This window comes from Paenibacillus sp. JT22N1, assembly GCF_059692155.1.
Window position 1 is genome coordinate 115,344 of sequence record NZ_JCAUAW010000017.1, and the last position, 56,533, is coordinate 171,876.

Consider the following 56,533-nt stretch of genomic DNA (forward strand, 5'->3'; position numbering starts at 1 on the left):
TCTTCGTTCTGCACGCCATAGGCAGCAAAGTCAGCTTGCACGGCTTGCAGCTTGTCAGCAGGGATAACAACGCGGCCTTCAGCCTTGAATTGATCCATGATAGCCGAGACAGCTTGCGCGTCTTCGCCATAGAGGTAAAACAAGTAGCGCTCGAAGTTGCTAGCCACTTGAATATCCATGGAAGGGCTGTGTGTTCCGCGGAACGCACCTGGTTGGTAAACACCGTCCTGTACGAATCGCTCAAGAATATTGTTTTCGTTTGTAGCAAGAATGAGTTTATGGATGGGAAGACCCATTTTCTGAGCCAAGTAACCAGCAAAGATATCGCCGAAGTTACCAGTCGGCACGCTGAAATTGACCTTTTCGGCCTGATTATTGTTCGCTAATTGGAAGTAAGCATAGAAGTAATACACCGTTTGCGCCAAGATGCGGGCAATGTTGATGGAGTTAATCGCACGCAAGTGGTAGCGGTGCTTGAACTCGACGTCGGCGAACAGTTCTTTGATAATACGCTGGCAGTCGTCGAAAGTGCCTTCAACAGAAAGATTAAGCACATTCGTGTCGTCAACGGTGGTCATTTGCAGTTCTTGAACCTTGCTGACCTTCCCATGGGGGTGAAGAATACATATCCGGATGCCTTCTTTACCGCGCACACCTTCAATTGCTGAAGCTCCTGTATCCCCTGAAGTGGCTCCAAGAATATGGATAATCGAATTCGTTTTACGAGAAACGTACGAGTAGAGATTACCCAAGAATTGCAGAGCAATGTCTTTGAAAGCAAAAGTAGGTCCGTGGAACAATTCCAGCACGTACGTGCCGTCGTTCAGACGTTTGACCGGTGTCACAGCGTCATCCCGGAAGGTTGCATAGCTATCATCAACCAGCTGCTTTAGCTCATTACGCGGGATTTCGTTATTCACATATAGCGAGAAGATTTCAAGAGCCAACTCCGAGTAGGAGAGCCTCTGCCACTTCTGTAGCGTGTCTGCCGATAATTGTGGGATATGCTTAGGAACAAGTAAACCGCCGTCGTCTGCCAATCCCATCAAGATGGCATCGATGAAGCCGATGGGTTCTACTTTTCCGCGAGTGCTAATGTATTCCATATGAGTCCCCTTATACGATTGAATTTTCAGTTATTGTATCAAAAAACAGACCATTTGGACAGTGTAGATACTTTACAAATGAGCAAAAAAACCCTCCAAAAAGGAAGGTTTCTTCGATATTTTTAAAAGTAATAACTTATTCTTGTTTACCGCCTACAACGATTTTCCACGCATTTCCGATAGGAGGAAGGCTTTTCGTCAGTGCAGGTCCATAAAATCCGATGACATTTGCGCCTTTAACAAGAGCGGCTTTCTCCACTTTGTCGCCGTTTTTATCAACGATAGCCGTCTCGTCTGAAATTTGTAGAACAACCTCACTCGGAGCTGTCTCCGTTAAACCAGTACCTTTAATGAGAAGACTCACATTGCCTTTATCGTCGCTGCGAACTTCTTCAACCACGCCAGATGTACCTAGGCTGTTTGCCGCTCTTTTCGTGTCCAAAACCGTAATCTTGGAAGTTGACGTTTGTGGCGGCAAGCTCATGGTAACAGCCATAGAGTGCTCCGCAGTTACGGTTAAGCCAACGTGAAGATCGGAAAGACTAAGCTTAGTGCCATCCAGCATTTGATATTCTGTATCCTTGTTCACGTTGAGGACCATCCCCTCCGTGCCAATTCCTTGAATCTGAATCGCTGTATAATCACCAACAGGTCGAATCGAAGTGATTACGCCAGTCGTTTGAACTTTCTTAACGTCCTCTTTCATCGCGATGGAAACCGAAGCTCCTTCCGTTGTAACAGATCCGTGCAGCACTTTGCTGACAAAGGAAGCGGGCACGTAAAGCTTGTTGTCAACCAATTCAGGAGCCGTACCAAGTGTTGTGAACATTTTATTAATTGCATAGCGATCATCGCCTGTCTTGACGGTTGTAAATACATTGCCTTTCAACAAATCAACGGAAAGTGTTTCTTGATTCCAAGTGAGTTTGAAGCCCAGGCTCTCTGATACAGCCCGAAGTGGCAGCATAGGTTCAGTCGCAGCAGCTTTCATATAACCTTTTTCGGAAAGGGCTCCTCCATTGACTTGAACTGAAATAGCCGCTGAATCAGCTTGTGTGGTGACAGGCATAATAGTAGTCGTTTGGACAGTTTCATTCGTTGCAGCATAGGCTGCACCCGTCGTCATCATGGCGGATAAGGATAGGATAGCTAGGCTCTTTTTCATTGTACGATTCATGGTTGTAATTCCTTCCTGTATGTAAGTTATGTTTAATAGTCTGTCCTCATAAACGAAGTGGGTTTCCAGAATGTTGCAGGTGGACGGAAAGTTTCGTTAAAAACGACTTAATAAGTAGACTTCAATTGGCTTAAACTATAAAATCAATCTTAGTGGGAAATGGAAAGGGGTGGAAATCTTGTCTTTTGTAATCAAATTGCGGTGGTTTTTCAAAGAAAGATGGAAATACTACGTGCTTGCTATCAGCTTAATGATCTGTGTGAATTTATTGGCGACGATTCCGCCTAAAATGATAGGGAATACAATCGATCAGATTGGCAGCGGGAAGTTGACGGCATCCAGCCTAAGTCAGACGGTCATTCTGCTTGTAGGCTTGTCACTCCTATTATATGTAATTACTTATGTTTGGATCACGACATTATTTGGCAATTCGGCACTCGTTGAGAAAGTGCTCAGAGGGCGTCTACTGGCTCATCTGACGAAAATGACACCGGCTTTCTTCCAACGGAACAGCACGGGTCAGTTGATGGCATTAGCCACTAATGACGTTCTCGCTATTGGCCAGACTGCTGGTTACGGCGTTATGACACTCGTTCACACGTTGGTCGGGGCATCCGTCGTTATTATTACGATGATCTCCCTAATTAGCTTCAAATTAATGATTGCGGCGCTGATTCCTCTGCCTTTTCTAGCCTTAGTGATTAGTAAGCTAGGTCAAAAAGTGAGAGTTCGCTTCCTTGCTGCACAGGCCTCTTTCGGCCAAATGAATGATCATGCACTCGAGTCCATCTCTGGCATTCGTGTGATTCGTTCTTATGTTCAGGAAGATCATGATCTAGTCGCTTTCGATAAAGTTACGTCAGAAGTGATGAATAAGAATAGACGTGTGTCCATGCTGAATGCGCTTTTTCAGCCGCTTACATCGTTGATTGTGGGTCTAAGTTACTCGATAGGCATTGGATATGGCTCTTATATGGTCTTTCATAATGAGATCACGCTGGGTCAGCTGATTTCATTTAATATTTACCTAGGTATGCTGATCTGGCCGATGATTTCTTTCGGCGAGTTTATTAATGTCCTACAGCGCGGAAGTGCCTCGGCTGACCGTCTGGATACAGCGCTAACGCAGAAAGCGGATATTGTGGATGTCGATGCGCCGATTGCGGTGAGTGTGCCGGAGCTTATCGAGATGAAGGATTTAACTTTTACGTATCCGACCGCAAACCATCCAAGTCTTGTTAACGTTTCTTTCCAATTAGAAAGAGGGCAGACGCTAGGGATTGTAGGCCGTACGGGTAGTGGCAAAAGCACGCTACTGAAGCAGCTGCTGCGGCAATTCCCGATCGAACCAGGTAAGCTGCTAATTACAGGCGTACCGATTGGGAGAATCACCTTGGATCAGGTGAAACGATGGGTTGCTTACGTTCCGCAGGAGCATCTGCTGCTGTCGAAATCCATTCGCGACAATGTCGCGTTGGGTAAGCACGATGCTTCGCCGGAAGAAATTGCAAGGGCCATTGAGATGGCCTCTTTTACCCAGGATATCGAGCAAATGCCGGAAGGCCTAGCGACTATTGTCGGCGAAAATGGCGTCATGCTGTCTGGTGGACAGAAGCAGCGTTTAGCGATTGCTAGAGCCCTTCTGATCGATTCGGAAATCCTGCTGCTCGATGACTCGTTATCCGCTGTCGATGCGCGGACTGAAAGCCGCATCCTCCAGAATATCCGCAAGGAACGTGCGGGCAGAACGACATTGATCAGCACGCACCGGCTCTCGGCTGTGAGCCATGCGAATTGGATCCTCGTCCTAGATGAGGGGCGAATCGTCGAAGAGGGTACCCACGAAGAGCTGATGCTGTTCGGCGGCTGGTACCGAGAGCAGTGGGAACGTCAACAAATGGAAGCGAGTTTGGAAGAATGACAAACAGAAGAAGGGAGGACGACAAGATGCAGAAACCGTCCACGGCGAGAAGGCTGATTTCGTATGCTCTCGTCTATAAGTTCAGGATTATCGGCGCGCTGCTCATTCTATGCTGTGCAGTAGGCGCCGAGCTGGGCGGACCTTATATAACCAAAACCATTATCGATCAGCATTTGTCTACAGGCACACACACGATGGCACCTGTGCTTAAGCTGCTTGGTCTATACATGGGCTTGCTCCTCATAGCAAGCATTTGTAATTTCTCGCAAGCCTATTTGCTTCAATCTACGGCTCTGCAAATTATCAAAAACATGCGGATGGACTTGATGCAGCACATTCAGCGTATTTCTCTGCGCTATTTCGATAACACGCCGATCGGGCAGGTTGTATCTCGAATTGCGAATGATACCGAGGCTGTCCGCGACTTATTCATGAGCTTCATGGCAACGTTCGTCGTGAGCATGATGCAGCTAGCGGGCATCTTCGTAGCTTTATTCATTCTGGATTGGCATCTCGCTCTTTTTTGCTTGGTGCTGCCGCCTATCTTTGCGTTAATTATGGTCGTTCACTTAAAATATTCGAAAATCTTCATCACCATTATGCGTGCGCGGCTGAGTGATATGAACGCGATGATTAATGAATCGATCGTGGTTATGCCAATTATTCAAGCTTTCCGCCGGGAGAAAGTGACGCTTGAGGAATTCGAAGTATTGAACAAGGATCGCTATGTGAATCAGCTTAAGCAGTTCCGCATTTTTTCCTTATCCTCTCGTAATATTGTGGGGACCATCGGCAGCTTGGTGACGGCTATGGTCATTTGGTATTTTGGCCGGGAATCGCTGACAGCTGTGATTTCTTTCGGGGTGTTCTATGCTTTCATCGATTATCTGGGGCGGATCTTTCAGCCGATTATCGGGATCTTCGATCAGCTGACGAATGCGCAAAGAGCCTTTGTGTCTGCGGATAAGGTGTTCACCATCCTAGATATGGAAGGTCAAGAGGTTGAGAAGACGGATAAGATTAGCCGCCCGGAAGGCATCGTGAAGTTCGAGGACGTGACCTTTGCGTATAAAGCAGGGGAAAACGTGCTGAAGCATATTTCGTTCGAAGCTCGCAAAGGGGAAACTGTAGCCTTGGTCGGACATACAGGCTCAGGCAAAAGCTCCATCATGAACCTGCTGCTCGGTTTCTATGAACCGGATGAGGGCAGCATCACGATTGATGGCCGGGACATCCGGAAGATGTCGAAGCAAGCGCTGCGTAAGCATATGGGGATTGTTTTGCAGGACCCATTCTTGTTTGCGGGAGATATCAAGTTCAATGTGAGCCTCTATAATGAGGAGATTTCGCTTGAACGCGTGAAAAATGCGCTAAGTGATGTAGGCGCGGCCTCCTTTATCGAGCAGCTGCCTAACGGCTATGATGAGCAGGTTGTAGAGCGGGGAAGCACCTTGTCCTCCGGTCAAAGACAGCTCATTTCATTCGCGAGGGCGTTGGCCTTCGATCCGTCGATTCTCATCTTGGATGAAGCGACAGCCAGCATCGACAGTGAGACGGAAGGGCTGATCCAGCGAGCGCTGAAGGTGGTCAGCGAAGGGCGCACGACCTTGGTCATCGCGCACAGGTTGTCTACGATTCGCGACGCCGATCAGATTCTCGTGCTGCACCGCGGCGAGATTGCCGAGCGTGGGAACCATGAGACGCTGATGGCGCTGGGCGGCCGATACGCGAAGATGTATCAGCTGCAGAAGGGCGAGTCGGCTGTTGTTGGCTGAAGCTTAAGACGTGTTGCAAGAGGATGAGCCTTTCCCGATAGGGGATGGTTTATCCTTTTTTCATTTTGCCGAGATCAGGTCATTTTGTTTTAAGAAGATGCAAAAAGTGCATGTATTTCTGTGGTTAGACCACTCATTAAGAAAGAACCTGCAAAAAGTGCAGCAAAAAGAACGCTTTTTAACCATATCGACTTGTTTTGGATAGATTAGCTGTAGTTTTTGCAGCAAAACCTGCTGTGCAGCCCATTTGAGCCAAATTTGCTGTACAGAATACATCAACTTGTTCATTTACCTCTATCCATCGCGCCAACAAGAGAAGTTATCCGACAAACATACTGCATGACCATCCTCAAAACGGCACACGCTTAGCTAAATAAGGCTTTCACACCAACTTTTTTTATATTTCGGATTAGCTAAGTGGATATAATCGCTTTATAAGCAGAATGATAGAGGGGGGAACATTATTTTAAAAATACCCATTGACATCTGTCTCAAAATAAAGTATCTTTAAATCAAGATATTACAAACTAAGATTTTGCAGCAAGCTTATCACACCACAGCACATCAAAAAGATAAAAGAAATGAGGTGAACCAAATGAGTGAACAGAGAAATGATTCATTAGATCTCTATATTGCACTCTCCAGAGCAAGTGAATGGGTTAACGCCCACGGGGATCGAGATATTCGGAATCATGGATTAAATCGAACGGAATTCGGTGTTCTTGAGCTGCTTTATCATAAAGGCGCGCAGCCGATTCAACAGATTGGCAGCAAGGTGCTTATGAGCAGCGGGAACATTACCTATGTTGTAGATAAGCTGGAGAAGAAAGAGTTCGTAAAGCGCAAAACATCAACCGAAGACCGCAGGCTCATTTTTGCGGAAATTACGGATAAAGGGAAGCAATTTATTGAAGAGGTATTTCCCAAGCATACCGAGGTCATTGAGAAAGCGGTGGCTGGACTTACGACAGAAGAGAAGAAGATAGCTAGTCAATTGTTGAAGAAGCTCGGTAAGTTTGCTCAGGATGGTTTCAAGTAGTTTGCCCTCCCATAAGAGGAGTTAACTACTTAAGCTTTTAACTAATATCTTAAATTAGAGATTCTTAAATTGGAGGAGAATGAATATGAGTATCGCATTAGGACTATTAATCATTCGTTTGGTTGTTGGATTAAGCTTTGTGGCGCATGGGGCACAGAAGTTGTTTGGTTGGTTCGGAGGCTATGGACCGAAAGGAACGGGCGGCTGGATGGAATCCATCGGCATTAAACCCGGTGTTGCTATGGCGGTTATGGCAGGACTCATGGAGTTCGTAGGTGGTGCATTATTTGCCGCTGGATTAGGTACAGTCATTGCTTCATTGCTCATCGTCATGACCATGGTCGTTGCGATTGTCAAAGTACACGCTAAGAGTGGCTATTGGGCTACCGCGGGCGGCTATGAATACAACTTGCTGCTGATTGCTATTGCGGTTGGCGTGGCATTAACTGGTGCAGGAGCTTACTCTGTCGACGCTTTATTCAATTAATAATCTTGGATACTTTTAAATTAGGTCTGGAATAATTAAACTAAACTAAAGGAGTTGGATTCAATGACACAACAACAACAACAAACAGCAGGTATTCACCATATCACAGCTTTCGTTCAAAATGCACAGGAAACGGTAGACTTTTATGCAGGGATTCTAGGACTTCGGATGATCAAAAAAACAATTAACTTCGACGCACCTGAAGTCTACCATCTGTACTTTGGTAATGAAATGGGAAGTCCAGGAACGATCATCACTTTCTTCCCATGGGCGCATTCTCGCAAAGGGCGTATTGGCGGAGGTCAAGTCGGTATCACAACGTATGCAGTGCCTACAGGCAGTCTATCATTCTGGGAAGAGCGTCTAACGCAATTTGATATTCCATTTGAAAAAACACAAAGATTCACAGAGACATACCTTCAATTCGAAGATCGGGATGGTCTGAAACTTGAAATCGTAGAGCGCGAGCAAGGAGCGCTTAGCCAATGGTCATTCGGCGGCATTCCAACGGATAAAGCGATCAAAGGCTTCGGAGGCGCTGTTCTCTACAGCACGGCTCCTGACAAAACTTCGCAGCTTCTAGAGCAGGTGATGGGACTTCAGAAAGTAGGGCAAGAGGGAGCTTACGCTCGATTCAAATCCTTCGGAGATTTGGGGAACATCGTTGATATTAATGTAACGCCGATGGCCTATGGAGCTGGTGGAGCGGGTACCGTCCATCATATTGCATGGCGCGCCAAAGATGATGCAGAGCATGCACTATGGAGAAGCCATGTACAGTCCAACGGGTTCCAGCCTACACCGATTGTGGATCGTCAATATTTTAACGCGATCTACTTCCGTGAAGAAGGCGGCATACTCTTTGAGATTGCAACGGATCCTCCGGGCTTTGCACGGGATGAACAGCCTGAGGTGCTAGGTGAGAAACTGATGCTGCCGGAATGGTTCGAGGAGAGCCGTGAACAAATCGAGCGTAATCTTCCGCCGATTCAAGTACGTGTATTGGAGGCGAAAAAACAATGAAACATATCTTCCAAAAGGGAACGGATATAACGGCTCCGGTACTCGTGCTCTTTCATGGCACGGGTGGCACCGAACGTGATCTTCTGCCGCTAGCTCAGGCGATTTCACCGACATCATCGGTGCTGAGCATTAGAGGTAATGTGCTTGAGAATGGAATGCCGCGGTTTTTTCGCCGGCTGGCTGAGGGAATCTTTGATGAGGAGGATCTCATCTTCCGTACCAAGGAATTGTACGATTTCCTCGATCAAGCTGCCGTGGAACACGGCTTTGATCGTAACAATCTCGTAGCCATCGGCTATTCCAATGGCGCAAACATCGCGGGAAGCCTTTTATTCCACTTTCCAGATGCACTGCGAGCAGCAATTCTCCATCATCCAATGGTGCCGCTGCGAGGCATTCAATTGCCAGATCTCTCAGGTATTCCAGTCTTTATTGGAGCGGGTCAGAACGATCCGATCTGCTCCCCGCAGGAGACAGAGGAATTACAGAAGCTGTTAAGTGAAGCGGGATCAACGGTTGCCGTTCATTGGGAACAGGCAGGGCATCAGTTGACTCGTTCAGAGGTAGAAGCGGCAGGGACTTGGTTCAAGACGAATTTGGTATGAGACCGAGTCTAGTAAAGGTGGGAGATGCTTTGTGATATCCATTGATCCCTCAAGTCAAAGTGAGCGGGAAAACTATAAGTTATTGATAGGAAGCATAATTCCTAGGCCAATCGCATTTGTTACTTCTCTATCTTCGGAGGGTGTGCTTAATGCAGCACCGTATAGTTATTTTACAATTGTGACGGCGAATCCTCCAATGGTCGCTATCTCGGTGCAGAGGAAGCAGGGTGTTCGCAAAGATACTTCGCGAAACGCCATCGATACTGGAGCATTCGTCGTTCATATCTCTGACGAATCGTACATCGACCAGATTAATCAAACCGCTGCTGTTCTAGCGCCGAATGAAAGCGAAGTTGCTTTAGCCGGACTTACACCCGTCGCGAGTGACAAGATTGCCGTACCGGGCATCGCTGAAGCGAGCATTCGTATGGAATGTGTTCTGGAGCAAGTTATAACGCTTGGTGGCACAGAGGATGCTCCTGCAGCCGATTTAATAATCGGGAGGGTCGTACAGTTTCATATTGCTGAGTCCTTATATGAGAACGGTCATATTGACCCGAATGGACTTAAGCCCGTCAGTCGGCTGGCTGGCAGCTCGTATGCGAAATTGGGCGAACAATTTGCGATGGATCGTCCGGTTTGAATCCATAAATAGGTAAGCCCTCGTGTCCATTAATGGAAGACGGGGGCTTTTTCTATTTTAACCCGGGAAGTTATGGGTGATTATCCAACCGCCAATAAAGGCCCCGCAAGCATTGCCGTGGTTATTGGCACTAGATCTCTTTGACAACCTCAGCCACAATTTCATAGGATCTTAAGCGAGCGTTGTGATCATAAATTTGGCCGGCGATGATCCACTCATCGGCTGCAGTTTGCTGCTGCAGCTTAGCAAGTTTCTCGCGAACGGTATCTTTACTGCCTACGATGGAGAAGCTTAAGGCCTTGTGGACGTAAACTTTCTCTTGAGGACTCCATAAGGACTCCATGCTGTCAACGGGTGGGCTTAGCATGCCAGGACGGCCGCGCACGATGTTCAAAAATTGCTGGTGCTGCGATGTCGCCAGATGTTGGGCTTCCTCATCGGTTTCGGCTGCAATAATGTTAATACCGACCATTGCGTACGGCTTCTCAAGCGCGCCCGAAGGGCGGAACTGACGGCGATACAGATCAAGAGCCGCCAGCAAATAATCCGGAGCGAAGTGGCTGGCGAAAGCGAAAGGAAGCCCCAGCTGACCAGCCAGCTGGGCGCTGAAGTCACTCGATCCGAGCAGCCAGATCGGGATGTCTAGTCCTTCACCCGGCACGGCGCGCACGCCCGGTACACCCGTACCTAGCGCCGGGTTGAGATAGCCGCGGAGCTCACTCAGCTGCTCCGGGAAGTCTTGGCCGTCGCTGCCTAAGCCGCGGCGGAGCGCTCTTGCCGCAGCCTGATCGGAGCCAGGCGCACGTCCTAAACCAAGATCGATGCGTCCCGGGAACATCGACTCCAACGTTCCAAACTGCTCGGCGATGACGAGCGGTGCATGGTTAGGCAGCATAATGCCACCTGAGCCTACGCGAATCTTCTCCGTAGCCATAGCGACATACCCGATGACGAGTGATGTAGCGGAGCTGGCAATGCCCGGCATGTTATGATGTTCGGCGAGCCAATATCTATGGTAGCCCCACTTTTCAACATGTCTGGCTAGATCAACGGAACGGTGAAATGAATCTCTTGGCGTACCGCCTGCAATAACGGGAGCCAAGTCTAATACGGATATAGGTATCATTGAATAGTCCTCCATTTTTTATATATACTACTATACCAGTATTAAGTAAGGCGCGCATAAATGGGTCAAGCTAGGAGTACATACCTTCTGCGACCACAAATCAAAGTTCATTATTTGTTCACTTATACTCACCTATTTTGCCCACATAATTTCCTTGTAATATAAACATAATTATTGCATATATGGAAATAATTATTTAAGGAATATTTGCAGAAAAGTATATGAAAAGGGTATTACCATCGATCTTTCGGTCTGATTGGTAGTTTCTTTTTGCTGGTTATTGTGTCCTCACGCCATTGTTGTACAACAATATAGCCGTATTTCCTTCTATGGAGCTAATTTCAGGAGAAATTATTGTATTTTTTGCAACATTTGAAGGGTATAACGACAATTTGTTCGCCTAATGTTGTATTACGTACAACATCCTATTTATTTGGACCAAGAAGGATCACCGTATGAAAAACCTCTTTTTATGGGAAAATAAGGGTTAGGTTGCCATTCAAAGGATGATTTTTGGACTATGTAGAATAGTAAAAAATAAGGCGTAAAGCACATATGACTTATATTGCATTTTACAAAAAGTGTTCTGGAACTTATGATGAGAGGGCAATGTAACATTTCTTCTCTTATAACGGGAACTTAATTGAATTCCCAACGTACTACATCAGGTGGCATAAATCAGTCCGGTACAAAACGGAGAGAAGGAGCTTTAATTAGAATGAGTCAACAAGACAAAGGTGGGTGGCGGTCTGACATCGCGCCTTACGAAAGACCACATATGAAGCACAGTGTGTGGCAAATCATCAATACATTAGGACCCTTTTTTATGCTTTGGTATTTCGCTTTCCTAAGTCTTTCGGTTTCTATCTGGCTCACGTTCGTATTAGACATTATTGCAGCAGGATTCCTGATTCGAATCTTTATTATTTTCCACGATTGCTGCCACAAATCTTTTTTCAAAAATAAATTCGCGAATGAAATTGTTGGTACATTAACAGGCATTTTGACGTTCGTCCCTTATCATCAGTGGCGTCATACCCACTCCGTCCATCACGCATCCAGTGGTAATTTGGATCGAAGAGGTGTCGGCGATATCTGGACACTAACGGTTGACGAATATATGGCATCTTCTCCGGCTAGAAGACTATATTATCGGGTTTACAGAAATCCAATTGTGATGTTTATTGTCGGACCCATTTTCATCTTTTTGATTGATTACCGGTTTAACCGCAAACGCGCAGGAATGAAAGAACGTATGAATACGTACATCACGAACCTAGGCATCTTCGGGAGCATTGCACTGCTTTGCTGGGGTATGGGTTGGCAATCATTCCTCCTAATCCAAGGCCCGATGTTTTTAATTTCAGGTATTGCTGGGATTTGGCTTTTCTACGTTCAGCACAACTATGAAGACTCGTACTATGAGAATGACGCAGAATGGGATTATATGAAGGCGGCTATGCATGGAAGCTCTTTCTACAAATTGCCTAGAATTCTGCACTGGATCACAGGTAATATCGGCTTTCACCATATTCATCATCTGAGCCCGCGAGTTCCTAATTACTATTTGGAAAAGGTTCATAACAAGAACGCTGAGCTTCGCAAAGTGCAGACGATTACATTGAAGACAAGCTTGGAATCCCTTAAGTTCCGTATTTGGAACGAGGAATCGAAGAAGTTCATACAGTTCAAAGATCTCAAGCCTTTCAAGTCAAAAAGAATCATCGAGACGCTCAAAACTAAGGCGGAGTAAATCTTAAAGAAGAGTCGACGGCCTCAAGCAGAACACTGCTTAGGTTGTCGGCTTTTTTTTCTTCGATTTCATGCTTGCAAAAAAGGAAGTACACACGTTATAATCATTTCATTAGGCCAAAAAGTGAACGGGTGTTTATTATATGCAGGTTTTAAAAGATGACGTAAAAAAGAGTATCCGCCAAGCGGCATTGTCCGAATTCAAGAAACATGGTTATATGAAAGCTTCTATCCGGCATATTGCAGACGCTGCGGGCATTACACCGGGCAATATTTATCGGTATTTTAAAAACAAAGAAGACCTATTCTATGAGCTGATTCAACCCGTCTATGAGCAGCTTGCTTCTTACACCCTAGAGATCAAGAATGAGGTTGATTTCAAATTGTGCAAGGAAACTGCCGATCATCTCGTTATTTTGCGTAAAATTGATGCGACGATTTTGCAGCTTTTCAAGCAATCAAGTGTTGAGCTGACCATCCTCCTAAATCTCAGTGAAGGCTCACGCTACGAAACTGTGAAAGAGGAACTCATTACTTTGGTGTATCAAATTTTGGAGAATGTGTTCGCCACCACGAAGGAAACTCCAGGCCCGCTCGAAGTGAAAGAGCAGCAATCTGCACGGATGCTAGCTGTTACGCTTATTGAGGGTATGAGTCTTATTCTGCGCGATTATGAGGATGGCGATACGATTAAGGTGCTGGTTGATGAGCTGTTGTACCTGTATTCTGTGGGTATTTCAGAAAAAATAAAGCTTCAAGGACAGTGCTAAAATTTTTTTGACTCAAAAATGAACGCTTGTTTACTAACGATTTGTAATCGGAGGAGGAATTAGAGAGATGAAACAAATTATTAAATGGCGCTGGACGATTGTCGCCTTGTGGCTGGTAGCCACCGTAGTTCTCACGGTTTTTCAACCCGATGTGAATGCTATTTTAGGGCTCAGGGGCCAAGATCCGCTGCCAAAGGACAGTCCGTCCAAGGTCGCTACATCGATTTTGAATAAAATGAATGGGGTTGAGGGGACTAGCGATATCGTGGTGTTCCACAACCCGAATAAACTGTCAGACGCCGACATGGAGCAGATCGAGTCAGGTATTACGAGTATGAAGAACCATCAAGCTGAGCTTGGGTTCGATCAATTACTTGATCCTTTCTCACTGCCTGACGCGAAGTCCTCGCTTATTTCGGAGGATCAGACGACATTAATGGCGAGCTTTAGTTTGGATAAAAGAGGACGTCATGTCGATGAGATTCAACAAGAGTTTGAGGCTGTTTTGAAAGATGTGAACGTGGATTACTACCTCTCAGGTGAGGACTTCATTCAGAACGATTACATCAAAGCATCCGAGTCCGGTGTGGCAAAAAGTGCGGCGTTAACGGTTATCTTCATCCTAGCGGTGCTAGTCATTATGTTCCGTTCCGTTGTGATTCCGATTGTCTCGCTGCTTGCTGTGGGTATTTCCTACTTGTGCTCCATGGGGATTGCGGCGCAGCTTATTGATAAGTTTGAGTTTCCAGTGACAAGTGTCACGGAGATGTTGTTAATTTTGATTCTTTTCGGCATTGGAACCGACTATAATATCCTTTTATTCAATCGGTTTAAAGAAGAATTATCCCACGGTCTGTCCGTGGATGAAGCGATTATTGTAACGTATAAAACGGCTGGGAAAACGATTTTTTATAGTATTCTGACCGTATTTATCGCTTTCGCGAGTTTGACGTTCTCGGACTTTGGTATTTATAAATCAGGTAATGTGGTGGCTATTGGTACCGCGGTGCTCTTGCTTGAAATTATGACGGTGACTCCTTTCCTCATGAAAGTACTGGGCAGTAAGCTGTATTGGCCTTCCAAGGGTGCAACCGGGCATAAAGAAAGTAAATTTTGGGCTAGCTTGACGGCTATTGCAGTGAAAAGACCGGTGATCACAACGCTGCTTATTCTGATAGTGATGATTCCGATTGCCCTTTCCAATCATCAGAAATTGTCTTTTGACCAGTTGAAAGAGTTAGGGAATGACCATGAATCCACCAAAGGATTCAGCCTTGTAGCGGATCATTTTAGCCGAGGTCAAGCGCTGCCGACTATGGTCGTGATAGAGAATGATAAGGCAATTGATAATAATGACGGATTAGCCGCAATTGATAAGCTAACGGACAAATTGAAGAGCGTTCCGGGCGTGGATAAGGTGTCGAGTGTGACACAGCCGCAGTCGAAGCCGATTGATAGCTTCTATATTTCGACCCAAACGTCGACCGTCGCAGAAGGAATTACGGCTTCGCAGAAAGGCGTTAATCAAATAAAAGATGGTTTGAATTTGATGCAGAGCAAACTGGTCAGTCCAGATTTGTCCGGCACCGACCAGTTAGTTGACGGAACGGGAAAGGTTCAGGATGGCTACAGCCAGATTACAATTGCGCTGGGGCAAGTATCGAAGGGTATTACACAGGGTGCTGACGGAGCTGGGGAGCTAAGCGCGGGCATTGCGAGCTTAAAGGATGGCATGACGCAAGTCGAAGCCAATACTTCGAAGATTAGTAGCGGGCTTACGCAGCTGCAGCAGGGTTATAGTGCTTTATCTGACGGATATCGTCAGATTGAAGGGAAGCTTCCTGGCATTCAACAGGGGTTGACTGGGATGAATGGGCTTATTGGCGGGCTAGGTACTAAATATGGTCAGTTGTCTACAGATAGCGATTATATCAAGCTGAAGCAGACGGGGGAGGGCTTGGAATCCGGTCTCGCCCAGCTGAACGGCGGGTTGAAGGAGCTTGACGCGAATGCCGCCAAGTTGAATGGCTCTTTCGCTGAGGCTGCTGCGGGACTTACGCAGATTAACGGTGCGCAGGCGCAGCTTGCTGCGGGATTGGCGTCGCTACAGAGCGGCTCGGAGGCGCTCGCGAAGGGGCTGAAGCAAGGCAGCGCGGGCAGCCAAGAGATCGCCGCGAACATGGCGAAGCTGAATGACGCGCTAGGCAGCGTCAAGGACGGGCAGCAGAAGCTGAACGAGGGCTTGTCGGGCTTGGCTGGCGGGATGAGCCAGCTGAAGGACGGCCTCGGACAAAGCGGCAACGGACTGGGCGATGTGTCCGAGGGGCTCGGCAAAACGAGCCAGTTCCTGACGCAGCTGAACAGCTCGAGAACGTTCTTCATTCCGAAAGAAGCGCTAACGAGCGCGGATTTCGGCAAATCGCTGGACAGCTTCATGTCCAAAGACCGCAAGAGTACAAAACTCATCGTCATTCTAAAGGATGATCCGTACTCTTCAGCGGCTATGGACACCATTGAGGGGATTAACGCTGAGTTAGCGTCTAGTTTGAAAGGCACGGTGCTGGAAAAAGCGAAAGTCGGTGCCGCGGGACCAAGTTCCACGACCTATGACACGAACAAAGCACAGCTGAAATCGTTCAACAGCACGGCGATCATCGTGATTATTGGTGTATTTATTGTCCTGTTGTTCGTGATACGCGCCTTCTGGCCAGCGGTCTATATCATCGTCTCCTTAGTGATCTCCTACTATGTGGCCATGACCGCTACCAATATCGTTACAGATAAAATCATCGGGGCAGACGGTGTTTCCTCTTTCGTGCCGTTCTTCTCCTTCATCATCATCATCGCAGTCGGTGTCGACTACAGCATTTTCCTGATGATGCGATATAAAGAGCTGGGCGAATTATCGCCGTCTAAGGCGATTGTTCAGGCCGCTAAACACATCGGCGGCGTGGTGATCTCGGCGATGGTCATCCTTGGCGGTACCTTCGCGACGTTGGTTCCATCAGGTCTAGTTCTGCTGATTGAGCTAGCCGTAGCCGTGATCGTTGGGCTCGTTGTGCTTTGCTTTATTTTGCTGCCGATGCTGCTGCCGGCTTTGCTGGCTATGCCTGAGGCATTGCGGATGAAGAGCAAGTCAGCGGCTAGGCAAGTGTCAACGGAGAGAAGAACCGTTTGAGCATGAAGTGAATTGATTGATTGGGCGCCTCCCACATTGTGGGTGGCGTTTTTTGTCGTGTTGTGAATGGATGGCATTAACGATGAAAATCATCGTTAATGTGATGGTATTGAGCAGCAGCACGGCCGTAGCGATGAAAAACATGCTTACGAGCGGGGAAATTCACATAAAGGCAGAGTAGATGGAAGTATAACGATGAAAATCATCGTTAAAGTGGTGCTCTTGAGCAGCAGCCCGGCTATAGCGATGAAAAACAGTCTTACGAGCAGGGGGATTTTCATAAGGCAGAGTAGATGGAAATATAACGATGAAAATCATCGTTAAAGTGATGCTCTTGAGCAGCAGCCCGACTGTAGCGATGAAAAACAGTCTTACGAGCGGGGAAATTCACATAAAGACCGAGTAGATGCGGCTATAGCGATGAATATTATCGTTAAAGTGATGGTATTGAGCATCAGCCCGGCTGTAGCGATGAAAAACATGCTTACGAGCAGAAAATTTTACTTAAGAGCCAAGTAGAATGAGGGCGAAGTTTAACTTGTTTCGCATTGGAGGAGGTTGGAGTAGTCCCTGGTAGAGCGCTAAAACCGCACTATATGCATTTTGTGCATCAAAATTACGCGTTGAATGCCTGTTGGAGGGTTTTATATGCAAAATGTGCAGCTAATTTCTCCCAAAAGCGTTCAAACTCATGATTTCTGGGAAATTTGATGTATGAAACGCAGCTAATTCATAGGAAATGCGTAGCTGAAGTAATATTAGCTGCATGTTTTACATCAAAAGGAGCGCGATATCTATGTCGCGCTCCATCGCATACCTTCGCGCCCCCCACCCAGCACCTCCCACACGTCCAACACAAGCCGCACCACTGCACTTCCCCCACCTAAAAAAAACACAAGTGAGTGAAAAGACAATCCATTGTTGCAAGCGCTTTAGCAGGGTACGATGTAGGTATAACATCAGCGAAGAATAGTGAGGGGGGCCAAGAATGGCGGTCAACGCACAAGCGGTAAAAAAGATGAATCAGCGCTCGCAGGTACGTAAAGGTAGATCCTTTCTGCGAACGTTCTGGAAGTATAAGGCGTTGTATTTGATATCGCTGCCGGGGATTTTGTATTTTATTATTTTCAAGTATGTACCCTTGTTAGGTTCAGTCATTGCTTTTCAAGATTACAACATTTTTGATGGCTTCACGGGAAGTGAATGGGTTGGGTTCGAACATTTCATTCGGATGTTTGCCCATTATGACTTCCTCAAGATTTTGAAGAATACGATTCTGATCGGCATTTACGATTTGGTACTGGCTTTTCCAGCGCCTATTATACTCGCATTGCTGCTTAATGAGCTGCGCGTTGTAGTGTACAAGCGGTTACTTCAAACTGTTGTTTACATGCCTCATTTCTTATCGTGGGTTATTGTGAGCGGGATTGCGATCGGTATTCTTTCTCCTTCAACGGGGGCTTTGAACCATCTCATCACTTGGCTAGGTTTCGAGCCGATTTATTTCATGGGTGAAGAGTCATGGATTCGTACAGTGCTCATTTCTTCGGGTATTTGGCGTGATTCCGGCTACGGTACGATCATTTATTTGGCTGCACTGGCAGGAATTAATCCGGATCTATATGAAGCTTCTGAGGTGGATGGCGCGAACCGCTGGAGACAAACCATTTCAATTACGCTCCCGTCTCTTCTACCAACCATTATGATTTTGTTCCTCCTTCATATCGGTAAATTCTTAGACTTTGGCTTCGAACGTGTTTACGTGTTCCTGAACCCGCTGAATAAGGAAAATGGTGAAATTTTAGATACGTATATCTACACGGCAGGGTTGTTAGGTCAGCAGTTTAGCTATACGACAGCAATCGGACTTTTCAAAGCATTAGTTGGTGTGATTTTTATTGTTACTGGTAATATTTTAAGCAAAAAAACAACGGGTGAAAGCTTGTACTAAGACGGAGGTGAACGCTTTATGAATCGCAAGCCGACAGCCGGCTGGCAAGTTTTTAACATCTTTAATGTGCTATTTCTGACTCTTCTATCGCTAGCGATGCTCCTGCCGTTCTTAAACGTGCTGGCCCAATCGTTCAGTTCTTCGGAAGCCATTGTGAATGGGAAGGTATTATTCCTACCTGTTCAATTTACATCGATCAACTATCAATATGTGTTTAGCGATGCGGCAATCTGGCGTTCCTTCGGAGTGACCGTGTATATTACAATAGTGGGTACACTGATCAATCTCATTGCAACGGCATCACTTGCATATCCGGTATCTAGACCAGAGTATGCTGGCCGCAACGTTGTCGTTATTATGGTTCTCATTACAATGGTTTTCACAGCTCCGCTGATTCCTAACTTTATTTTGATGAAAAATTTACACCTGACGAATTCGCTCTGGGCCTTAATGCTTCCAGGTGCTATCAGCGCCTTCAACTTTTTCGTCATGCGGTCGTTCTTCTTGCAAATTCCGAGTGAGCTGATTGATTCCGGACGTATCGACGGCTGCTCTGAGCTGAGAATGATCTGGAATATCGTGCTTCCTTTGTCCAAGCCGGTTATGGCCTCTCTGGGGATCTTTTATGCGGTGGGTCACTGGAATACGTACCAAAGCGCGCTGTACTACATTAACAAGCCTGCCTTATGGCCGCTTCAGGTGAAGCTCCGTCAATTGATTGTGTCTGAGGATATCAGTATTGATCCGAACGCTTCCCAATTCAGCGGACTTGCTCATATGGATCCGGAAGGTATCAAGATGGCGACCATTATTATTGCGACGATCCCCATTATTCTTATCTATCCGTTCTTGCAGCGTCATTTTGTCAAAGGAATGATGGTGGGTTCTGTAAAATCTTAAGGAAATAGTGCTGAATGAAATCAACAATTTCTACAGCATTCTAAAAAAAAGACAAATCGAACTAAAGACATTCCATATCGGTAATTTGTAAACGCTTTTACAATGAAGGTGTGAAAGCGTTCATATCTTAGTGAAGTGAAAAGAGGGGTAGAAATGAAAAAATGGATTCCCACCACGATGGCAGCCGTAATGATGGCCAGTTTGCTGGTTGCTTGCTCTTCTAAAACCGCTGAACAACCAGCGTCTAGCGCGGCGGCTGGCACGTCAAACGCAAAGCCTGCAGAAAAAACGAAATTCTCCATCTCCTTGCGCACACTCGCATTCGGACATGTAGAGAAGTCGCCTGATATTAATCAAGACAAATGGGTGAAAAAGTTAGAAGAGATGACGAACTCCGATATGAATATCGTACTTGTTCCTCACAAAGAATATGAGCAAAAAATGATTCAGATGTTTGCAACTAATGACATTCCTGACGTTGTACAGGGCAGTGGTGGTGTGAACGGTAAAGAAATGGCTGGTTCCGTAAAAGCTGGCGTGTTCACGCCGCTTGATGAGTTGCTGAAGAAGTATGGACCGAATCTGCTTAAAAAAGTGCCGAAAGACGCTTGGGATAATGTAACTTATCAAGGTAAAATTTTCGCCATTCCGGAATACTTGTCCAACCCGTCCCGTCGCTCTATCTTCGTTCGCAAAGATTTGCTTGATAAAGCAGGCCTAGGAGTTCCTAAAACGGTTGACGAGTACATGGCCGTACTTCGCAAGTTCAAAGAAATGGGTGTTGAGAACCCGTACATGGGTCGTGAAAACTTCAAGTATTCAGACTCCTTCTTCGGCGCATATGATGTGTTCCCATACTTATCCATGTTCGAGAAGCAAGGCGAACAAGTTCTGCCGAAGTTCTTCGACACAGAGAATATGACGAAAGCGCTGCAAACGTACAAAACGATGTTTGATGAAGGCTTGATCAATAAAGAGTTCGCAACGATCAACGCTACAGTGTTCAAAAACACCATCCTTGCGGGTAAAGCAGGTATGTGGTCCATGAACGCGAATGAATTGCTGCAATGGGAAACACAGCTGAAAACAACGGTCCCAACGGGCGATATCGAGATCATCGCATCTCCGACAGGACCAGATGGCAAAGGCGGTCACTACTTATACGGACCTGCGCCGCGTGCTTACTTTATCAATAAAAATGCTAAAAATGCTGCGCAAATTATCCAGTTCTTCGATTGGATGATGTCGGATGAGGCAGAGAAATACTTTACTTTCGGTATTGAAGGTGACACGTACAAAACGGTGGATGGAAAAATCGACTACAAAGCCCCAACAGATACAGCGGGTGTCGATGAAGAGCGTTACCGTCAATCCTTCTTGTGGCTTGTCCAAGATACGACTTATAATAAAGGGACACTTAGCTTGACAGAAGAAGGTAAGAAATTAATGAATGTCTATGATACAACGTTAAAGAATGAAGGGCGCGATGGTATCAGCTTCGAGCCACGTCTTGAATCTTTAATGAAAAATCCTGACATTTCGCCGCTTTCCGACCAAGCACCTCCAGTCATTCTCCAGCACATGGTGAAAATGGTGTACGGCAAAGAGCCGATCTCCGATTGGCCGAAAGTATTGGAAGAGTGGAAATCCAAAGGCGGTAACGAAGTAATCAAGGAAGCAACAGAGAAATTCAATAGTAAAGATACCGGTACGACAGTGTCGATGCCGCGTAAATAAGCTCATCTGCTGAGCATGACCGCCTCCTCACGTGCCCACCAGCCCGTGGGGAGCGTGCATTTCATAAGGGTTTGAAAGGAGGATTCCTCATGTACCGCATACTCATTGTCGATGACGAACCGATGATACGCAAAGGCTTACAGAAACTCGTTGAACAATCGGAGCTTCCAATCGAAAGCCTGCGAACGGCTGAGAATGGCGTTGTCGCGCTGCAGCGGATTCAAGAGGAACGACCTGACTTCCTGTTCACCGATATTCGGATGCCTAAAATGGATGGGCTGGAATTATGTGCTCGTGTTGCAGAAATGGATGCGGACATACAAGTTGTGGTCATTTCCGGCTATGGTGATTTCGAATATGCGCAGAAATGCGTGTCTTACGGGGTGAAAGAGTACTTACTGAAGCCCGTTAATATTAAGGGATTTCAGCATGTGTTAGAGAAGCTAATTCGTAACCAAAGTAAAGTAAGCTCCGAATCCTTCGTTGCTGTAACGAAGTTGGAGCAGTGGGCAGGCCGCATGGAGCAAGCCGTGTGGATGCTGCAGCAGGCGGAATTAAACTGCGTCGTAGAGGAAATTCAGGCGGAGTTGAAGGCCAATAAGCTCAAGCTCAACCGAGTTAGCGATATTTTGCAAGAGATCCACACCCTCCTGCACCAAAGGTTGAATGTGAGGGATGTATATTTCATGCAGGGTGAGCTCGATTTAACCGGTGCTGTGAGCGAGGAGGAAGCGTGGCTTCGTTTCACGACGGCGATCAGTGGGTATCTGGAAGAGCTTCGAATCAAACGCAAAGGCAAGCTTAAGGATCCTGTTGAGGAAGCCAAATACTATATAGAGACGCATCTCGCTGAGGAAGTATCTTTGGAAGAGGTGGCTGACTTTATCGGGCTTAATCCTTCTTATTTCAGCCAACTGTTTAAGCAAAGTACGGCGGAGACGTTCGTTCAGTACCGCACACGCAGACGCATGGAAAAGGCGAAGAAGCTGCTTCAACAGCCGCAGTGGCGAATTACCGATATCTCGGGTGAGGTCGGTTACGCCGATCATCCTCATTTTACAAAAACGTTTAAAAAATACGAAGGCTGCCTACCTTCCGAATATCGTCAACAAATGGGTATCCGTTCATGAAAAGAAAGACGCTGTCAGGTCAAATTTATACGTACTTTCTCATTGTGATCGTGCTGTCACTTTTGTCCGTAGGCGCTGTATCCTATTGGCAATCATCACGGGCGTTAGACGACCAAGTGAAGCAGTATATGGAGCAAATGGTCGATAGTGCGAACTATCAGACGGATAGTTATTTGCAGGCTTACGAGCTGCTTAGCAATGCCTTTTCGTCCAACTCCGATGTGCGGGCTTTCATGGAAATTAAGCCAGATGACGCGTATGAGTATTATGTGTATTCGGATAAAATCAAGAAATTTTCGGAATCTTCCGTTCAGTCCGTTGTCACCTTGTACAAACAGTTGAACATGATTTATGTCGTCGGCCAGCATGGGCGTTCCTTCATTTATGAGAACCAAAATCTGCTGAACTTCGATCCCGTGCTCGTACAAGAACAATTCAATAACCTGATGAAAATTGCGGGTGACGGCAAAATAGCGCTGCTGAATATGAGCATACGTCCAATTGATCAAGGAACTGTCGTGACGATGGCTCGTAAAGTCAGAGGACCTTCTTATGGCGATGAGAATCGCGGGGTTGTTGCCATTGAAATCAAATTAGCGGAATTGGCGAAAACGTGGGATCGTGTCAGCTTGGGTAAAGAAGGCTTTTTCTTTATCGTCGATGATACTGGGAACTACATTTACCCGCCTTCCATGGGGCTGCGTAAGCCTCAAGATGAACTAGCATCGCTCGTTTTGGCGAGTGGCAATCAGACATTCCTCCATAAATACAACGGAGAAGAACGTATGTTTGTATCGAGGAAATCCGGTTACTCAGATTGGAACCTTGTCGCATCAATGCCAGTTGAGGAGCTGCGCCGCCCAGCCGATACGATTCGAACGACGACCATCATCGTTGGTCTGGTTACATTGGCTATCGCATTATGGCTAGCATACCGTTTCGGTAGGTCTATTATTGCCCCCATACGAGGGCTGAAGGACAGCATGCGGGAAACAGAAAAAGGAAACTGGCAGTACATCGACGAGATAGGCCGGACGGATGAGATAGGCGGACTTATTCACAGCTACAATCTGATGGTAACGCGTCTTTCCGATATGATCGAACGGGTGTATGAAGCCGAGCTGCAGCAGCAAAAGAACCAGCTTGAGCTAGGTGAGACGAAGCTTGAACGGCAGCGGGCAGAATTTCAGTCTTTGCAGCTGCAGATAAATCCACATTTTTTATATAACACGTTGGAAACGATCAATTGTTATGCAATAGTTCAGGATTCAAGTGAAATTACAGAGATGGTAGAAGCAATGGCTTTCATGCTCCGCTACTCGGTGCAGACGAATTTAGAAGAAATTACAGTAGCGAATGAACTGAATCATGTACGCAATTATATGATTGTTTTGCAGCACAGGACGGGAAAAGAGTTTGAAATTGATGTCGCGATCCCGCCAGGTTTGCTTTTGGAGAAGATGGTTCGGTTGACTCTGCAGCCGCTCATTGAAAATATTTTTCAACATGCATTCCCAGATGGTGTGGAACCACATCATTTCATACGCATCGATGCCCGCAAAGAAGGCGGATTGTTCCAAGTGTTCATCGAGGACAATGGCACAGGCATCCAGCCGGAGAGGCTCGCCGAGCTGCGCACGAAGCTGGAGGAAAATCGCTTGGCAGAGCCGGAAGAGACAGGCGAATCACAAGGTGGTGGCATTGGACTAATGAACGTCCACCGACGGATTCAGATGGTGTTCGGCGAGGCGTATGGGCTGTCTATTGACAGTGAGTGGGGACGAGGGACCCGTTTAACGATGACAATGCCGGAGACGGTGAGGCCTCGGTTGCGTGGGTGAGATTTTTCAGGCTTTTAAATAGGATAACAAAACACATACATGGGAGGAATTTATATGAACATCGATTTGACGGGGAAAATTGCACTGGTGACAGGATCTAATGCGGGGATTGGTCGCGCAATTGCATTAGCGTTGGCTAGCAATGGGGCGAAGGTTGGTGTGAACTGTTTGAATAACGTTGCACAAGGTCAGGAAGTTGTAGCAGCCATTCAAGCGGCAGGCGGCGAGGCCGTATTGGTACAGGCGGATGTTACGAATTTGGAGCAAATCGACAGACTCGTTAGTGAAGTTGAGCAAGCTTTGGGTGGGACGATTGATATTCTCGTGAACAATGCAGGCCATCTCATTCAGCGTGTGGCGAATTCTGAAATGTTTGAAGAGATGTACAACCGTATTATGGATGTAAATTTAAAGAGTGCCGTGTTCATGTCCAAAAGAGTGCTTGCCGGCATGAAAGCGAAGGGCTACGGCCGTATCGTGAACATGACATCGGTTGCTGCGCATAATGGAGGCGGACCTGGTTCCAGCATATATGCAGCTAGTAAAGCAGCTGTACAAACGTTCTCCAAGGGATTAGCCAAGGAAGTAGCGGCAAGTGGAATTACCGTCAACAACGTCTCTCCTGGCTTTATCGGCAATACGATGTTCCACGCGACATTCACGACAGACACAGCACGCCAAGCAACAGTGAATGGCATTCCACTGCAGCGTGAAGGAACGCCAGATGATGTAGCAGGCGCCGTGCTTTACCTTGCTTCCGATCTTGCTGCCTACGTAACGGGTGAAACGATCGAAATCAATGGCGGGATGATGATGCGATGAGTACCGCGCTGAGGCTAGGTCTAAAGCTGGAAAAACTGACTTGGGCAGGCCGCACAGCACACATATTGAAAGAGGAAATTGATAGGCTGCAGCAAGCAGGCAGCCTTTCCATTCCTAAGGAACCTGGGGGTTGGTGGCACCAGTATGTCTGTCCACACCATCATACCGAACTGACGTTCGATTCGATGCAGGTGGATGCGTCCGAATTTTTATGTCCGCACGGCTGCATAATTGAGGGCGAAGCTTACCGAGGCGCTTGGCTCGTGTTCAAGCACCAATCACTTGCGCGGGTGGCTTTGCAGTCAGCGGCCGTTTATGCAGCGCTGGGTGAAAAGTCATATGCGCAGATTAGTAAAAGGCTGCTCGTAGAGTACGCAGAGCAGTTTCCGCTCTACCCTGTGCATCCAGAAGCTCAGAGCTGGATGCTGAAGGGGCGTGCTTTTCACCAGGCGCTGACTGAGGCGATCTGGTCCACGACCTTGATTCGCGCTTTCTTGTTATTGCGCGATGAGGGTGTTATTTTCGAGGCGAAGGAGCAGGTGGCGATTGATGCCTTCCTGAGTTTACTCGCAGGGAGTATGGAAGAATACCGGCACATCCTGATTCATGAGCGGAACAATGCGGAGAACAACTACACCGCTTGGCTGAACGCGTCATTATCTTGTGTTTATGCCGCTCGCGGAGAGCAAGCGGCGCTGGAAGCACTTATTGAAGGCCAAGGCGGCTTCAAGCATCACTTATCGATCGGCGTGAAGGCCGACCAGCTGGAGTTCGAGGGAAGCACGTATTACCATGTATTCGTGCTTCGGGCGTACTTAATCTCTGCAGAGATGGCGCAGCGATTCGGTATTGATCTCTACGCCACGACAGGCGCAGATGGTCAATCCATGCGCGGCATGCTCGAGGCGCTGGCCGATCTAGCCGACGACCAGGGCGCGCTGCCCGCCCTGCATGACGGGCCGCTTGCGCGGGACCCTTACGCCCGCGAGATCGCCGAGATCGCTGAGCAGGGGCTCGCGATCTACGGCATCGCCGGGCTCGCGCCGGTCCTGCGCGAAGCGTACCGGCAGCTAGGCGCTGCCGGCGGCGAGCAGCTCGAGGCGCTGCTCTACGGCACTGGCGAGGCCGCTGACCGCGCGCCTGCCCTAGAGCCGCGCGGGTCGCGGCTCTGGCCGGCCGCCGGCTTCGTCATCGGCCGCGCAGCCGGGAACCCGCTGTCGTTCCTCGCCGATTTCGGCGAGCACGGCGGGTCCCACGGCCATTACGATAAGCTGCATCTGACGTTGATGCACACGGACCAAACCCTGACGCCCGATTTCGGGATGGTGCCTTACGGCTCGCCCATGCGGAAATCGTGGTTTGCCGAAACCGCCAGCCACAACACCGTGTCGCTGGATGGCCGATCCCAGGCGCCGCATGAAGGGCGCTGCGTCCGCTATGAGGCCAACGATTCGACCGTGTACGCTTGGCTGCAGTCAACAGAAGCCTATGAAGGATGTACGTTGAATCGCCATCTGCTGCTTACTGGCGAGTGGCTGCTGGATTGGTTCCAAGTCGAACTCGCAGGCGAAGAGCCGAAAAGCATCGAGTGGTGGATGCATCCTGCTGTTCAAACGCATTCGGAGCAGTTGCGTAGCCGAGATGAAGTTTACAAGCTTCTCATTGAGCAGAAGGATGCTGCTTCCGATACGACCACTGTCTCAGTGCAAGATCTGCCGGTCATCGGCCAGTTCGTGCCAAGCGATTCCGTCAAAGCAAGCGGTTCGGCTCAATTACACGTATCTTATGCCCTTGGCTCTGATACTAACGGCTCCGCCGCAACCGTGTTCCACACGGCACTTGTTCAGCCGGGCGATGAGCTTCTCGCTGTACAGACACCAGGCGACTCCGTTGATCCGAGTCAGTCGCTTACAGCGATGCTTCACCGTCGCAATGACCGCAAGGCTGACTTTATTCATGTGTATCGTGCAGGCAGCCGTGCTGAACTTACTCGCGTTTCCGCACAGGAAATCGCCATTACTGTTCCGGGACAATCGAACCGTATTCAATTAACAGCAGATAAAGGCTTGCTTTTTATATAAGACATTTTCAATAGAGAACCCACCCGGGAGGAGAATGGATATGACATCATTGTCGCCATTATACGAACCGCAGAGCGGCGTTTTAACTGTGCAATACGAACCGAATGAGCAGACCGTACTGCTGGAGAACCCACCTCGTTTCACGTGGATTCCTGCACAATTGGAGCATGATCGCTATGTACTGCAAATCTCGCATTCTGAGGCCTTCTCTCAGGCTGACACACAAACGATAAAGCCGATTCCATATAACTTATATACACCGGATGATGCGCTAACCCCGGGTACATATTTCTGGCGGTACGCCCTTCTCCAGGAAGATGGCTCCCAAAGCGTCTGGAGCCTCGTTCGACGCTTCGAGGTGCCAGCCGATTTACCGGAAACTCCGCTGCCTAGCAGAGAACGCCGATACGCGGAAGCATCTTCCCAGCATCCTAGATTATGGCTTCAATCTGCTGAGCTCGATGCCTTCCGCAGTGGACTAGCTGCAGATCCGACCTATTGCGGATTTGATGTCTTCTACGAGAAATCCGTTAAGCCTTGGATCGAGCGTGAGCTGATTTCAGAGCCGCTGCCGTATCCGGGCAATAAGCGTGTAGCTAAGCTATGGCGCCAAATGTACATGGACACCCAAGAAGCACTCTATGCGGTTCGCCATCTCGTGGTGGCCGGAACGATTTTGAATGACGAAACGCTGCTAGATCGCGCGAAAACGTGGCTGCTCCACCTGTGCAGCTGGGACGTGAACGGTACAACAAGCCGTGACTATAACGACGAAGCCTCCTTCCGTATGGCTGGAGCTATCGCTTGGGGCTATGACTGGCTTCATGCCCAGCTAACAGAGGATGAGCGGAAGCGGGTGCGGCAAGTCCTGCTCGCCCGTACGCGTCAAATCGCCCAGCATGTTATCGAGCATTCCAAGATCCATCATGTGCCGTTCGACAGTCATGCGGTGCGTTCGCTATCCAGTGTTTTGGTCCCGTGCTGCATCGCGCTCTTGAATGAGGAGCCGGAAGTTCGTGAATGGCTTGATTATACCCTTGAATACTATGCGTGCTTATATTCTCCTTGGGGCGGACCGGACGGAGGCTGGGCGGAAGGTCCGATGTATTGGACGACCGGGATGGCTTTTGTTACGGAAGCGATGAATTTGCTGAAGAAATATACAGGCATTAACTTTTATAAAAGACCATTTTTCGCGAAAACAGGCGATTTCCCGCTATACGCATTCAGTCCGGATACCCTTCGCGCAAGCTTCGGCGACCAATCGACCCTTGGTGATCCAGTTAGCTTGAAAACTGGCTTTAACATCCGTCAGTTCGCTGGTGTGACTGGTAATGGACTATACCAGTGGTATTTTGAGCGGGTACGTGAGACGGATACCGATTCGGAAATGAAATTTTACAACTATGGTTGGTGGGATTTCCGTTTCGACGAAATGGTCTACCGTCATGATTATCCGCAAGTGGAAGCTATCGCCCCAACAGATGCGAATATCGAGCCGGTCAAATGGTTCCGCGATATCGGCTGGGTGGCATTTCACTCGCAAATGGCCGATCCAGAGCGCCATATCATGCTGCTGACGAAGAGCAGCAAATACGGCTCTGTCAGCCATAGTCATGGCGACCAGAACGGCTTCCTGCTGCATGCTTACGGGGAACCGCTTGCCATTGAAAGCGGTTATTACGTGGCATTCAGCAGCACGATGCACATGAACTGGCGCAGACAGACGCGCTCGACGAACAATATTTTGATTGACGGTTTGGGTCAATATGCCGAGAAGAACAAAGTGCTGAACATGGCAGCAAATGGGTTTGTTGAAGTTGCCGAGCAGCGCAAAGGCTACGGTTATTCCCGTAGTAACGCAACAGCAGCTTACAAGGAGTACGTTCCGAATTTGGAGCGTTACGTACGCGAACTCTACTTCTTCGGCACGTACGTTGTTGTCGTCGACCATATCGACCTGTCGCAGGCAGGCTCTATTGAATGGCTGTTCCAGACGCTTTATGAAATGAAGCTGAACGGGCAGACTTTCAAAGTCCAGGGCCGCAAGGCGGATATGGACGGGCGTTTCGTCTATTGCTCATCCGGTGAGCTGGAGCTGACGCAGCATCAAGGCTTTACGGATGTGGATCCAGCCGAAATCGAGGGACTGCCGCTGCACTGGCATCTCAAAGCAACGACCAAGCCGGCACGCAGCCACCGCATTGCTACACTCCTTGTGCCGATCAAGCACGGCGAGCCGAAATACGTGTCCTATTTCATGGATGATCAAGGCTTCGACACGCATATCTATTTTACCGAAGACGGTGTAACACACAGAGTCGAGGTTCCGAAGGCTTACTAGTCTTTACAAGCTGCACTCATCATTTATCTTTAAAGATCAATCTCTTACTCGTTGGACTAGCGAGAGAGGTTGATCTTTTTTACTGTATAGGAAGCTATTATTAAAAATAGGAATTTGATTGTTATTGTAAGGGTACTTATAGGCTTTGGGAATGTGAAAACATATCGATCAGCCGGAAGGGAAGATGGCTTTTGTTTTTTTGTGGAGTGAGCGGATTAGGAGAGGCTAAGTTGGGTGTTGGTATGGGTTCGGAAGAGGGGGAGATTTGAGAAGTAACTGGAGGATTTGAAATTGAAGATATAGTTGAAAATAATTGGAGATAGGAGATAGGAGATAGGAGATAGGAGATAGGAGATAGGAGATAGGAGATAGGAGATAGGAGATAGGAGATAGGAGATAGGAGATAGGAGATAGGAGATAGGAGATTGGAGATAGGAGATTGGAGATAGGGAAAGGAAATAGGAAATAGGAAATAAGAGATAAGGCATAAGAAATAAAATATAGGAGATGAGAAGTGAGAGGCTAGGGTGAGGGAGGTGTGAAGTGAGAAGTGTGAGAAGTGATGGGTGATAGACGATAGATAAGAGGTTCTGAGCTCGAAATTTCGTTTAACTTATGCTGGTTTAGGATGCCGAATGAAATAATCGAGGGTTCGAAATTGTAACAAAATGCTTTGACATTAGATGAATCCTCTCATTTTGTGGTAATAAAGGGATCTAATAGTAAAGTCTGATGTCTGCAAGTTGTACAGCGTACAACATTATTCTGGATATCATCGCCTTAAACTAGAAATGTTGTACTTTGTACAACAACTTTGCCGCATTTCACCCCAAATGGACTCTCTTAGGCGAAACTGTTGTATTTTCTGCAACATTTGCCTCTAAAAGGCGGTTTAACCTGATTATTGTTGTACAAAATACAACTTGATCGCTTCCGTCCTTCCACATGTAACTCCAGCAGTCGCTCCCACCTATCACTTCCAGCAATCACTCCACTTGCCGCTCCAATCTTCACTCCCCCCCAGCAACTTCGCCTCATTATTCCGACAATCTCCCCCCAGCACCTCCCCATACTCCACTTCCAACATAAACCTATAAAAATCAAACATCATGCCTATAGTTCCCACATTGTAAGGGTTACCGTTTCCGAGCGATAATAAGGACATCAAGAACAACCAACAAACGAGGGGGATTCACATTGGTAACTAAATATAAAGCACTAAGCGTCGTTGCAGCTAGCTTTCTAGCTATCAGCTTAACAGCTTGCGGTGCAGGTGGAAGCACGAGCGGCAGCACAACAGATACGAACACAAGCACGGCACCGGCTGCGACAGCACAAGCTAAAAAGCAGGAGAACATTACGATCACGTTCCAGAATATATATCCGGATCCAACCGATCCAAAGAACGGCATGTTGAAGAAAATCGTTAACGATTACCAAACGAAAAATCCGACCATCAAGATCGAGCTTGACTCCCTGAACACGGATCAACAAAAGCTGAAGCTCAAAACACAAGCCGCTTCCAAAGAAGTTCCCGACATCACGATCGTGAATCCGGCAGCGCAAATGAAGCCTTTCGTCGATGCTGGCCTGTTCGCGCCACTGAACGACATGGTGGATCAAAACGGATTAAAAGGGACGTTCCAAGAAGGCATTCTGAACTGGTACACGTTTAACAACAATATCTACGCACTACCTGACGGTAACAATATTGCCGTTGTTTACTACAATAAAGATCTATTCAAGCAAGCTGGCGTTGAAGTGCCGAAGACTTTCGAAGAAATGGTTGCAACGGTAAAAACACTCAAAGGTAAAGGCATTCAGCCAATGGCGATCGGTGAAAAAGATTCCTGGACAGGTTCCTTCTTGTTCATGAACGTACTGCTTCGCACAAATGGCGGTCCTGGCTTCCTACAATCTGTTGTTGATGGCAAAAAGACGTTCGCTGATCCGGCATTCACAGAAGCAGTAAGCAGCTTCCAAGACCTGGTTCAAGCTGGCGCATTCCAAGAGGGCGCAACATCTTTTGACTACAACGCAGGCGAAAACTTGTTCAAAACCGGCAAAGCCGCTATGTACTTCATGGGCAGCTGGGCAACGGGCGGAATCGAAACATCTTCCGTTAATGGTAAAGTTGGCGTGTTTAAATTCCCTACGGTTAAAGGTAAAGGGAACCCAGACGAGTTCATGCTTGCTCCAGGAAGCGCGTTCGCTATATCTGCAAACAGCAAACACTTGAAAGAAACCAAAGATTTCTTGAACTACTTCATGCTGAACTTCCCTAAAGAAGCTTTCGCTGTAAAAGGCGCTGTAGGTATCGCACAAAAAGTAGATGGCGACTTCAAAGCCGCTGGTTACTCCGATATGGCGATGGAAGTGCTTGGTTTGTTCAAACAAGTAAAAGGTGGCGATCTTGCGTTCGACAATACGATGAACCCAGGAACAGCGCAAGGACACTTAACAAGTATCCAAAACCTTTTCGTACAGAAGAAAGATCCTGCTGAAGTAGGTAAAGAACACCAAACCGCTTACGAAACGAATAAAAAATAAGATGAATTAGCAGCCGAATCGGAATTTATCTTGAGCGCCGCAAAGGGCTGAAGGTGAATTCCGATTGGTATATGCCAGAAAGGAGGCGAGCCAAGTGAATGTGTTAAGAGTCTCCAAGTGGACAATTGCCATGTTTGTATTACCGTGTTTGCTGATCTATGTTAGTCTCGTTTTCGTCCCGATTCTCGTGTCTCTTTACAGTGGATTGCTGGATTGGAACGGAATTGGCGAGTCAACATTCGTCGGTTTCAAAAATTTTCAAACGCTGCTTTTCGCAGACCCTGTATTCTGGCCGTCTGTTCGCCGTACATTGATGTTTGCTGTGTTTTCCATGGCCGAAATTCCGGTCGCTTTAGGTGTAGCTATTCTCCTGAACCGATTTATTAAAAAACCTAATTTTCTCGTTTCGAGTTACTTTTTACCTGTTATTTTATCCGTCGTTATCATCGGTCAATTGTGGAAAACCATTTATAACCCCGCCGCGATGGGGGGCATGCTCAATCAAGTGCTCGATATGTTGAATTTACATGGTTGGACGAGATCGTGGCTGACAGATCCTAAGATTGCAATGTATTCTCTCTATTTTGTAGCCCTATGGCAGTACTTGGGTTACCATACGCTGATCCAGTTTACCGGTATTCAGAACATCCCTGCTGATATTTATGAGGCAGCCCGGATTGACGGAGCCGAGGGGCTTAAAGCCGACTGGCACATTACTTTCCCTATGAATATTCCGATTTTTAAAATATCGATCGTCCTCGCCTTCATTGGCTCGCTGCAAGCGTTCGACATGGTCATGGTCATGACCGCAGGGGGACCGGCACACGCGACAGACGTGATTTCCACGCATATGTACAACATGTCCTTCCTCTCCATGAAATATGGGTACGGAAGCGCGATTGCGGCTTTCTTGGTCGGCATGTGTTTGATCGCAACGGTTATTATTAATGCGGTATTCAACCGACTAGAGAGAAGATTTTCATGAAGGAGGGGAGTGTTACCATGCAGACCGCACGGGAAATAGCTTCGGCTAAGCCTGCAACCATTCGGAGACGCAAACGCCTCTCTATCGTCAAAATCATCGTGATCGCCTTTCTTTCTCTACTTGTGGTTACGCAAGTATATCCGCTGCTTTGGCTGGCCATTTACTCATTAAAAAGCAATGAAGAAATCCTGTCGGGCCAATTTTTTGCTCTCCCTCATACGCTTCAATGGAAGAATTTTACCGATGCGATCAAGGCGGGACACTATTTTCAATATTTGAAAAACAGCTTATTCGTCACTTCGGTTACGATGGCGAGCGTCCTGCTACTCAGTTCCCTTACCTCGTTCGCAATCGCCCGATTCCGGTGGAAATACGGTCAGGTCGTGATGGTCATCTTCCTCATCGGAATGATGGTTCCGCTGCAGGCAACGCTATTGCCGCTCATGATTATTTTCAAAAATCTACACGCACTGAACACGCATATTTCGATCATTCTACCTTATATAGCGTTCCAGACGCCGATTGCGGTCTTTATCCTCAGTGGATTTATGAAATCCATTCCGAGTGAGATTGAGGAATCCGCCGTCATGGATGGCGCGGGGGTTTTCCGGATCTTCCGTAGTATCATCTTACCGATTTCCATTCCTCCAATGATGACAGTCTGTATTTTAACTTTCATTAGTATCTGGAACGAATACATTCTCGCGGCGACTTTCATCTCGTCCGAGCGGCTCAAGACGCTTCCTTTCGGTGTCAACAGTTTCGTCAGTCAATATTCGGTTAATTACGGAGCAATCGGTGCCTTCCTTGTACTGGGCGCGCTGCCGGTCATTCTCATCTATTTCTTGTTAGCTGATAAAATTACAAAAGGTATGGTAGCGGGAGCGGTGAAGGGTTAATTTCACCCCTCTCTTTTTGCTGTTTCTTGGGATGCCTATGATAAAATAGGAAGTAGCGTATAACGAAAGGGGACCGACAACGAAGTGACACGAGGCATACACTCCATTCATAACCGGCTATTTCTACTATTTATCTCCTGTATGTTAGTCCTCGTTCTCCTGGGAAGCGTGCTCTATTATAAGAAGACGACGGATATTATCCATAGCAAAATTAGTGATTTGGCGGAGAAAAATATTTCTCAAACGGTAGGTTTATTTGATTTGCTGCTGCAAGGCTATGACAGTATTACGAAATCCCTGAACAGCAATTTTGAGCTGCTCAGATTAATCCAAGATCGCGACACCAATAAGGATGAAGCTATTAGCATTATTAATGAGCGCACGATTACCAATATCTTAGGGGCTATCTATTACTCGCGCGATGATATTGTCGGAATTCATGTGATTACGAATGCCGGCAAAAACTATAATTACGAACGAGGATTCCATAGTGTTATGGACACGAACTATCCATCCTCGGAGTGGTACCGGAAGCTGCAGGACTCCTCGGGAGAAATGGTATGGCTTGGGCTTTTCCAAGGCTCTGTCATCAATCAGTTTCAGAAGGATCCGTTATTCATATTCGGGCGCAAGCTGTATGATTTAACCGACCATCGGGTGATAGGCGTTATGCTCATTGAAACGAATCCGCAGCCGATTCTTGCCGCTCTTTCGAACGTTACCATCAGCCCGAACAGTCAAGTGTACATTGTTGACCGGGAAGATCGGATGATCGCTTCTACTGCGGAAGAGAAGGTCATTCCGCCTTCTTTCAGCGGGCTTTCGCGTCCTCAAGCGAATGAGATCATCGTTGATGATCGAACGGATCATCTCCTCGTCGCCGCGAAAGCGAAGATGTCCGATTGGACCGTGCTTGGTTTGACTCCAAAAGAGGATATCAACGCCGAGGTTGTGAGGACTAGAGAGTATTTATACCTCGTTATTATTGCACTGGTCATTCTATCGACGGTCCTGGCGAGCATTATTTCCCGCAACATCGCATCACCGCTCAAGCTTCTCATCCGCGAGATGAAGCAAGTGGAGATGGGGAATTTCAAAGGATCGGTGACGGTGAAGTCGTTTGAGGAAATTAATTCGTTGGTTTCATCGTTTAACCGAATGGTGAATCGGATGGATGAGCTTATCGAACGCATTACACTCTCTTCCATGAGTGAGAAGAATGCGGAGCTGCAGGCGCTTCAATCGCAGGTTAACCCTCATTTCCTCTACAACACCTTGGATATGATTTATTGGATGCTGGATGAGCGGGAGAACGATCGATTGGGCAAGGTGATCTTAGCCCTGTCCCATATGTTTCGATACAGCAGCGACTGGCAGGAAGCGTCTAAGACGACGCTGCGGCAGGAGCTGGATCAAATGCGGCATTATATCACGATAATTGAAAGCCGTTTAGAGGGTAGGGTTAGCACAGACATACAAATTGATCCCGATTATCTGGATGTCATCCTCCCGAAAATGACCTTGCAGCCGATCATCGAGAATGCCGTTAAATATGGGCTGGAGCCATCCCGTGAGCCGGGTAATCTCCGTGTATTTACGGAGGTTCATGAGCAAGAGCTTCATATCATTATTAAGGATAACGGGGTAGGCATCCAAGAGAGCACCCTAGAGGAAATGCAGGAGCTGCTGCGCGCGGATACAACGCAGGTAAGTGGTATGGTGGCTTCGATGAAAATGGAGCAGCCTATAGCGCCAAGCCCTGTTCAAGCGGCAAGTCCTTCAGTGATAACGAGACGGGGCATTGGACTCACCAATGTTCACCGCCGCATAGCGTTAATGTTCGGAGATGCCTACGGGCTCCGTATTCATAGTAAGCAAGGGGAAGGAACAACGGTCATCATCGCGATGCCGCTTCCTCGGAAAGGAATGTAAACCATGGACATTCTCATCGTAGATGATGAAACAGTCATACGAGAGGGCATTCAGCGTACGCTGCAGAATCGTTTCCCCGAGCATCGGGTTCATCTGGCCGCGAATGCGGAGCAAGCCGTCACGCTGCTGCGCAGCCATCCGATTCATATCGTTCTCACGGATATTCTGATGCCGGGCATGACCGGTCTAGAGCTTATGAATATGTCTCGAAGCCGCCACACCCATGTGAAATGGGTTGTCATTTCGGCCTATTCGGAGTTTGCCTACGCCCAGGAGGCAGTGCGGTTAGGGGCGAAGGACTATTTGCTTAAGCCGATCGGCAAAGAGGTTTTGATTGAAATGATCAGCAAGCTTAGCGAAGAAGTTACGCGTGATACGGAGCTGATCGAAGAGGCTGAACTGCTGAAGGCCAACCGCAAATACTTGCAGGAAGCCGTTTTCCAGCGCTTTGCGCAGGGTTTGGACACGGGCCGCATCGATATGGGGCCCTTCATGGAGCAGCACCCTTATTTTCATCTCATCATGGTTAAAATGGAGACGGATAAGCCTGTCTTCCTCGAAAATTTTATTATCGAGAACGTCCTGCTTGAGCTTATCGAGCGCTACGGCAAGGGCTTCGTGACGGTGCACGACAGCAAAAGCCTGCTAGGACTAGTTACGCTGCCGGAAGGTGGCAGTCTGACCCTGCTGGTGGATGAGCTGCGTAGCCATCTCGTGAAGTACCTGAAGGTGCCTTTCCAGATGATGAGCTCCGAGCTGATCGACTGCTTCCAGGCAGTGCCGGCAGAAGTACAGCGCATGAGGCAAGCGTCTACGACGCAGGTCTACGAGCACCATGCCAGCGGCAGCGATCGCTCCATAGAAGTTGCCCTGCAATATATCCGTACGCACTACCATGCCGATCTATCGCTAGAGAAGGTCGCTTCGATCGTTTACCTAAACTCTGTCTACTTCAGCCAGCTTTTTAAGCAGAAGACGGGTCAAGGCTTCAAGGAGTACGTTATTCACCTGCGATTGGAGCAGGCGAAGCAGCTGCTGCTGAATCCCAAGCTCAAGCTCGCTGACGTGGCCGAACGTATCGGGTACCATGACATGCGGCATTTCTCGCAAGTTTTCCGCAAAAAGTACGGCGTAACCCCGTCGGAATATCGCCAGGAGAACGCAGGTGATAAACCGGATAAATATGTGTCAAGGGAATGATTTTCATCAAATTCTCATGAAATTCTAAGAATGTCGGATAATGCTAGGCGTGGCTTGACTTTCTCCCTTTTCAGGTAAATGCTGGATGATCGTGGTGTGGTAAGGTGGAATCAGGGTCAAACAAGCCCATCACAACACGATCCATGAAGGAGGAAGTCCAATCAAGCTATTAGTGAAAAACAACCGCCTTAGCAAATCGTTAGTGGGGATAAGCCTAAGCCTTTCCTTGTTAACTTCAGGAACGATGTTCCTTAGTCCGCAGTCTGCTCATGCAGCCGTCGAAGCAGGCAGCTCTATAGATGCTCTTGACGCAACAAGTACATCGATAGGTGCGACGCGAGCAGATAACATTATCCGTACAGCCAAGTCCTATGTCGGCAAAGTGAGATATCGTTTCGGTGTCCGCGACATCCAACATTTAAAATTAGACTGTTCCGCGTTCACACAGCTCGTTTTCAAAAAAAATGGCATCACGATCCCTTGGGGATCGAGCGCACAAGCAAAAGTAGGAACTCCCGTTAAGTATAAATCGCAATTAAGAAAAGGCGATCTCATTCTGTTTAGCGTGAGCAAACCAGGCCGAATAAATCACGTTGGCATCTATATAGGGAATGGTAAATTCATTAGCAACACGACAAGCTCCGGTGTAGTTATAAGTGATTTAAACAAGGGATACTGGAAAGATAGATTCATAAAAGGTCGTCGTTTATAAAATTGGACAAGCTGCGCGCGTTTGCGCGGCCTGTTAGCCTCTCTCCGCGCTTAAGCCTCAATCTACCTCCTCAAGCTCTCACTCGATCTCCTTTCATGGTGAAGCCTCACTATCGATAGGATCAATCGAGTTAGGGCTTTTTGTTGACCGAGGGCACTTTTAAATGGTATATAAAAGAAAACCGTTTGCAAGGGAGCAGAAGAATCGCAATGACCTTAAAAAAAGCATTTGATGATGTTAAAAAGTTTCATGAAACGTTTGAGCATCCAGTAGGCACATCCCCACAGCGCCTTTCCGATAGCCGCAAAGCGGCTCGTCTAGCTTGGATGGAAGAAGAACTCCAGGAGTTTAAAGAAGCAGCCACACTGGAAGATGAAGTGGATGCAATGATCGATGAGCTATATTTTGTCCTTGGTACGTTGGTTGAAATGGGCGTGGAGCCTGGACCGATTTTTGATATTGTTCAGCATGCAAATATGTCCAAGGTATGGCCCGATGGACAAGTTCATAAAAATGAGACCGGCAAGACCATCAAGCCCCCCCATTGGCAGGACCCATTCGACAAAATTAAAGCTGAAATTCGCAGACAGCAAGGCAACCAAAATGGCTGAGGAGGGCGCAACATTGGCGTTTCACACGAAATTAAAAGAGCTCAGACAGCAGCAGAATCTAACTCTCCGAAAGCTCGGCGAGAAGGCAGGAATCAGCTATTCCATCCTTAATTCTATCGAAAATGGTCGAATCGAGCCGTCGAAAGATGTCGCATTAGCACTAGCTATTGCCTTGAAATTAGAGGACAGGGAAGAGTTCTTATCTTTAGCAAGAAATCCCTTCTAGGGATAATTGCATTACACGATATTGTGTGGTAAAGTAATGTTAAGTCTTAAAGATTCACCCTGAATTGCGTATTGCAAAGGGTTATCATTAAGTTAATGAAACCTTTTCCAATGTGTAATTTTTTTGTTCGAAACAAGAAAAAAGACATGTTAATAAAACTTTGGAGGTATTACCCATGGCAGTAGGAACAGTAAAATGGTTTAACGCAGAAAAAGGATTTGGCTTTATCGAAGTTGAAGGCGGCAACGATGTATTCGTACATTTCTCCGCAATCACTGGCGAAGGTTTCAAATCTTTGGACGAAGGCCAACGCGTTGAGTTCAACGTAGTTCAAGGCAACCGCGGACCACAAGCTGAGAACGTTGTAAAACTGTAAGCTTAGCTTGCACAAATAGCATTCTCGAAGAACGGCCTCTTAACATTACGTTGAGGGTCGTTCTTTTTTGCGTTCTGCTCCAAAGGCAGCAAAACCAAAAATAAAGAGCCTCTAAAGAGGCTCTCCATTCACGGATTATTGATAATCTTTTGCCTTTTTCACAAGCTCCTCATAGGCAGCTTCTGGCGTTATTTTGCCGAACATCACTTTTTCACCGATACTCTTATAATCTTTAGCTGTATAATTACTCCAACCTTTAGCCCCAGCATTGAAGGGTTGAGCGTCAGGAGCAACAGTTTTAATAAGTTCAATTTGCAATTTATCTGCGGGAGTTAACTTAGGTGTTAGGTATTCAAGCATTTTCTTGGAAACCGGCACACCTCTTGTAGTTGTTAGAATGTCAGCAGCTTCGCTATCATTCACGAACCAATCGATGAATTTCTTGGATTCTTCCGCATACTTGGAATCAGCACTTACTGACCAGAACATAGAAGGCTTCAGCCAACCACTGGACTTTGTTCCTTTAGGCTGAGAAACAAGTGAGTAAGCCCCTGGCTTTACACCCTCGTACCCTGGGAATAGCGCAGCGAAAGTACGTTTCATCAATACGCTGTCATTGTTCATTAAATCGAGCTTAGCATCAGACTCTTTGTCTGTGCTAGCGATTTCTGCGGGAGGAATAACTCCGGCTGTTCGCAGCTCAGCATATTTCTTAACAAAGGTCAGCCATGTATCTTTATCGAAGTTAAATTTGCCGTCCTCGGTGATCGGGTAGCCTTTACCCTGACTAATTTGATAGGCGGAATACGTGGTGTAATCGGATGTTGCATCCATCAACACATATTTGTCTTTATCAAGCTTAGCTTTAGCATCTTTACCAAATTGGAAGTATTCATCCCATGTCCAGCCGTTTTTGGGAGGTGTAATCCCTAGTTTATCGACGGCATTCTTATTGTAGATCATGCCAGTTGCATTATTGCCTAGCGCGATGGCATAAAGCTTATCTTTAAATTTGCCTGAATCCACGAGCGATTTGTCGATATCTTCAGTGCGAATGCCTTTGGATAAGTCAGCCAGCTGGTTTCTGCCTGCATACTCGGCTAGCCATGCTGGATCCATTTGGATAATGTCCGGAGCATTTTTGGCTGCAGCTTGAGTAGCTAGCTTATCCGCGTAGCCATCAAACCCAGAAAATTCTGGCTCAAAGGTCACGTTCGGATGTTTCTTTGTATACGCATCTAGTGCTTTTAATGTAGCGTCGTGCCTTGCCTGTGAACCCCACCATACAATGCGAAGCTTAACGGGCTGGGAGGTTGTAGCCGCGGGTGCTGCAGTTGCAGCAGGGCTGCTTCCCGCAGTACTTGGTGTATTTCCGGAACCACATGCACTTAGGGACAGCGCTATCATGGCAGTCATCGAGAGCATGCTCCATTTTCTCATCTGCACTTTCATTGAAAATCCCCTTTCACTACCTCATTATCTTTACAATTTAATTATAGGACAACTGAAAAGAAGAAAAAGGAGAGTAATGAACACACTTCTTTCACTATTGATCACAATATGGCGACGAATAGGTACATTCCCGGTTATAACCCACTCTTACTTACTTCACTCGGGCTAATTCCATTATATTTTTTGAAAATAGAGCTGAAATAAGGGACGTTTTTATAGCCAACTTTTTCGGATATCTCATAAATCAGATATTTGCCTTCGGCTAGAAGGGCTTGCGCCTTCTTCATCCGTACTTGTATGACGTAGTTCGTGAACGTTTCACCGGTCGCTTTCTTGAATATTTGATTCAAATAATTGCGAGACAAGTAAAGCTGCTTCGACATATCTTCCAAGCTGATCTCTTCGGCATAGTGATCATGCGCATATTGAATCATGAAATCAACAGCTTCTTTATGTTTGGAATTCTCGTTCCAATGGCGGCTCGTTGCAATAATATGAATTTTGCCCCGCAGCCATTGCTGCAATTGCTCTGGTGTTTGGATTTGAATAATTTCCGGCTGCAGCTTCATTTCTGGAAACAGTTCATCGAGCACAATACCTACGCTGTATAAGGAGTAAGCAAATATGGTCCACAGCTCTGTACATAAATACTGCAAGTAAGCCGGGGTTATGGTTGACATGGTTTGCAGACGGTTGATATAAGCTTCCACAATCTGTGCAGCAGTTTCTTCCTTGGAATAGACAATCGCTTCCGCAAGCTCTTGATAAAACTTAATTGGACGAATAGCAAGTTCCTTCTCTGATGGAACCGTAGATGGATGTTCTCGTGCAAGCGGCGGGATGATGGTCATTTGTAATAAATCTAGAAAGGCCTCCTCGGTGGAATCCGATATTTCCTGCCATGATTCCTTCATCTGGCCTAACCCTAGACGAATCGTTAGACGTAGATAAGTAAGGACACAGTCCGTGATACGCTCGCCAATCAATTGTATCCTACGCATAACGTCATCTATTACACTCGAACGCTCCATATGAAACATAATCGCGGCATGATGGCTGTGAAGCTCAATGAAGTCAGACTCAGGCCAATCTTCAGCTAAGATTTCTCTAATAATATTGGCTAATGCAAAACGAAATAAATTCCAATCGATTAGCGATAGGTTAGCCGTGCGAACAGTGCTCATCAGCTCTATACCCATCACAAGATGGTTTCTTTGCAGCCAGTAGGCTTGTTCAGATAGCAGAATGCTTTCCGCGGCAATCGATTCATTAAAGGTGCCGGTAATGACCGACTTGAGCCATTCTTGCTGCACAAAGGGCTCATACATCATCAGTCTTCTTTTGACTTCTTCTTGCTCTATTTTTTTCAGTTCTTTCGATTCCAGTTCTTTAATGACTTTGGCTAGCACAGCCCCCAGTTCTTCAATGGTTACGGGCTTGGACAAGTAGTCACTAACCTGCAGCCGCAAAGCCTGCCGTGCATACTGGAAATCGGCGTAACCGCTAAGGATAATCAGTTCACCGGGAAAGTTATTCTCTCGGAGCTTCTCGATCATTTCCAGGCCGTTCATCACAGGCATGTAAATATCCGTAATCACGATATCCGGCTGAGTTTGTCGGACCATCTCTAGACCTTCGGCGCCATCACTGGCTTCACCAACTAATTCTGCGTCAATGGACTCCCAAGGAATCGCCTTCTTCATACCTTCCAACACTTGAAAGTCGTCATCAATAATGAGTATTTTCCACATGATACCTCTCCTCGACTTCTTCTTTATTTTGGATTTGCGGCAATAGAATGGTGACTTCGGTGCCCCTGCCTTCAGAGCTTGTAATATGGACCCCATAAGGAGGCCCGAAATAAGCCTCAATTCGTTCTTTCACATTTCGTAATCCATAACCGCCTGTTTTCCTTGCCTTAGGTTGATCCCAATCGGGTCGCAGCCCAACGCCATCATCCCAAACTTGAAATTGGATGTCTTGCCCTAGCAGCTGCACATTTACTCGGATTTCTCCTTTCTTTCGCCCATGAAAACCGTGGATGATCGCATTTTCGATAAAAGGCTGCAGGGTAAGTCGCGGTATATAGAGATCTTTGGCTTTTTCATCGACGGAGATGGTGAATGCCAAGCGATCGCCCCAACGAATCTGCTGAATTTGTAAATAACATTCGACATGCGTCATCTCGTCTGCGATGGGAATCAATGTCTCACCATTGGATAGGCCGATGCGAAACATTTTACCCATTAAGGAAAGGATCTTACTGATTTTAGTTTGGCCGGAATCAATAGCTAGCCAATTTAATTGATCCAATGTGTTGTACAGAAAATGGGGATTGATCATGGCCTGCAGCGCCTTAATTTCGGCTTCGCGTTGGCGCTTGTGTTGAGCTTTCAATGATGTTAAAAGTTCCTCAATCCGTTCCATTTGTTTACGATAGCCGTTAAATAAATTTCCAAACTCATTGGTATAATCCGAAGGCAAGTCCGAAACAAGACCCCGGTCGGGAAGCTTATTCATAAAAGCAACCAAAAGTCGAATGGGGTTGGTGAATTGTCTGGATATAAAGAAAGTGAAAAAGGAAGCGATAAAAATCGCGGATAGACCTACAGTTAGAAGAATAAGCGCTAATCGAATACTGCCATGGACAATGTTCTTCCACGGTGTCACCTCAACCAGTGTCCAGTTCGAGGGGGATTTACTCCAAACGAGTAAGGATTCATTTTGTTGTTTCGCTTTTAAATGAACACTTCCGGACTTCTCCTTAATCAACCTAATCTTCTCCAGCTCACTCTTTTGTAAGTTGGGATCACCGATTGCAGCAATGGTTCTGCCGCCATCGTAAACTAACAGTCTGCTTCTTCCCTCCGTTTCACCTCGAATCAAATTCTGGATCTCAGATGATTTCACATTGAGCAAGAGCAAGCCGTAATAGATACCTGAGTTATTGTAAAGCTTTCTTGCAAAGCTAGTAACCGATAGCGAGCCTTTATTGGTTTGAATAGTCCGTTCTTTTACCCAGGCAAAATCATTATTTTGGATGTCCGAAAACCAATCCTCATCCTTCACCCTCTTTAAGTCATAGACGCGAATTGGCCCCTGCGCATCTGTCACAAACGGGCGTTCGATATATAAATAAATGGATTGCACCATTGTCGTGCTGTAGGTAATGCTGGCAAGTAGATTAGCCAAATCTTCCTTACGCTTTTTTAGCTCAAATAAGTCAGTCTCCAAAGGATCATATCCGATAATATCGATATTTCTGGAGGCTGCGAGAGACATTTGCTCAATAGAGTTCAACTGAGTGACCAAGCGCTTATTCAATTCATTTAACAGATCCTGCTGATAATTGGCGGTATTGTCAGCTAACTCGCGTGAAGTTAGGCTGTAGCTGATCCAGGAGGAAATGAGCAGCAGCACGGCAATGAACGCGGCGAAGCTTCCAAAGAACAAGCGGCCGATTCGAACGCGCTTGAATAAGTTAAACACAGCAGCTCCTCCTCATTTACTTCCATAAAAGTGGAAAAAAGGCTGCAGGAAGCGCAACCTTTTTCATTATTATATTATTCTATCCTTTCACTGCACCTGAAGCAATGCCATCAACAAAATGGCGCTGCGCCATAAAAAAGAGAATCAGTGATGGAATAATAGAAACGAGCGACATGGCAAGTAATTGTCCCCACGGAAGCGCTGATTGGCTGTCGACGAACAGCTTCAAAGCAAGACCGACGGTGTATTTGCTCACCGAATTGATATACAGCAAGTGTCCGAAGAAATCGTCCCAATTCCAAAGGAAACAATAAATGGCGACCGTTACAAGTGCGGGCTTCGTTAATGGCAGTACAATTCGTAGGTAAATGCCGAACCAGCTGCAGCCGTCCATTTTGGCCGATTCATCCAGCTCCCGCGGAATCCCGCGAATAAACTGTACCAACAGGAAGATGAAGAAGGGTCCTCCGATACCGCCTGCTAGTGCATGTGGAACATAGAAAGGCAGATACGTATTGACCCAACCCCAAGTATTAAACATGATGTACTGGGGAACCAGTGTCACTTGACTTGGCAGCATCAGGGTGACCATCAGAATGGAAAACCAGAAATTTTTTAGCGGAAAATCCAATCGAGCGAAACCAAAAGCCACCAAGCTGCAGGAAATGATAGACGTTACAAGAACACCTGCAATCAGTTCAAAGGTATTCAGATAAAAATGAGTAAAGGTAAACTTAGGAATGGCGACCCAACCTTGGCTGAAGTTACTCCATAACCATTCCGTAGGAAAGAAACTGGGCGAGCTCATCTCCGCATTCGATTTAAAGGCAGCTCCCACCCACCATAACATGGGATATATCATGACTAGACTAAACAGTGCTAATAAGAAATGCGTTCGAAAAGTCCGTGCGCCAATTAGCTGGTTTCTCATTTTCTTCTCCCTCCTTCTGTTTCATAGAACACCCAGTAACGGGATGAGGCGAAAATTAAAGCTGTTACGATCGCAATCACCACTAGGAGTATCCATGCCAGAGCGGAAGCATAACCCATTTCATATCTTGAAAAAGCGCGATCATATAGGTATAAAGCGTACATATAGGTGGAGTTAATCGGTCCGCCTTTCGTAATGATGAAGGCTTGGGTAAACATTTGAAAGGAACCGATTGTCTGCAGCACGAGATTAAATAACAGAACAGGCGACAGCATTGGTAAGGTAATACTGAAAAACTGTCTGACTTTAGATGCCCCATCCACGGAAGAAGCCTCGTATAACTCGGCAGGTATTTGTTTTAATCCGGCTAGGAAAATAACCATCGAAGAACCAAACTGCCAAGCAACCAGAATAATTAAGGTGCCTAGTGCCGTATTGGGATTGCTAATCCAACTGATTCCATCAATACCGAAATAACTTAAAAATCGATTGATAAAACCGTTAATACCGAAAATATTTTGCCAGAGAATAGCTACAGCTATGCTGCTCCCTATTAGTGAAGGCAAATAGATGAACGTTCGATAAACAGAAATCCCTTTTATTTTCTTGTTGAGCACCATCGCAACCATTAAGGCGCTGAAGAGTTTGATGGGCACGGATAAAACGACGAAAAGAATCGTTATTTTCAATGATTGACGAAACATTTCATCATCTGCAAAAATGCGCTCATAATTTCTTAAGCCAATCCATTCTGGCGCATCTAACAACGTATATTTCGTGAAAGAGTAATACATCGACTGAATCATCGGCCATAAGGTTAACAGCAGAAATCCAAGTAACCACGGGGAAATAAATAGATACCCAGCTATGGGCGATTCCCAGCGTCCTTTCAGGGTGAATGCTGTTGTTATTTTGCGTGAAGAAAGCTTTTGGGGAGCCATGCTAGTTTCAGGCTTCATCGGGATAAACCGCCTTTCATTTCAATAACACCTTTATATTTAGTATAAAAGGTATTGCCCACCCGAAAAATGAGAGTAATGAACACAATTCATTCACAATCGAACAAATCTATAAACAAAAACCCAGTCAAAACACCAAAATAAAGTGTTAGACTGGGTTTTTATTTACTACTGGCTGCTCTGCCAAGCAAGGTTCACCTCTCGTTTGCGGACAGGCCGGGCCTGGTTCCTATTACGACTGTGGCGTCCAGTTCGTCTAATCTGGCCACCTGCGGGATCAGCCCATTACTAGCGAAAATTTTGGCTGTCTGCGACGCCTGCCGCTGGCTAGTCTCGACCAGAAGATGGCCACCCGGTGCCAGCCAGATTGGCGCTGCAGCCGCCACCCGGCGCTGGACGTTATGACCATCTGCGCCCCCGTCGAGCGCCACCAACGATTCGTGAATTCGGGCCTCTGGAGGCAGCAGCCTGATCGCTTCGGTGGGGACGTAGGGTGCGTTGGCGACCAAAATGTCGACGCGGCCTCGAAGTATGGCGGGCAGCGGCTCGTAGAGGTCGCCTTCATATACGTGACCACTGGCGGAAGTGACGTTGCGGCGGGCACACCGTACTGCGGCTGGGTCGATGTCGGTGGCGTACAACTCGATCCGTTCTAAGGCGGCAGCCAGTGCTGTGCCCACCGCGCCCGAGCCGCAGCACAGATCGACCACTACGGCTCCTGACTGTGCGAGGGCTGCGGCCTGACGAACGAGAAACTCTGTGCGGTGGCGAGGTACGAAGACTCCTGGATCCACGGCTATTTTTAGTCCGCAAAACTCCGCCCATCCGATGACGTGTTCGAGAGGCAAACCGGCGACTCGACGATCCACCATGGTGATGAGATCGTCCGACGTCCGGGCTGCCGAGGCGAGTAACCGGGCTTCCTCTTCGGCGAAAACACAACCAGCTGCTCGAAGCCTGCTGACATAGATTGTTTCATTAATAATTTAGCTTCACTCTCTTTCGAATAAATCCATCATGTCTCCTAATAAGCATGATAACAAAATATATAAGGACACTGCGGATAAAGAATCGCTATAGTCATTCTGTCCGCTCGTCAGTCTTGCTCTGCGTGATTCTTCACCCTCAAGGTGATTTGTTCGTTATCCAAAAGAGTAAGATTAGGTTGACGTAACCCCCTAAACCGCCTATACTGACCATGATAATCATTCTCACACTAAAATAGTTTGAGGTAGCCCTTAACTAAAAGAAGGTCACAACAAATATGCCAACCAAGAAACAAATTTTTCGTTTCATGGCGATCCTTTTGATCGTTTGTTCTATTTTATTAACATGGCAATGGTTCGATTCGAAGGAATGGATCCGCGACGTAGGGCTGCTTTTCCATAAACCGCAATGGTTGGTCTTCATGTTCGTCATCTACCTGCTCTCCTTCCTCTTAAAGGCCGCGGCTTGGCGAATTTACGCAGGACCCGAGGTGCGATTCAGCATCTATTTTCATGCCATTAGCTATAGCTTGCTCGTCAATCATGTACTTCCGGTGAAAGCGGGAGATGGCGTTCGTGCTGGCTTATATATGAAGCATGGGGGAAAATCGTGGGAGGAGGCATTCCATTCCGTTGCAGTTATGCGATTGTTTGATATGCTCGTGCTTGCTGGCATTGGGGGAATCGGCATCGTACGGTTAGGACTACCCTCTTCTTGGATATGGGTGACGGTGCTGGCTGGGGGAACGGTGATTCTCGCAACAGCGCATTACTTGCCTGTGATTCGTAAAATTCCGTTCATAGCGAAGCATTCGGCTTATTTTCATCTAAAAATGCTTTCTGGTAAAGGGATCATCATTATAGGTTTAATTGCTCTAAGCTGGATCCTAGAAGCTGGTGTTATCTTTGCTGTTGCTCGCATGATCGGCTTGCAGCTAGGGACAATCTCGCTCGTTTGGGCGAATAGTATGACGATTGCTGGACAAATTTTTCATATTACCCCAGGTGGGATAGGTACCTATGAGAGTACAATGAGCGGGTCACTTGTCTTGCTGGGTGTGGATGGTAAGGATGCTTATAGAGCGGCGCTTGTGTCGCATACATTTAAATTTCTGTTTGCCTATACGTTAGGGGCGTATTCACTTGTGCGAATGCCCTTACGTTGGCGCGAGATGAAAACCTGGATTGGGCGGCTTACGAGTCACAAAAAACCATAATTGAATGGCAACGCACGGAAGGATGATTAACATGAAAAAAGCTTCATCGTTTGAAATAGTCGCAGCTCGATGCTGGAATTTGCTAAATGAGGGAAAACCATTTACCCCGATTTTCGTTGTGGGCGTCTTTCTGCTCTATCATATCGGCGTATGGTCCGATCCTAGTTTTTGGAGTGCCGCTGGTTTGGGGCTGCTCGTGACCCTCCCTCTTTTTGTGCTTTATTATTGCTTCGATTTTCCGCTTTTTTTGCGAAATTATTTATGGATGCCGTTAATTGCTGCGCTGCTGATTTGGGAGAGGTCTGATTTCTCGCTGTATTTGCTAGCGCTTGGGTTGTTCTACTTCTTTACGGTATATTTCTGGGGCACTTTTTACTATCATCTGAGAATTGGGACGACTTGGTGGAATTTCACACGTTTCTGGAAGCTTGTTCTGAAAAATAGTGACTCAACTAGCGGCAATGCGCAGGAGCAGATGCCTAAGTTCTTGCTGCTGCTTTTCGTTTGGAATCATTATTACCGTCAATTTGAGGCTGGCGTTTCCGCTGATGTGGGTACGGGGCTTCTATTTGCAGGCGGATTGCTGATATACAGCTTCATTCTCCACCGCTATTTGTTTGACTGGAAACCAGCCGAAATCCCTACGTACACACGCGATTCAAGCGATGTACAAGCTGGCGGACAAGCTCTGAACAAGAAGGTTATTGTGATTGTCGTGGACGGGATGCGCAAAGAGCGCTTTGAAGAAGCCGACGCGCCATTTATGAAGAAACTGCGAGCAGAAGGCACGGAGTATGCCCAAATGGAAACCGTATATCCTGCGCGTACCGTGGTATGTTTCTCTTCGATGTTCACGGGTACTTACCCGCGCGAGCATGGTATTCGCTCCAATATGGTTTGGAGGCTGGGTATTCGGGTTGAAAGTATTTTTGATTCGCTGCGTAAGGTTGGCAAAAAAGGGCGTTTGCTCGGCATAGCGCACTTAATCGACTCCATGGGAGACGATGTTGAGAGTGTGACCGCTGTGATGCACAACGATGTCGCAGATCGAAATATTATCGAACGGGCGAAGAAGATCATGGCCGAACAAAACCCGGATCTACTCGTTGCCCAATTGATTGGTGTTGACCAAACGGGCCACAGCCGAGGCGTTTTATATGACGATTACACGCAAAAAATCGCAGAAGCCGATAAATTAATTGAAGAATTCGTCGGCTGGCTTGAAGAGCGCGGCATGATGGAGAATACGACACTTATCATTTGTGCCGATCACGGGCAGGCTGATGGTATTGGCGGACATGGCCACTTGGATGAAGGTGAGCGTTATGTGCCTTTCTTCCTGCATGGTGGGGCGATTGAGGCGGGCAAACGCATTGATGAAAAGCATTCCCTCGTATCCATGGCTCCGACCCTAGCTTATCTACTGGGAGCGCCATTCCCGAGCCATAGTCGCGGACCAGTTCTAACGGAGGCTATCAAGCATCATGACTAAGAAGAAAATCATCGTTTTTATGCCTGCGCATAACGAAGAAGAGAATATCAGCGGGGTTATTGCCCGCGTGCCGAGAGCTTTCCACCCCCAGTTTGAGGTGGAGGTGCTCGTCATCGACGACGGGTCCAAGGACCGTACGGTCGTCGTAGCGCGGGAAGCGGGAGCCGACCATATCGTGTCGTTCCCGCACAATAAAGGGCTCGGCGCTGCCGTTCGTGAAGGGCTGAAGCAATGCTGCCTGCTAGGTGCCGACATTGGCATCATGATTGATGCGGATAATGAGTATCCGCCAGAGCAAATTCCCGATGTCCTTGCGCCTATCATCGCCAGGCGCGCGGACTACACCTTTGGCTCACGCTTCAAAGGGCAGATCCAAGGCATGAAGCTGCATCGCCGCTTAGGCAACTATACGTTCACACTGCTGCAGGCGATCCTGCTGCGCAGATGGATTTATGACGGCCAATCCGGGATGCGCGGGTTTTCCCGCGATGCAATGGAGAATGCCGTTATTGTCCACGATTATAACTATGCTCAGGTGCTTACGTTGAATCTGGTTCGCCAAGGATATCGCTTGGAAGAGATTCCGATCACCTATCAAGTTCGTACGAAGGGGCAATCCTTCATCAAATTCAGACAATATGTAACCTCCGTTCTTCCAGCGATCTATAAAGAAATGAGACGTCCTATCTCCAAGCGCATTGTGAATCCACAGATGAATCGAGATGATGCGGGCGTATGAGACGCAATGCTACATGGTTGGCGCTGTTCGCAGCTGTGGTTATTGCTGGAGTGACGTGCCTGAGTATTGTCTACGCCAGCCCCTTTGCGCGAACGTGGGACGAGGTCGATTTCACATTGGCTCTGCATAGGTATGATCTACTCGCTATGCAGCCTCATTTTCCGGGTTATCCGTATTTTATTCTAGGCGGATGGTTTATTAACCAGTGGATGAATAATCCCGTTAAAGCTTTATCTGTCTTCAATACCCTGGCAGCCTTAAGCTCCGCGCTTCCGATGTTTTTACTGGCAAACCGTCTGACGGGTAGCGGTATGAAGAGTCTTTTACTGCCTGCGCTCGTGTTAAGCAGCCCCTACATTTGGCTCATGTCCTCACGTCCCATGTCGGAGTGTGCGGGTATGGCCTTATTGTGGTGGTTTCTTTGGAGTATCCGCTTTGCGATGGATCGTCCCGGTTCCATGCTTCGCCATGGTCTGGCGCTGCTGATGTTCGGCTTCCTTATGGGGACACGCCTATCCTTCTTTCCATACGGTCTAGCGTTAGTGCCGCTCTGGTACGGAATTTGGCAGCACGGTGTGAGAGGATGGCAAAGATGGCTGAGACTGGGGTGCTCGGCCTTGGCTGCGCTGTTGTTTCAACTGCTTTGGATAGCTGGGTTGGTGCTTTCCGAAGGAACCCTAGCTGGCTTCTGGAAGCTTTCTGTAGCTTTCGTTGAAGGACACTTCTCCGAATGGGGCGGCGGCGTTATCTCTACCCCGATGCCGATTGGAGAAAGAATCTACCAGCTGATTGGACACAATTTACTGGGATCAGCCCTGCTAGGCGGTTCCCTTCTTATTGGCTTATGGCTTGTTATTATGGTTACTGCAGCGGTTATTGGTCGAAGATTCGCTCCTCCAAGTGTGCAGGGCAATGAGAATCGCCGTTATATCTTCTGGCTCGTTGGATGTGCCGTTTTGTATACCCTCTGGGCACTTTTTGGTCAAAACATTGAGAAACCGCGTCATATCGTTCCTGTCGTTGCCCCGATATTGCTTCTTATGTTTGCTTTTATTATCCGGACTGCAGAGGGATTAAGGACATCCACGCATGGAACACGTCTATTGAGAAAAGCGCCTATGATTCTATACGCCCTCCTCATTAGCCTCATATCCATTCAAGTCGTCTACGGGGCTCAGCTTCAGAAACGGCAGGCCTTGGAAGAGCCGGCAGTTTATCAGCTTCATGACTATGTAAGCAGCCTGCAAGAGCCTCTCCTGCTGTTTACATGGGAAGAAACGAGAGTTCTGCAGTACTTGCAGGCCGACTACGATCATCAGCGCATTTATACGTACGGGTACTTTCAAGCGTTGGCTGGGGCGAATCCCGAGCGGCGAGTGCTGCTAACCGATCATGTCGTTCAAGGCTTTGAGCAGCAAGGCAAATCGGTGATGGTGCATGTTAAGCAGCTTGCTGAGTTTAAGTCAGACGCGCTGTTTGATCCGGCTTATGCTCACGTCATTTTATATGAGTGGGTGCGTTAAGTCTGGGCTCCTCTTTTTAGTGGAGTAAAAAAATGGTTGACACAAATATGGACAATGATTATCATTATCAATGACAACAAGGTTCCAAACAATCATAACAGGGGTGAAGACATGAAACGATGGCTACTAGCCGGTTTGACTTTTGTTCTAGCGGCGTTGATCATCTTGCCGTCCTCCGCGTTGGCCTATTCGTATGGTGACGCCAATACAGAAGCAGTCGCTGAAACTTTTAAGCTGGTTCAAACCAGTGTAGGCGATGGTGCGGACAATTGGGGCGCTGCGGAAGGTGCTTACAAGGAGATTAGAGCAGAACTCGTATCGCACTTCGGCGAAGGAATAGCTGCCACACTGGATGCTAATTTCCAGGCCAAAGATAGTAAAGCAGTCATTGCTAATTTCAAAGCTGTCCTTGTGATGAACTTGGATCGACGGTTTACCTATGCTGTTAAAGGCATTGATGATTATGCAGAGTCTAAACTCTTGCTAGCCAAAGCTAAGGCAACCTTTGACACACTGGAGCCTTATGTGGGGGCGGGTTCGAGCGAAATTAATAAAGCTTTCGAAGCCGCACTTGAAGCGCTAGGGAATCCTGGATTGTTCGGTGTAGGGAAGAAGGATGTACAGCCAGATGTCTTCAAGGAAAAGGTCAATTTTATCTATGGTAAGGTGAAGCCTTTATTCCCTTATAAGGCTTACGTCAAGCCAGCTGCACCAAGTGAGTCTACTCCTGTTCCCAAACCGCAGGCAACAACTGCGCCGGTTAAGAACGAGGCAACGGTCAAGCCAGATCAACCAGCGTCAACGGTTAAAGATGCTAAACCGACAGAGACGAAGGCACCCGATGCAGCTGCAGCAGTGGAGACGAAGTCGCCTGAGCCTACTGCGACGGCTAGTGCTAGTCCAGCGCCAACCACAGAAGCGGCTCAGCCTACAGCGACTGTAGAAGCGCCGGCAAAAACATCTGAAGCAACAGGTTCTGATGCTAAACAAGCTGATTCGGCGAAAGAAGCGTCTGCACATGCACCTATGGAGCGTACCGATAAAACGAATCCGTTTATCAGCGTCGCTGTTATCGGAGGGGTTATCATACTTCTTGGCGGGGGCGTATGGTTCGCTCGTAAAAGAAAGTGGATTTAATTATTTCTTAAACAAACTTGAGATGAATAGAGGAGAAACTTATTATGCGTAAATTTCTAGCTGTAGCTTTAAGTGTTTCACTAGCTTTATCTAGCGTTGTTACCGTTACATCCGTTGCTTTTGCAGAAAGTAAATACCAAATCACAGAAGATCAATTGATCACTGCCTCCATCAAGTCTTTCACGGATATCAAAGCTCTTTTCACGGATAAAACGGTACTTGCAGATGTTCAGAAATTATACGTAGATAAATTCCAAACCGAAGTTAAACGCATTGATACAACCATTAAAGCAGACGATCCTAAGATCGATGCGAACATCACACTTGTCCTCGACAGTGCTATCAAAGGCGATTTGAAAGTCGACCAAGCGAAACAAGCGATTGATAAGGGTCTACAATGGTACTATTTCTTGGCTGTACGTGATTTGGTCAACAACCAAGTGCGTCCTGCATTGACCAAAGGCGATGTTGCCGGAGCGAAAGCGGCTTTTGATAAAGTTGTACAAATTTATGAAGCTGTTCTTGAACCAAACGTTGTGAAACGCGACGCGAAATATAGCTTAAACATGGTTTCACTTTTGAAAACAACGATTGAACTTATGCAAAAAGATATTAAAGAGAATAACTTAAATGAATTCAATGTTCACCGTCAATTCTTAGACAAAACGTTGATCAAAAACTACACACTCGCTACTTTTACATACGCAGAAAGCATTGCTACTAAGGCTCCTGCTGATCAACCTGCAGCGATTACAGAAGCTTACTTCCTCTACATGCCGGTATACACATACCTAAGAGGCGGTAGTATCGCAGATGCTAACTTCGTGAGAGATGCCTTCGCATCCGGCGATGCAAGCAAAATCAAAAAAGACGAAATCCAAGATGCGTTACACCGTACAATGATCGGTAAAGTATCCGAATATGTGAAGCAAGCATTCACGAAGCTTGAAGCTGGGGACCTGCAAGGTGCACGCGGATATGCGGCAGAAGGCAACATGTTCCTTGCTAGCCAAGAAGTTTTCTTAGGTAAAGAGAAGTATGCGGCTGCTGTTGAAGTGGCAACGAAATTCTCAAACGCTGTTGACGCATCTGATCTGGCTGCTGCACAAGAGTATGGCTTCCAAGTTCTTAAGTTCCAAGTTGGTAAAGATGGTTCAAGTTTGAAAATTGGCAGTAAGGATTACCAAGTAGACGGAAAAGCTTTCACAGCTGAGAATGCCCCTTTCATCAACGCAGAAAGCAGTCGCACATTAGTGCCGGTTCGTGTTATTGCACAAGCGATTCAAGCTCAAGTTGAATGGGTAGATGCAACGAAAACAGTTGTTATCACAAAAGATGGTAAGAAAACAGAAATTACATTAGGATCCGATCAAGTGGTAGAGAATGGTAAAGTGAATGAGAAAGTCAAACTAGATCAACCGGTTATTATCGAAAATGGCAGCTCCTTCATTCCATTGCGTGCAGTAGCTGAGTTGTTCAGCAAACGCGTATTCTACCAAAATGGTGAAATTATCATTCTTCGTTAATCATTTCGTTCATAGCGAAGACACTTGTGCCTAGTAGGCGCAAGTGTCTTTCAGCATGCAGGAGCAAGGAAGAGAACAGGGGGCAGATTATGGATTTACAGGCATTTCTCATTACATTTCGTGAGGCGCTTGAGGCCATTCTCATTGTTGGTGTAATCGTTACGTATTTAACTCGTATTGATGCCGTGCACTGGCATAAGTGGGTATGGATTGGTGTATTTTTGGCCTTGATCGTGAGTTACGGATTGGCCCTGGCTTTCCAGGTTTTATTGACCGGATTCGCCAGTATGGGCAGCCAAAATTACCTGAAAATCGGTATCATGCTCGTCTCTACTGGGCTGCTGACACATATGATCATGTTCATGGGCAAACAAAATAGTGAACTGCAAGGAAAGGTTCAGAGCAAGGTTGCACATATTCTAACCATTGGCGGCGCCATTAATATGGTTGTCCACTCGTTCTTAGTCGTTGTGCGCGAAGGCGTGGAAACGGTTTTCTTCTTTGCCGCAATTACGGGAGGAAATATACAGAAAGCACTCGAAAGCTGGGGAGCACTGGGTGGACTCATTCTGGCTGTCGTAATTGGCCTTCTCTTTTTCAAAGGGACGAAGAAAATTCGGCTGGGTACGTTCTTTCGCATAACCAGTGTGTTTCTGATGATGATTTCTGCGGGGTTGTTCGTGCAAGCCATCGGAATTATGCAGGACTTGGGTATTATTGGAAGTTTGTATCGGACAGCGGGACACCAAATCGGTGAAATATATAATATAACGGGATTTATGCCGGAGCATCCAATTGATGGTGTGCAATATCTCCGTGACATGGGTAAAGAGCCGCTTATTAACGGCCAAGTTGGCATTTTCTTCAAAGCTTTCCTAGGCTATACGCAGAACCCTTCATTGGAAGAATTCGTCGGTTACTGGGGATACTACTTCTTGGTATTCATCTTGCTTGCCGTTCAGAAGAAGCGTCATGAACAGGAGCAGGTAGAGGAAGAGAAAGTGGCTGCGTGATAGCTGTAGTAGGAATTTAGAATGGCTAAGCATAAGGAGCGAGGACTGATGACGATGAACATAGGAATTGTTGGATACGGTCATGTTGGGAAGGCCATACATGCTTTGTTTCCAAACGCTGCGGTTTATGATGCACCTATGCAGGTGGGCAGCCAAGCGGAGGTAAACAAAGGTGATGTCGTCTTCGTCTGTGTTCCGACTCCCTCGCTCCCGAGCGGCAAATGTGATACGTCCATTGTGGAAGAAGTGATCACTTGGCTGACAGCTAAAGTCATTGTGATTCGCTCGACAGTTCCCGTAGGGTTCACGGACGCTATGAAGGAGCGAACGGGGAAAAGAATCGTGTTCCAGCCGGAATACTATGGAGAAACCGTTGATCATCCTTTTTCGGATTTGCGTCATCGGTCGTGGCTTACATTTGGAGGCGAATCTGAGGACGTTAGCCTTGTGATCCGTGCCTATCAGCAGGTATACAACGCAGAAGTGAGAATCCGTCGGACGGATGCCCGCACAGCCGAAATGGCGAAGTATATGGAGAATTGCTTCCTTGCGCTTAAAGTGTCGTTTTGCAATGAGTTTTATGATATTGCCGGAGCACACGGGATTGATTACAATGAGCTGCGGGAGGTTTGGCTCGAGGACCCGAGAATCGGCCGCAGCCATACCTTCGTGTATGAGGATAGTCGCGGGTACGGCGGGAAATGCTTGCCGAAGGATGTTCATGCGCTGATTAGCATGGCGGACGAGAAAGAAGTTAATGCCGATTTAATGAAGTCTGTTCAACGGAAAAATAGCGATCTTCGTGCTTCGTTCGAGTGATCATATAGTAAAAGCCTCCATGTCCACGGATCGTTCGTGGGTTTGGAGGCTTTCTTTCATATCATAGATGCAGAAAGTGCATCAAATCATCGGCTATTTTTGATTTTGAGCGGCGATGATGCATTTTGTGCATCAAATATCGGCAGTTTGAACGAAAATGGGTAGAAATTGAATAATTTGATGCACTTTTTGCAGCAAATCTCTTGGAATCGCCAATATAGACTGAATTTGATGCACTATCTCCTAGGCCCCCTAAATAAACTGGAGTCCTCCCGTTAAATAAATTAAACTTATTTACAAAGGGGATGATCCGGGATGGGAAAAAGATTAGGAGAAGAAGTACGTTTGAAA

The 56,533-nt window shown here is 47.0% G+C and carries 44 protein-coding genes (1 of these 44 running past the window's edge); 35 read left to right on the forward strand and 9 right to left on the reverse strand.

Features of this window, described 5'->3' with window-relative positions:
* Together thrC and AC58UU_RS28900 are read right to left on the reverse strand one after the other, a co-directional pair.
* On the reverse strand, nt 1-1,106 hold the 5' portion of the coding sequence (gene thrC, locus AC58UU_RS28895) for a threonine synthase (protein WP_497320712.1). It extends 283 nt beyond the left edge of the window; the window shows 1,106 of its 1,389 coding nt (coding positions 1-1,106); it begins with the start codon at nt 1,104-1,106; the stop codon falls past the left edge of the window.
* Between the two features lie 136 nt (nt 1,107-1,242).
* Nucleotides 1,243-2,283, reverse strand: a complete 1,041-nt coding sequence (locus tag AC58UU_RS28900; RefSeq protein ID WP_497320713.1) for a copper amine oxidase N-terminal domain-containing protein — start codon at nt 2,281-2,283, stop codon at nt 1,243-1,245.
* A gap of 175 nt (nt 2,284-2,458) precedes the next feature.
* On the opposite strand from AC58UU_RS28900, the gene AC58UU_RS28905 reads away from it, so the two are divergent.
* From AC58UU_RS28905 to AC58UU_RS28935, 7 genes are all read left to right on the forward strand, one after another.
* Nucleotides 2,459-4,204, forward strand: coding sequence for an ABC transporter ATP-binding protein (locus AC58UU_RS28905; protein WP_497320778.1), 1,746 nt, complete (start codon nt 2,459-2,461; stop codon nt 4,202-4,204).
* Nucleotides 4,205-4,230: 26 nt separating this feature from the next.
* Nucleotides 4,231-5,979 (forward strand): ABC transporter ATP-binding protein, encoded by a 1,749-nt coding sequence (locus tag AC58UU_RS28910; RefSeq protein WP_497320714.1) that lies wholly within the window; start codon nt 4,231-4,233, stop codon nt 5,977-5,979.
* Between the two features lie 595 nt (nt 5,980-6,574).
* A complete protein-coding gene (locus AC58UU_RS28915) occupies nt 6,575-7,018 on the forward strand; it encodes a MarR family winged helix-turn-helix transcriptional regulator (protein WP_497320716.1) in 444 nt (147 codons plus the stop codon).
* Between the two features lie 85 nt (nt 7,019-7,103).
* Nucleotides 7,104-7,505 carry a DoxX family protein gene (locus AC58UU_RS28920; protein ID WP_497320717.1) on the forward strand — a complete coding sequence of 134 codons (402 nt, stop codon included), beginning with the start codon at nt 7,104-7,106 and terminating at the stop codon, nt 7,503-7,505.
* Nucleotides 7,506-7,568: 63 nt separating this feature from the next.
* Nucleotides 7,569-8,528 carry a ring-cleaving dioxygenase gene (locus AC58UU_RS28925; protein ID WP_497320719.1) on the forward strand — a complete coding sequence of 320 codons (960 nt, stop codon included), beginning with the start codon at nt 7,569-7,571 and terminating at the stop codon, nt 8,526-8,528.
* Nucleotides 8,525-9,133, forward strand: coding sequence for an alpha/beta hydrolase (locus AC58UU_RS28930; RefSeq protein ID WP_497320721.1), 609 nt, complete (start codon nt 8,525-8,527; stop codon nt 9,131-9,133). Before AC58UU_RS28925 ends, AC58UU_RS28930 begins: the two co-directional genes overlap by 4 nt.
* 31 nt (nt 9,134-9,164) lie before the next feature.
* Nucleotides 9,165-9,776: a flavin reductase family protein gene (locus AC58UU_RS28935; RefSeq protein ID WP_497320723.1), complete on the forward strand. Its 612-nt coding sequence runs from the start codon at nt 9,165-9,167 to the stop codon at nt 9,774-9,776.
* A 130-nt stretch (nt 9,777-9,906) separates the two neighbouring features.
* Here the strand turns inward: AC58UU_RS28935 and AC58UU_RS28940 are convergent, their stop codons facing one another.
* Nucleotides 9,907-10,902 (reverse strand): LLM class flavin-dependent oxidoreductase, encoded by a 996-nt coding sequence (locus tag AC58UU_RS28940; RefSeq protein WP_497320724.1) that lies wholly within the window; start codon nt 10,900-10,902, stop codon nt 9,907-9,909.
* Nucleotides 10,903-11,620: 718 nt separating this feature from the next.
* Here AC58UU_RS28940 and desA point away from each other — a divergent pair.
* The 20 genes from desA to AC58UU_RS29040 all read left to right on the forward strand — a co-directional run bounded on the left by desA (nt 11,621) and on the right by AC58UU_RS29040 (nt 38,899).
* Nucleotides 11,621-12,655: a Delta(5) desaturase DesA gene (gene desA, locus AC58UU_RS28945; RefSeq protein WP_497320725.1), complete on the forward strand. Its 1,035-nt coding sequence runs from the start codon at nt 11,621-11,623 to the stop codon at nt 12,653-12,655.
* 142 nt (nt 12,656-12,797) lie between these two features.
* A complete protein-coding gene (locus AC58UU_RS28950; protein ID WP_497320726.1) occupies nt 12,798-13,424 on the forward strand; it encodes a TetR/AcrR family transcriptional regulator in 627 nt (208 codons plus the stop codon).
* Between the two features lie 67 nt (nt 13,425-13,491).
* Entirely contained in the window at nt 13,492-16,602 is a 3,111-nt protein-coding gene (locus AC58UU_RS28955) for an MMPL family transporter (RefSeq protein WP_497320727.1), read from the forward strand.
* Nucleotides 16,603-17,590: 988 nt separating this feature from the next.
* Entirely contained in the window at nt 17,591-18,553 is a 963-nt protein-coding gene (locus tag AC58UU_RS28960; RefSeq protein ID WP_171643613.1) for an ABC transporter permease, read from the forward strand.
* Between the two features lie 18 nt (nt 18,554-18,571).
* On the forward strand, nt 18,572-19,453 hold the full coding sequence (locus AC58UU_RS28965) for a carbohydrate ABC transporter permease (protein ID WP_497320728.1): 882 nt from the start codon (nt 18,572-18,574) through the stop codon (nt 19,451-19,453).
* A 153-nt stretch (nt 19,454-19,606) separates the two neighbouring features.
* A complete protein-coding gene (locus AC58UU_RS28970; protein WP_497320729.1) occupies nt 19,607-21,190 on the forward strand; it encodes an extracellular solute-binding protein in 1,584 nt (527 codons plus the stop codon).
* A gap of 89 nt (nt 21,191-21,279) precedes the next feature.
* A complete protein-coding gene (locus AC58UU_RS28975) occupies nt 21,280-22,320 on the forward strand; it encodes a response regulator transcription factor (RefSeq protein ID WP_497320730.1) in 1,041 nt (346 codons plus the stop codon).
* On the forward strand, nt 22,317-24,161 hold the full coding sequence (locus AC58UU_RS28980; RefSeq protein ID WP_497320732.1) for a cache domain-containing sensor histidine kinase: 1,845 nt from the start codon (nt 22,317-22,319) through the stop codon (nt 24,159-24,161). The genes AC58UU_RS28975 and AC58UU_RS28980 overlap by 4 nt, the downstream gene beginning before the upstream one ends.
* A gap of 54 nt (nt 24,162-24,215) precedes the next feature.
* Entirely contained in the window at nt 24,216-24,983 is a 768-nt protein-coding gene (locus AC58UU_RS28985; protein ID WP_497320734.1) for an SDR family NAD(P)-dependent oxidoreductase, read from the forward strand.
* Complete coding sequence (locus AC58UU_RS28990; protein ID WP_497320736.1) at nt 24,980-27,064, forward strand: heparinase II/III domain-containing protein; 2,085 nt, start codon at nt 24,980-24,982, stop codon at nt 27,062-27,064. Before AC58UU_RS28985 ends, AC58UU_RS28990 begins: the two co-directional genes overlap by 4 nt.
* A 40-nt stretch (nt 27,065-27,104) precedes the next feature.
* Nucleotides 27,105-29,408: a DUF4962 domain-containing protein gene (locus AC58UU_RS28995; protein WP_497320737.1), complete on the forward strand. Its 2,304-nt coding sequence runs from the start codon at nt 27,105-27,107 to the stop codon at nt 29,406-29,408.
* A 1,197-nt stretch (nt 29,409-30,605) separates the two neighbouring features.
* A complete protein-coding gene (locus tag AC58UU_RS29000) occupies nt 30,606-31,958 on the forward strand; it encodes an extracellular solute-binding protein (protein WP_497320739.1) in 1,353 nt (450 codons plus the stop codon).
* A gap of 94 nt (nt 31,959-32,052) precedes the next feature.
* Nucleotides 32,053-32,943, forward strand: coding sequence for a carbohydrate ABC transporter permease (locus tag AC58UU_RS29005; protein ID WP_497320740.1), 891 nt, complete (start codon nt 32,053-32,055; stop codon nt 32,941-32,943).
* A gap of 17 nt (nt 32,944-32,960) precedes the next feature.
* Nucleotides 32,961-33,842, forward strand: coding sequence for a carbohydrate ABC transporter permease (locus AC58UU_RS29010; RefSeq protein WP_497320741.1), 882 nt, complete (start codon nt 32,961-32,963; stop codon nt 33,840-33,842).
* Nucleotides 33,843-33,926: 84 nt separating this feature from the next.
* Nucleotides 33,927-35,774, forward strand: a complete 1,848-nt coding sequence (locus AC58UU_RS29015; protein WP_497320743.1) for a sensor histidine kinase — start codon at nt 33,927-33,929, stop codon at nt 35,772-35,774.
* Between the two features lie 3 nt (nt 35,775-35,777).
* Entirely contained in the window at nt 35,778-36,974 is a 1,197-nt protein-coding gene (locus tag AC58UU_RS29020) for a response regulator (protein ID WP_497320745.1), read from the forward strand.
* A 172-nt stretch (nt 36,975-37,146) separates the two neighbouring features.
* Nucleotides 37,147-37,686 (forward strand): C40 family peptidase, encoded by a 540-nt coding sequence (locus tag AC58UU_RS29025; RefSeq protein WP_497320746.1) that lies wholly within the window; start codon nt 37,147-37,149, stop codon nt 37,684-37,686.
* Nucleotides 37,687-37,895: 209 nt separating this feature from the next.
* Entirely contained in the window at nt 37,896-38,297 is a 402-nt protein-coding gene (locus tag AC58UU_RS29030) for a pyrophosphohydrolase domain-containing protein (protein WP_497320747.1), read from the forward strand.
* A gap of 13 nt (nt 38,298-38,310) precedes the next feature.
* Nucleotides 38,311-38,523 (forward strand): helix-turn-helix domain-containing protein, encoded by a 213-nt coding sequence (locus tag AC58UU_RS29035; protein ID WP_171643602.1) that lies wholly within the window; start codon nt 38,311-38,313, stop codon nt 38,521-38,523.
* Nucleotides 38,524-38,698: 175 nt separating this feature from the next.
* Complete coding sequence (locus AC58UU_RS29040; RefSeq protein WP_028555213.1) at nt 38,699-38,899, forward strand: cold-shock protein; 201 nt, start codon at nt 38,699-38,701, stop codon at nt 38,897-38,899.
* A gap of 135 nt (nt 38,900-39,034) precedes the next feature.
* Here AC58UU_RS29040 and AC58UU_RS29045 read toward each other — a convergent pair whose 3' ends face one another.
* From AC58UU_RS29045 to AC58UU_RS29070, 6 genes are all read right to left on the reverse strand, one after another.
* A complete protein-coding gene (locus tag AC58UU_RS29045) occupies nt 39,035-40,351 on the reverse strand; it encodes an ABC transporter substrate-binding protein (RefSeq protein ID WP_497320749.1) in 1,317 nt (438 codons plus the stop codon).
* Nucleotides 40,352-40,485: 134 nt separating this feature from the next.
* Nucleotides 40,486-42,102: a response regulator gene (locus AC58UU_RS29050; protein ID WP_497320750.1), complete on the reverse strand. Its 1,617-nt coding sequence runs from the start codon at nt 42,100-42,102 to the stop codon at nt 40,486-40,488.
* Complete coding sequence (locus AC58UU_RS29055; RefSeq protein ID WP_497320752.1) at nt 42,080-43,840, reverse strand: cache domain-containing sensor histidine kinase; 1,761 nt, start codon at nt 43,838-43,840, stop codon at nt 42,080-42,082. Before AC58UU_RS29055 ends, AC58UU_RS29050 begins: the two co-directional genes overlap by 23 nt.
* A 79-nt stretch (nt 43,841-43,919) precedes the next feature.
* Entirely contained in the window at nt 43,920-44,771 is an 852-nt protein-coding gene (locus tag AC58UU_RS29060; protein ID WP_171643598.1) for a carbohydrate ABC transporter permease, read from the reverse strand.
* Nucleotides 44,768-45,730 carry a carbohydrate ABC transporter permease gene (locus tag AC58UU_RS29065; protein ID WP_497320754.1) on the reverse strand — a complete coding sequence of 321 codons (963 nt, stop codon included), beginning with the start codon at nt 45,728-45,730 and terminating at the stop codon, nt 44,768-44,770. The genes AC58UU_RS29060 and AC58UU_RS29065 overlap by 4 nt, the downstream gene beginning before the upstream one ends.
* Nucleotides 45,731-45,924: 194 nt before the next feature.
* Complete coding sequence (locus AC58UU_RS29070) at nt 45,925-46,716, reverse strand: putative protein N(5)-glutamine methyltransferase (protein ID WP_497320779.1); 792 nt, start codon at nt 46,714-46,716, stop codon at nt 45,925-45,927.
* A 278-nt stretch (nt 46,717-46,994) separates the two neighbouring features.
* Between AC58UU_RS29070 and AC58UU_RS29075 the strand changes: the two genes are divergently transcribed.
* The 8 genes from AC58UU_RS29075 (at nt 46,995) to AC58UU_RS29110 (ending at nt 56,182) form a co-directional block, all read left to right on the forward strand.
* On the forward strand, nt 46,995-47,933 hold the full coding sequence (locus tag AC58UU_RS29075; RefSeq protein WP_497320756.1) for a lysylphosphatidylglycerol synthase transmembrane domain-containing protein: 939 nt from the start codon (nt 46,995-46,997) through the stop codon (nt 47,931-47,933).
* Nucleotides 47,934-47,964: 31 nt separating this feature from the next.
* The gene (locus AC58UU_RS29080; protein ID WP_497320757.1) at nt 47,965-49,425 is read left to right on the forward strand and encodes an alkaline phosphatase family protein; all 1,461 of its coding nucleotides are present in this window, start codon (nt 47,965-47,967) and stop codon (nt 49,423-49,425) included.
* Nucleotides 49,418-50,164 carry a glycosyltransferase family 2 protein gene (locus tag AC58UU_RS29085; protein ID WP_497320759.1) on the forward strand — a complete coding sequence of 249 codons (747 nt, stop codon included), beginning with the start codon at nt 49,418-49,420 and terminating at the stop codon, nt 50,162-50,164. Before AC58UU_RS29080 ends, AC58UU_RS29085 begins: the two co-directional genes overlap by 8 nt.
* Nucleotides 50,161-51,687: a nucleoporin-interacting protein gene (locus AC58UU_RS29090; protein WP_497320761.1), complete on the forward strand. Its 1,527-nt coding sequence runs from the start codon at nt 50,161-50,163 to the stop codon at nt 51,685-51,687. Before AC58UU_RS29085 ends, AC58UU_RS29090 begins: the two co-directional genes overlap by 4 nt.
* 111 nt (nt 51,688-51,798) lie before the next feature.
* Nucleotides 51,799-52,824 (forward strand): hypothetical protein, encoded by a 1,026-nt coding sequence (locus tag AC58UU_RS29095; RefSeq protein ID WP_497320763.1) that lies wholly within the window; start codon nt 51,799-51,801, stop codon nt 52,822-52,824.
* A 44-nt stretch (nt 52,825-52,868) separates the two neighbouring features.
* On the forward strand, nt 52,869-54,350 hold the full coding sequence (locus AC58UU_RS29100; protein WP_497320764.1) for a copper amine oxidase N-terminal domain-containing protein: 1,482 nt from the start codon (nt 52,869-52,871) through the stop codon (nt 54,348-54,350).
* A gap of 89 nt (nt 54,351-54,439) precedes the next feature.
* On the forward strand, nt 54,440-55,363 hold the full coding sequence (locus tag AC58UU_RS29105; protein ID WP_497320765.1) for an FTR1 family iron permease: 924 nt from the start codon (nt 54,440-54,442) through the stop codon (nt 55,361-55,363).
* Nucleotides 55,364-55,384: 21 nt separating this feature from the next.
* Complete coding sequence (locus AC58UU_RS29110) at nt 55,385-56,182, forward strand: Rossmann-fold NAD(P)-binding domain-containing protein (protein ID WP_497320766.1); 798 nt, start codon at nt 55,385-55,387, stop codon at nt 56,180-56,182.
* Nucleotides 56,183-56,533 lie beyond the last annotated feature (351 nt).

Bases quoted from the DNA above. Each gene is read 5' to 3' on its own strand.
- AC58UU_RS28900 (WP_497320713.1), bottom strand. From the start codon at position 2,283: ATGAATCGTACAATGAAAAAGAGCCTAGCTATCCTATCCTTATCCGCC.
- AC58UU_RS28910 (WP_497320714.1), top strand. From the start codon at position 4,231: ATGCAGAAACCGTCCACGGCGAGAAGGCTGATTTCGTATGCTCTCGTC.
- AC58UU_RS28915 (WP_497320716.1), top strand. From the start codon at position 6,575: ATGAGTGAACAGAGAAATGATTCATTAGATCTCTATATTGCACTCTCC.
- AC58UU_RS28920 (WP_497320717.1), top strand. From the start codon at position 7,104: ATGAGTATCGCATTAGGACTATTAATCATTCGTTTGGTTGTTGGATTA.
- AC58UU_RS28925 (WP_497320719.1), top strand. From the start codon at position 7,569: ATGACACAACAACAACAACAAACAGCAGGTATTCACCATATCACAGCT.
- AC58UU_RS28930 (WP_497320721.1), top strand. From the start codon at position 8,525: ATGAAACATATCTTCCAAAAGGGAACGGATATAACGGCTCCGGTACTC.
- AC58UU_RS28940 (WP_497320724.1), bottom strand. From the start codon at position 10,902: ATGATACCTATATCCGTATTAGACTTGGCTCCCGTTATTGCAGGCGGT.
- desA (WP_497320725.1), top strand. From the start codon at position 11,621: ATGAGTCAACAAGACAAAGGTGGGTGGCGGTCTGACATCGCGCCTTAC.
- AC58UU_RS28950 (WP_497320726.1), top strand. From the start codon at position 12,798: ATGCAGGTTTTAAAAGATGACGTAAAAAAGAGTATCCGCCAAGCGGCA.
- AC58UU_RS28955 (WP_497320727.1), top strand. From the start codon at position 13,492: ATGAAACAAATTATTAAATGGCGCTGGACGATTGTCGCCTTGTGGCTG.
- AC58UU_RS28960 (WP_171643613.1), top strand. From the start codon at position 17,591: ATGGCGGTCAACGCACAAGCGGTAAAAAAGATGAATCAGCGCTCGCAG.
- AC58UU_RS28965 (WP_497320728.1), top strand. From the start codon at position 18,572: ATGAATCGCAAGCCGACAGCCGGCTGGCAAGTTTTTAACATCTTTAAT.
- AC58UU_RS28970 (WP_497320729.1), top strand. From the start codon at position 19,607: ATGAAAAAATGGATTCCCACCACGATGGCAGCCGTAATGATGGCCAGT.
- AC58UU_RS28975 (WP_497320730.1), top strand. From the start codon at position 21,280: ATGTACCGCATACTCATTGTCGATGACGAACCGATGATACGCAAAGGC.
- AC58UU_RS28980 (WP_497320732.1), top strand. From the start codon at position 22,317: ATGAAAAGAAAGACGCTGTCAGGTCAAATTTATACGTACTTTCTCATT.
- AC58UU_RS28985 (WP_497320734.1), top strand. From the start codon at position 24,216: ATGAACATCGATTTGACGGGGAAAATTGCACTGGTGACAGGATCTAAT.
- AC58UU_RS28990 (WP_497320736.1), top strand. From the start codon at position 24,980: ATGAGTACCGCGCTGAGGCTAGGTCTAAAGCTGGAAAAACTGACTTGG.
- AC58UU_RS28995 (WP_497320737.1), top strand. From the start codon at position 27,105: ATGACATCATTGTCGCCATTATACGAACCGCAGAGCGGCGTTTTAACT.
- AC58UU_RS29010 (WP_497320741.1), top strand. From the start codon at position 32,961: ATGCAGACCGCACGGGAAATAGCTTCGGCTAAGCCTGCAACCATTCGG.
- AC58UU_RS29020 (WP_497320745.1), top strand. From the start codon at position 35,778: ATGGACATTCTCATCGTAGATGATGAAACAGTCATACGAGAGGGCATT.
- AC58UU_RS29030 (WP_497320747.1), top strand. From the start codon at position 37,896: ATGACCTTAAAAAAAGCATTTGATGATGTTAAAAAGTTTCATGAAACG.
- AC58UU_RS29040 (WP_028555213.1), top strand. From the start codon at position 38,699: ATGGCAGTAGGAACAGTAAAATGGTTTAACGCAGAAAAAGGATTTGGC.
- AC58UU_RS29045 (WP_497320749.1), bottom strand. From the start codon at position 40,351: ATGAAAGTGCAGATGAGAAAATGGAGCATGCTCTCGATGACTGCCATG.
- AC58UU_RS29050 (WP_497320750.1), bottom strand. From the start codon at position 42,102: ATGTGGAAAATACTCATTATTGATGACGACTTTCAAGTGTTGGAAGGT.
- AC58UU_RS29060 (WP_171643598.1), bottom strand. From the start codon at position 44,771: ATGAGAAACCAGCTAATTGGCGCACGGACTTTTCGAACGCATTTCTTA.
- AC58UU_RS29065 (WP_497320754.1), bottom strand. From the start codon at position 45,730: ATGAAGCCTGAAACTAGCATGGCTCCCCAAAAGCTTTCTTCACGCAAA.
- AC58UU_RS29075 (WP_497320756.1), top strand. From the start codon at position 46,995: ATGCCAACCAAGAAACAAATTTTTCGTTTCATGGCGATCCTTTTGATC.
- AC58UU_RS29080 (WP_497320757.1), top strand. From the start codon at position 47,965: ATGAAAAAAGCTTCATCGTTTGAAATAGTCGCAGCTCGATGCTGGAAT.
- AC58UU_RS29085 (WP_497320759.1), top strand. From the start codon at position 49,418: ATGACTAAGAAGAAAATCATCGTTTTTATGCCTGCGCATAACGAAGAA.
- AC58UU_RS29090 (WP_497320761.1), top strand. From the start codon at position 50,161: ATGAGACGCAATGCTACATGGTTGGCGCTGTTCGCAGCTGTGGTTATT.
- AC58UU_RS29095 (WP_497320763.1), top strand. From the start codon at position 51,799: ATGAAACGATGGCTACTAGCCGGTTTGACTTTTGTTCTAGCGGCGTTG.
- AC58UU_RS29100 (WP_497320764.1), top strand. From the start codon at position 52,869: ATGCGTAAATTTCTAGCTGTAGCTTTAAGTGTTTCACTAGCTTTATCT.
- AC58UU_RS29105 (WP_497320765.1), top strand. From the start codon at position 54,440: ATGGATTTACAGGCATTTCTCATTACATTTCGTGAGGCGCTTGAGGCC.
- AC58UU_RS29110 (WP_497320766.1), top strand. From the start codon at position 55,385: ATGGCTAAGCATAAGGAGCGAGGACTGATGACGATGAACATAGGAATT.